54 protein-coding genes (1 of these 54 running past the window's edge) are annotated in these 56540 nt (G+C 72.5%); 34 read left to right on the top strand and 20 right to left on the bottom strand.

Going from position 1 to position 56540, the window contains the following annotated elements:
• Together ABD191_RS19730 and ABD191_RS19725 are read left to right on the top strand one after the other, a co-directional pair.
• Positions 1–766, top strand: the 3' portion of a protein-coding gene (locus ABD191_RS19730; protein WP_344083956.1) for a multicopper oxidase domain-containing protein. It extends 545 nt beyond the left edge of the window; only the last 766 of its 1311 coding nucleotides appear in the window; its start codon lies off the left edge, out of view; it ends in the stop codon at positions 764–766.
• Positions 766–1497: a YwiC-like family protein gene (locus ABD191_RS19725; protein ID WP_344083953.1), complete on the top strand. Its 732-nt coding sequence runs from the start codon at positions 766–768 to the stop codon at positions 1495–1497. The genes ABD191_RS19730 and ABD191_RS19725 overlap by 1 nt, the downstream gene beginning before the upstream one ends.
• Positions 1498–1571: 74 nt before the next feature.
• Here ABD191_RS19725 and ABD191_RS19720 read toward each other — a convergent pair whose 3' ends face one another.
• Positions 1572–2147, bottom strand: coding sequence for a DinB family protein (locus ABD191_RS19720; protein WP_344083950.1), 576 nt, complete (start codon positions 2145–2147; stop codon positions 1572–1574).
• Positions 2148–2161: 14 nt separating this feature from the next.
• Positions 2162–2923 (bottom strand): class I SAM-dependent methyltransferase, encoded by a 762-nt coding sequence (locus tag ABD191_RS19715; protein WP_344083947.1) that lies wholly within the window; start codon positions 2921–2923, stop codon positions 2162–2164.
• A 48-nt stretch (positions 2924–2971) separates the two neighbouring features.
• On the opposite strand from ABD191_RS19715, the gene ABD191_RS19710 reads away from it, so the two are divergent.
• On the top strand, positions 2972–3394 hold the full coding sequence (locus ABD191_RS19710) for an MmcQ/YjbR family DNA-binding protein (protein WP_344083944.1): 423 nt from the start codon (positions 2972–2974) through the stop codon (positions 3392–3394).
• A gap of 284 nt (positions 3395–3678) precedes the next feature.
• Here the strand turns inward: ABD191_RS19710 and ABD191_RS19705 are convergent, their stop codons facing one another.
• The gene (locus ABD191_RS19705) at positions 3679–4113 is read right to left on the bottom strand and encodes a VOC family protein (protein WP_344083941.1); all 435 of its coding nucleotides are present in this window, start codon (positions 4111–4113) and stop codon (positions 3679–3681) included.
• A gap of 124 nt (positions 4114–4237) precedes the next feature.
• Here ABD191_RS19705 and ABD191_RS19700 point away from each other — a divergent pair, with 124 nt between their 5' ends.
• The 3 genes from ABD191_RS19700 to ABD191_RS19690 are packed head-to-tail and all read left to right on the top strand — an operon-like array spanning position 4238 to position 6121.
• On the top strand, positions 4238–4654 hold the full coding sequence (locus ABD191_RS19700) for a cellulose binding domain-containing protein (protein WP_344083938.1): 417 nt from the start codon (positions 4238–4240) through the stop codon (positions 4652–4654).
• Positions 4655–4704: 50 nt separating this feature from the next.
• The gene (locus tag ABD191_RS19695) at positions 4705–5673 is read left to right on the top strand and encodes a GNAT family N-acetyltransferase (RefSeq protein ID WP_344083935.1); all 969 of its coding nucleotides are present in this window, start codon (positions 4705–4707) and stop codon (positions 5671–5673) included.
• A gap of 52 nt (positions 5674–5725) precedes the next feature.
• Complete coding sequence (locus ABD191_RS19690; protein WP_344083932.1) at positions 5726–6121, top strand: cellulose binding domain-containing protein; 396 nt, start codon at positions 5726–5728, stop codon at positions 6119–6121.
• Here ABD191_RS19690 and ABD191_RS19685 read toward each other — a convergent pair.
• The 4 genes from ABD191_RS19685 to ABD191_RS19670 form a co-directional block, all read right to left on the bottom strand.
• Entirely contained in the window at positions 6102–8648 is a 2547-nt protein-coding gene (locus ABD191_RS19685) for an ATP-binding protein (RefSeq protein WP_344083929.1), read from the bottom strand. The genes ABD191_RS19690 and ABD191_RS19685 overlap by 20 nt on opposite strands.
• Positions 8649–8884: 236 nt before the next feature.
• Positions 8885–9289 (bottom strand): Fur family transcriptional regulator, encoded by a 405-nt coding sequence (locus ABD191_RS19680; protein WP_344083926.1) that lies wholly within the window; start codon positions 9287–9289, stop codon positions 8885–8887.
• 118 nt (positions 9290–9407) lie between these two features.
• Positions 9408–10238 (bottom strand): helix-turn-helix domain-containing protein, encoded by an 831-nt coding sequence (locus tag ABD191_RS19675; protein ID WP_344084128.1) that lies wholly within the window; start codon positions 10236–10238, stop codon positions 9408–9410.
• 232 nt (positions 10239–10470) lie between these two features.
• Positions 10471–10710 (bottom strand): DUF397 domain-containing protein, encoded by a 240-nt coding sequence (locus ABD191_RS19670; RefSeq protein WP_344083923.1) that lies wholly within the window; start codon positions 10708–10710, stop codon positions 10471–10473.
• Positions 10711–11045: 335 nt separating this feature from the next.
• Between ABD191_RS19670 and ABD191_RS19665 the strand changes: the two genes are divergently transcribed.
• The 5 genes from ABD191_RS19665 to ABD191_RS19645 all read left to right on the top strand — a co-directional run bounded on the left by ABD191_RS19665 (position 11046) and on the right by ABD191_RS19645 (position 16206).
• Positions 11046–12002, top strand: coding sequence for a GNAT family N-acetyltransferase (locus ABD191_RS19665; RefSeq protein ID WP_344083920.1), 957 nt, complete (start codon positions 11046–11048; stop codon positions 12000–12002).
• Between the two features lie 302 nt (positions 12003–12304).
• Positions 12305–13669 carry an ABC transporter substrate-binding protein gene (locus ABD191_RS19660; RefSeq protein ID WP_344083917.1) on the top strand — a complete coding sequence of 455 codons (1365 nt, stop codon included), beginning with the start codon at positions 12305–12307 and terminating at the stop codon, positions 13667–13669.
• A gap of 89 nt (positions 13670–13758) precedes the next feature.
• Entirely contained in the window at positions 13759–14766 is a 1008-nt protein-coding gene (locus tag ABD191_RS19655; protein ID WP_344083914.1) for a carbohydrate ABC transporter permease, read from the top strand.
• Positions 14763–15773: a carbohydrate ABC transporter permease gene (locus tag ABD191_RS19650; protein ID WP_344083911.1), complete on the top strand. Its 1011-nt coding sequence runs from the start codon at positions 14763–14765 to the stop codon at positions 15771–15773. The genes ABD191_RS19655 and ABD191_RS19650 overlap by 4 nt, the downstream gene beginning before the upstream one ends.
• Before the next feature lie 37 nt (positions 15774–15810).
• Positions 15811–16206, top strand: coding sequence for a TraR/DksA family transcriptional regulator (locus ABD191_RS19645; RefSeq protein WP_344083908.1), 396 nt, complete (start codon positions 15811–15813; stop codon positions 16204–16206).
• Between the two features lie 15 nt (positions 16207–16221).
• Here the strand turns inward: ABD191_RS19645 and ABD191_RS19640 are convergent, their stop codons facing one another.
• Genes ABD191_RS19640 through ABD191_RS19630 form a run of 3 tightly spaced genes read right to left on the bottom strand, consistent with a single transcriptional unit; the run spans position 16222 to position 18492 of the window.
• On the bottom strand, positions 16222–17190 hold the full coding sequence (locus tag ABD191_RS19640) for a hypothetical protein (RefSeq protein ID WP_344083906.1): 969 nt from the start codon (positions 17188–17190) through the stop codon (positions 16222–16224).
• Positions 17187–18068 carry an ABC transporter ATP-binding protein gene (locus tag ABD191_RS19635; RefSeq protein WP_344083903.1) on the bottom strand — a complete coding sequence of 294 codons (882 nt, stop codon included), beginning with the start codon at positions 18066–18068 and terminating at the stop codon, positions 17187–17189. Before ABD191_RS19635 ends, ABD191_RS19640 begins: the two co-directional genes overlap by 4 nt.
• Before the next feature lie 46 nt (positions 18069–18114).
• A complete protein-coding gene (locus tag ABD191_RS19630) occupies positions 18115–18492 on the bottom strand; it encodes a GntR family transcriptional regulator (protein WP_344083900.1) in 378 nt (125 codons plus the stop codon).
• A gap of 159 nt (positions 18493–18651) precedes the next feature.
• Between ABD191_RS19630 and ABD191_RS19625 the strand changes: the two genes are divergently transcribed.
• The 8 genes from ABD191_RS19625 to ABD191_RS19590 all read left to right on the top strand — a co-directional run bounded on the left by ABD191_RS19625 (position 18652) and on the right by ABD191_RS19590 (position 28021).
• Positions 18652–20499, top strand: coding sequence for a dynamin family protein (locus tag ABD191_RS19625; RefSeq protein WP_425560775.1), 1848 nt, complete (start codon positions 18652–18654; stop codon positions 20497–20499).
• 47 nt (positions 20500–20546) lie between these two features.
• Positions 20547–21992 (top strand): dynamin family protein, encoded by a 1446-nt coding sequence (locus tag ABD191_RS19620; RefSeq protein ID WP_344084122.1) that lies wholly within the window; start codon positions 20547–20549, stop codon positions 21990–21992.
• A 37-nt stretch (positions 21993–22029) separates the two neighbouring features.
• The gene (locus ABD191_RS19615) at positions 22030–24099 is read left to right on the top strand and encodes an Hsp70 family protein (protein ID WP_344083897.1); all 2070 of its coding nucleotides are present in this window, start codon (positions 22030–22032) and stop codon (positions 24097–24099) included.
• A 204-nt stretch (positions 24100–24303) separates the two neighbouring features.
• On the top strand, positions 24304–24540 hold the full coding sequence (locus tag ABD191_RS19610; RefSeq protein WP_344083894.1) for a hypothetical protein: 237 nt from the start codon (positions 24304–24306) through the stop codon (positions 24538–24540).
• 94 nt (positions 24541–24634) lie between these two features.
• The gene (locus ABD191_RS19605; protein WP_344083891.1) at positions 24635–25483 is read left to right on the top strand and encodes a fumarylacetoacetate hydrolase family protein; all 849 of its coding nucleotides are present in this window, start codon (positions 24635–24637) and stop codon (positions 25481–25483) included.
• The gene (locus tag ABD191_RS19600; protein WP_344083889.1) at positions 25480–26238 is read left to right on the top strand and encodes an SDR family NAD(P)-dependent oxidoreductase; all 759 of its coding nucleotides are present in this window, start codon (positions 25480–25482) and stop codon (positions 26236–26238) included. The genes ABD191_RS19605 and ABD191_RS19600 overlap by 4 nt, the downstream gene beginning before the upstream one ends.
• Positions 26235–27173 (top strand): aldo/keto reductase, encoded by a 939-nt coding sequence (locus tag ABD191_RS19595; protein ID WP_344083887.1) that lies wholly within the window; start codon positions 26235–26237, stop codon positions 27171–27173. Before ABD191_RS19600 ends, ABD191_RS19595 begins: the two co-directional genes overlap by 4 nt.
• A complete protein-coding gene (locus ABD191_RS19590) occupies positions 27170–28021 on the top strand; it encodes an amidohydrolase family protein (protein WP_344083884.1) in 852 nt (283 codons plus the stop codon). The genes ABD191_RS19595 and ABD191_RS19590 overlap by 4 nt, the downstream gene beginning before the upstream one ends.
• 130 nt (positions 28022–28151) lie before the next feature.
• Here the strand turns inward: ABD191_RS19590 and ABD191_RS19585 are convergent, their stop codons facing one another.
• Positions 28152–29135 carry a carbohydrate kinase family protein gene (locus tag ABD191_RS19585; protein WP_344083881.1) on the bottom strand — a complete coding sequence of 328 codons (984 nt, stop codon included), beginning with the start codon at positions 29133–29135 and terminating at the stop codon, positions 28152–28154.
• Between ABD191_RS19585 and ABD191_RS19580 the strand changes: the two genes are divergently transcribed.
• Positions 29128–30225, top strand: coding sequence for a carboxylate-amine ligase (locus ABD191_RS19580; protein ID WP_344083879.1), 1098 nt, complete (start codon positions 29128–29130; stop codon positions 30223–30225). The two genes, ABD191_RS19585 and ABD191_RS19580, sit on opposite strands and share 8 nt — an antisense overlap.
• A 172-nt stretch (positions 30226–30397) precedes the next feature.
• Positions 30398–30574 carry a hypothetical protein gene (locus ABD191_RS19575; RefSeq protein ID WP_344083876.1) on the top strand — a complete coding sequence of 59 codons (177 nt, stop codon included), beginning with the start codon at positions 30398–30400 and terminating at the stop codon, positions 30572–30574.
• Between the two features lie 58 nt (positions 30575–30632).
• Here the strand turns inward: ABD191_RS19575 and ABD191_RS19570 are convergent, their stop codons facing one another.
• Positions 30633–31883, bottom strand: coding sequence for a protoporphyrinogen/coproporphyrinogen oxidase (locus ABD191_RS19570; RefSeq protein ID WP_344083874.1), 1251 nt, complete (start codon positions 31881–31883; stop codon positions 30633–30635).
• A 73-nt stretch (positions 31884–31956) separates the two neighbouring features.
• On the opposite strand from ABD191_RS19570, the gene ABD191_RS19565 reads away from it, so the two are divergent.
• Positions 31957–32439 carry a TspO/MBR family protein gene (locus tag ABD191_RS19565; RefSeq protein WP_344084119.1) on the top strand — a complete coding sequence of 161 codons (483 nt, stop codon included), beginning with the start codon at positions 31957–31959 and terminating at the stop codon, positions 32437–32439.
• 4 nt (positions 32440–32443) lie between these two features.
• On the opposite strand, the gene ABD191_RS19560 is transcribed toward ABD191_RS19565, so the two are convergent.
• Positions 32444–32695, bottom strand: a complete 252-nt coding sequence (locus ABD191_RS19560; protein WP_344083871.1) for a DUF2630 family protein — start codon at positions 32693–32695, stop codon at positions 32444–32446.
• A 162-nt stretch (positions 32696–32857) separates the two neighbouring features.
• Here ABD191_RS19560 and ABD191_RS19555 point away from each other — a divergent pair, with 162 nt between their 5' ends.
• The 8 genes from ABD191_RS19555 to ABD191_RS19520 all read left to right on the top strand — a co-directional run bounded on the left by ABD191_RS19555 (position 32858) and on the right by ABD191_RS19520 (position 40230).
• Positions 32858–33226 (top strand): YbjQ family protein, encoded by a 369-nt coding sequence (locus tag ABD191_RS19555; RefSeq protein WP_344083869.1) that lies wholly within the window; start codon positions 32858–32860, stop codon positions 33224–33226.
• 24 nt (positions 33227–33250) lie between these two features.
• Complete coding sequence (locus ABD191_RS19550; protein ID WP_344083866.1) at positions 33251–33535, top strand: hypothetical protein; 285 nt, start codon at positions 33251–33253, stop codon at positions 33533–33535.
• A 5-nt stretch (positions 33536–33540) separates the two neighbouring features.
• On the top strand, positions 33541–33879 hold the full coding sequence (locus tag ABD191_RS19545) for a hypothetical protein (RefSeq protein WP_344083862.1): 339 nt from the start codon (positions 33541–33543) through the stop codon (positions 33877–33879).
• A gap of 35 nt (positions 33880–33914) precedes the next feature.
• Positions 33915–35318, top strand: coding sequence for a Si-specific NAD(P)(+) transhydrogenase (sthA, locus tag ABD191_RS19540; RefSeq protein ID WP_344083859.1), 1404 nt, complete (start codon positions 33915–33917; stop codon positions 35316–35318).
• 372 nt (positions 35319–35690) lie between these two features.
• Positions 35691–38171, top strand: a complete 2481-nt coding sequence (gene efeB / locus ABD191_RS19535; protein WP_344083856.1) for an iron uptake transporter deferrochelatase/peroxidase subunit — start codon at positions 35691–35693, stop codon at positions 38169–38171.
• Positions 38168–38617 carry a cupredoxin domain-containing protein gene (locus tag ABD191_RS19530; RefSeq protein ID WP_344083853.1) on the top strand — a complete coding sequence of 150 codons (450 nt, stop codon included), beginning with the start codon at positions 38168–38170 and terminating at the stop codon, positions 38615–38617. The genes efeB and ABD191_RS19530 overlap by 4 nt, the downstream gene beginning before the upstream one ends.
• Before the next feature lie 42 nt (positions 38618–38659).
• Positions 38660–39412: an ABC transporter ATP-binding protein gene (locus tag ABD191_RS19525; protein WP_344083850.1), complete on the top strand. Its 753-nt coding sequence runs from the start codon at positions 38660–38662 to the stop codon at positions 39410–39412.
• Entirely contained in the window at positions 39409–40230 is an 822-nt protein-coding gene (locus ABD191_RS19520; RefSeq protein WP_344083847.1) for an ABC transporter permease, read from the top strand. The genes ABD191_RS19525 and ABD191_RS19520 overlap by 4 nt, the downstream gene beginning before the upstream one ends.
• Before the next feature lie 42 nt (positions 40231–40272).
• Here the strand turns inward: ABD191_RS19520 and ABD191_RS19515 are convergent, their stop codons facing one another.
• The 3 genes from ABD191_RS19515 to ABD191_RS19505 all read right to left on the bottom strand — a co-directional run bounded on the left by ABD191_RS19515 (position 40273) and on the right by ABD191_RS19505 (position 43879).
• Positions 40273–41979, bottom strand: coding sequence for a RecQ family ATP-dependent DNA helicase (locus tag ABD191_RS19515; protein ID WP_344083844.1), 1707 nt, complete (start codon positions 41977–41979; stop codon positions 40273–40275).
• A gap of 90 nt (positions 41980–42069) precedes the next feature.
• A complete protein-coding gene (locus tag ABD191_RS19510) occupies positions 42070–43155 on the bottom strand; it encodes a YihY/virulence factor BrkB family protein (RefSeq protein ID WP_344083841.1) in 1086 nt (361 codons plus the stop codon).
• Between the two features lie 148 nt (positions 43156–43303).
• A complete protein-coding gene (locus ABD191_RS19505) occupies positions 43304–43879 on the bottom strand; it encodes a hypothetical protein (protein WP_344083837.1) in 576 nt (191 codons plus the stop codon).
• A gap of 161 nt (positions 43880–44040) precedes the next feature.
• On the opposite strand from ABD191_RS19505, the gene ABD191_RS19500 reads away from it, so the two are divergent.
• The gene (locus ABD191_RS19500) at positions 44041–46353 is read left to right on the top strand and encodes an ATP-binding cassette domain-containing protein (protein ID WP_344083834.1); all 2313 of its coding nucleotides are present in this window, start codon (positions 44041–44043) and stop codon (positions 46351–46353) included.
• Between the two features lie 33 nt (positions 46354–46386).
• Here the strand turns inward: ABD191_RS19500 and ABD191_RS19495 are convergent, their stop codons facing one another.
• Entirely contained in the window at positions 46387–47244 is an 858-nt protein-coding gene (locus ABD191_RS19495; protein ID WP_344083831.1) for a GDSL-type esterase/lipase family protein, read from the bottom strand.
• Between the two features lie 298 nt (positions 47245–47542).
• On the opposite strand from ABD191_RS19495, the gene ABD191_RS19490 reads away from it, so the two are divergent.
• From ABD191_RS19490 to ABD191_RS19480, 3 genes are all read left to right on the top strand, one after another.
• Positions 47543–50662, top strand: coding sequence for a putative bifunctional diguanylate cyclase/phosphodiesterase (locus tag ABD191_RS19490; RefSeq protein WP_344083828.1), 3120 nt, complete (start codon positions 47543–47545; stop codon positions 50660–50662).
• Between the two features lie 115 nt (positions 50663–50777).
• Positions 50778–51947, top strand: coding sequence for an aminotransferase class I/II-fold pyridoxal phosphate-dependent enzyme (locus ABD191_RS19485; protein WP_344083825.1), 1170 nt, complete (start codon positions 50778–50780; stop codon positions 51945–51947).
• A gap of 194 nt (positions 51948–52141) precedes the next feature.
• The gene (locus ABD191_RS19480) at positions 52142–52345 is read left to right on the top strand and encodes a cold-shock protein (protein ID WP_344083822.1); all 204 of its coding nucleotides are present in this window, start codon (positions 52142–52144) and stop codon (positions 52343–52345) included.
• A gap of 74 nt (positions 52346–52419) precedes the next feature.
• On the opposite strand, the gene ABD191_RS19475 is transcribed toward ABD191_RS19480, so the two are convergent.
• The 3 genes from ABD191_RS19475 to ABD191_RS19465 all read right to left on the bottom strand — a co-directional run bounded on the left by ABD191_RS19475 (position 52420) and on the right by ABD191_RS19465 (position 56180).
• Positions 52420–53523 (bottom strand): FHA domain-containing protein, encoded by a 1104-nt coding sequence (locus tag ABD191_RS19475; protein WP_344083819.1) that lies wholly within the window; start codon positions 53521–53523, stop codon positions 52420–52422.
• A 42-nt stretch (positions 53524–53565) separates the two neighbouring features.
• Positions 53566–55113: a sugar transferase gene (locus ABD191_RS19470; protein WP_425560774.1), complete on the bottom strand. Its 1548-nt coding sequence runs from the start codon at positions 55111–55113 to the stop codon at positions 53566–53568.
• 86 nt (positions 55114–55199) lie between these two features.
• Positions 55200–56180, bottom strand: a complete 981-nt coding sequence (locus ABD191_RS19465) for an aldo/keto reductase (RefSeq protein ID WP_344083816.1) — start codon at positions 56178–56180, stop codon at positions 55200–55202.
• Between the last annotated feature and the right edge of the window lie 360 nt (positions 56181–56540).

The following is a 56540-nucleotide window of genomic DNA, read 5'->3' as shown; positions in this document are numbered from 1 at the left end:
GCGGGAGGTCGTCGGCGACGTCGCGCCCGGCGTCAACCAGACACTGTGGACGTTCAACGGCACCGTCCCCGGCCCGGTGCTGCGCGGCAGGGTCGGCGACACGTTCGAGATCACCCTGCGCAACGACGGCGGAGTGGACCATGGCGTCGACTTCCACGCCGGCGCGCTGTCCCCCGACGGGCCCATGCGCCCCATCGAGCCGGGGGAGTCGCTCGTCTACCGCTTCACGGCGACGAAGGCCGGCATCTGGATGTACCACTGCTCGACGATGCCGATGCTCTACCACATCGGCAATGGCATGTACGGCGCCGTCATCATCGACCCGCCCGAGCTGGCCCCCGTCGACCGCGAGTACGTCCTCGTCCAGTCGGAGCTGTACCTCGGCGCGCACGGCGCGACCGGCGACCTGGCCAAGATGCGGGCCGAGCGCCCGGACGCGGTCGTCTTCAACGGCTACGTCGCCCAGTACGCCCACCGGCCGCTGGCCGCCCGCGCCGGCGACCGGGTCCGCGTGTGGGTGCTCGACGCCGGGCCCAGCCGCGACAGCGCGTTCCACATCGTCGGCACCCAGTTCGACACGGTCTACCGGGAGGGCCGCTACGAGCTGCGCCCGGACGACCCGGGCGGCGCCCAGGTGCTCGACCTCGCGCCCGCGGCCGGCGGCTTCGTCGAGGCGGTCTTCCCGGCCGCCGGGCGCTACCCGTTCGTCAGCCACGCCATGGTCGACGCCGAGCGCGGCGCCCGCGGCGTGTTCGAGGTGCGCTGATGAGCGCCCCGGTCCGCCGCCGCGCGGTGCGCCGCTACGTCCCACCCCAGCACGGCGCCTGGGCGATGCTGCTGCTGCCGTTCCTGGCGGGCGTGCTCGTCGCCGGCCCGCGCTGGGTGCACCTGCCGCTGCTGATCGCCTGGCTGGGCGGCTACCTGTGGTCGTACTACGCCCTGCTGGCCGTCAAGACCGGCCGCCCGGGCCGGGTGCGCGACCAACTGCTGCTCTACGGCGCGGTCACCGCCGCGGCCGGCCTCGCGGTCGTCGCCGCCCGCCCCGGCGTCGTCGTCTTCGCGCCCGTCTACGCGGCGCTGCTGGCGGTCAACGTCGGCTACGCCCGCCGTCGCCGGGAACGGTCGCTGATCAACGACCTCGCCTCGGTCGCGCAGAGCTGCGTCATGGTGTTCGTCGTGGCGTTCTGCGCGGGCGCGCCGCCCGCCTCGGTCTGGCCGGCGTTCGTGGCCGTGCTGCTCTACTTCGTCGGCACGGTGCTGCACGTCAAGACGATGATCCGGGAGCGGGGCAGCGTCGCCTACCGCCGCGCCTCCGTCGCGTACCACGCGCTCGCCCTGGCCGTGGCGGCGTGGCTGGGCCCGGCGTTCGCGGTCGTCTTCGGGCTCCTGCTGGTCCGGGCGATCGTCTCGCCCCGGCTGTCGCTCACGCCCAAGCGTGTGGGCATCACCGAGATCGTGGCGTCCGTGCTCGTCCTCGCGGCCGCCGCTACCGGCTGACAACCGCCATCGTGGGTAGGCGCAGTAGATCTTCGGGGATCCGGGTCGCTATGACGACCGGAATCCCCGAAGATCTACTGCCCGGCGGCTCTGGCCGCTTGTTCGATCCTCGCGCGGTAGGCCTCGCGGGCTACCGCGTCGGCGGGTCGCTCGTCATCGGCCGTCGTGCCGGTCCTGCCGTCGAGCTGTTCGCGCAGGATGTCGGCGTGTCCCGCGTGCCGGGTGGCCTCGTTGAGGAGGTGGACCATGACGTTGAACAGCTTCACGTCCGGACTCGGCCACCACGGCACGTGCCCCGGCGCGTCGATGGGCAGGGCGTTGATGGTCGCGTCCGCGTGTTCGCCGACGGACCGGTAGAGGTCCAGCAGGTCCGCGCGCGTCTCATGCTCCGTGGCCCAATGTTCGTTCTCCCAGGCGCCCGGGTCGTTCCAGCGCGGCACCGGTCCGGGGAACGGCCGGCCGAAGACCTCGCCGAGATACCGGGCTTCCGAGTACGCCGTGTGCTTGACGAGCCCGAGGAGGTTGGTGCCGGTCGCCGTCAACGGCCGGCGGATGTCGTACTCGCCGAGCCCGTCGAGCTTCCAGACCAGTGCCTCGCGGACTCTGCGCAGCTGACGGTGCAGGTACTGCTTGGCGAAGTCGTCAATCATGGTCGGCGCCCCCGTCAGTGCCCTGACCGGCGCGCGAGATGCGCGACGATGTCGGCGGAGATCTCCACCGTGTCCGGCAGGACGCCCAGGATCCGACGCAACGCCTGTTCCCGGTCGGCCGCCGGAAGTTCGAGGTACGCCGAGATGGTCGACAGGTGGCCGACGTAGTCGGCCGCGCTCATCGTCAGCCGACGCCTGATCACGCACTGCCGGACGTCGACGAACGACCCGCAGCGTTCGAGTTCCGTGCCCGGCCACTGCATGTCCTGGTCGGGGGGTGTGCCGTCGGGCGAGGGAATATCGTCGCTGTCCAGGAACGGCGCCCGGGCCGCGCGGACCGCCTCCTCAACGGCGGGGTCGGCCGGCTGGACCGGCCCGCCGAACGAGGCGAACACGCCGCCCGGTTCCAGCAACGCGGCCACGCGCGGCCAGCGGCCCTGCGGGTTCGTCCAGTGCAGGGCGGCCGCCGCGTACACCAGCCCGTACCGGTCGCCCGGTTCGATGTCCTCGAACGCGGCGCGCGTCGTCGCGGCGGCCGGCACCTGCCGACGAAGTTCGGCGAGCATCGCCTCATCGGGCTCGGTCGCGGTGACCGCCACCCCGCGGTCGGCGAACAGGCGGGTCGCCTTGCCGGTCCCGGCGCCGATTTCGAGGGCGGTGCGAACCGGCCGACCCGCGTAGGCCATGACGAGGTCGAAAAGCTCCGCGGGGTATCCCGGCCGGAAGCGCTCGTACGCGTGCGCGACCGCGCCGAAGCTGAGGGCACGAACAGGCATGCCGAGCATCCTGGCACGACCCGGCGCGGGTACGGGTACCTTCGGGAGGTGGCGGACGACGACCGGCCGGCTGGCATCGAGGACGTGCACGAGCTCGCGGCGGCCATGCCGCATGTCACCGTCGAGTACGGCACGGGCGACAATCCGGTCTACCAGGTGGGCGGGAAGTCCTTCGTCTTCTTCCGCAATCCCCGGCCGGACGCGGTCGACCCACAGACGGGGCAACGCTACCCGGACGTGATCGTCTTCTGGGTCGAGTCGGAGGCGGACAAGCAGGCCCTGGTCCAGGACGCCAGGTCGCCGTTCTTCACCACCGCCCACTTCGACGGCCACCCGTCGGTGCTGTTGCGGGCCAGCCGGGTAGGCGAGATCACGCGCCGGGAACTGGCCGAACTCATCCAGGACGCCTGGCTGTCGCGCGCCTCAGCGCGCCGGGCGGCAGCCTGGCTGAAGGCACATCCACCACCGTGACCGGCCGGATCATCCCTGCCGGGGTGGACGTGGACACAGACCGTCCACGGCACGAATAGGAACGCGCGGCTACCAGTCGATGAGAGCGTCGGCGTTGATGTCGCAGGCGAATGGGTGGGCCAGCGTCAACGTTTCACCGCGGCCGGCGGCGGCTCCAGCACAGCCAAGCTCATCGCGATACCACTTCCGTCCGGTCGCCAGGAGTCTATCTCGGCTGAGCTGCGGCAAGAGCGTGTCCTGTGGGACGTCGCCCTTCGCCGGCCAACATGATCACCTTCACCGGGTCAGGCGACGCAGAACTCGTTGCCCTCGGGATCGGCCATGGTGACCCACGTGAACGGGCCCTGGTTGCCGTCCCACAGCTTCGTCGCCCCGCGGGCGCTCAGGCGGGCGACCACCTCGTCGCGGTCGTCGTCGCCGACGCGGATGTCGAGGTGGACGCGGTTCTTGACGATCTTCTTCTCCGGGGCCACCTGGAACAGGACCCGGTGGGCGGGCACCTCGCCGTCGGCGGGTGGCCGGATGGCCGCGCCCACGCGCCAGACGAGCACCCCGTTGTGGGTCGTCGTGTCCTCCTCGCTCGCGTGGCCCTCGTCGACCATGCGGCGGATGAACGCCTCATCGCTGGGTTCCACCTCCCAGCCGAGGGTCTCCGCCCACCAGTCGGCGAGCGTGTGCGGGTCGGAGCTGTCGATGGTGACCTGGAAGTCGTACGCCATGGGCGGATGTTAACCAGCCCCACCGACACGAAACCGATTACATTGACAGTTACTGATTTATAACGCATAGTGACACATCGACTGCGCGGGTCGACCGCGCCGGAGCGACCCGGAGGCGAACACGATGTGGGCCCGACTGCGTAACGCCCTGGTGACCGTCACCGCCGCGGCCACCGCCCTGGTCACGACGGCGTCCCCGGCAGCCGCCGTGGTGGACCCCTATCCCGCATTCAGTTGCCGCTACGACATCAAGGACGAGTGGCCCGGCGGCTTCATGGCCGACATCTACGTGCTCAACAAGAGCGCCGCCCTCACCACCTGGGTGGTGCGCTGGCGGTTCAACCAGCCGACCCGGATCGGCGCCGTGTGGGACGCGGTGATCAGACAGGACCCGTACGGTACGGTGCTCGCCACGCCGGGGCCGTTCAACGCGAATGTCCGCCCGTACGCGGTGTTCTCCTTCGGGTGGAGCGGGTTCGCCGCGACGACCGAGGTGCCGAACTACATCACGGTCAACAACTACCTGTGCTTCCGGGCGTGACAATCTGACACGCACGGAAATCCCGTTGCGGCCCGTCGTACCGTCGAGGAATGCCGACCGCCCAGCTCACCACGCGCCCCTATGCCGACGCGGACGCCGAGGCGGTGACCGACCTGCTGAACCAGGTCGACATCGCCGCCGGGGGCCAGCCGGCCAACGACGTCGATGAGACCCGCGCCGTCATCGACTCGATCGTGCGCGACATCGGGCACGACACCAGGGTCGTGGTGTCCGGCGACGGTGAGATCGTGGCGGTCGGGCTGGTGCCGACGCCACCGCCGGGCGGCTTCCGCGTTGACCTGGTCGGCGGGGTCCGCCCGGCCTGGTACGGCAGAGGGCTGGGCCGTGAGCTGCTCGACTGGCAGATGGGCCGGGCCCGGGAGATCCACCGGACGGTCGCGCCGGGCGCCACCTGGTCGGTGCACGCGGACGTGCTCGCCGGCAACGAGCCGGCGATCCGGCTCTACCGGCGGTTCGGGTTCGCGCCCGTGCGGCACTGGTTCGAGATGGTCGCCGACACCTCGGCGGGCTCGGCGGCTCTCGCCGTCACGGGTGCGCTGCCGGACGGGCTGACGCTCGTGCCGTACTCCCCGGGGTACGGCAATGATCTGTACGCGGCGCACATGGACGCGTTCCAGGACCACTGGGGTTACCAACGGCGGCCCGAGGCCGAGTGGCGGCGCCTCACGGTCGACTCGGCCACCTTCCTGCCGGCGCTGTCGCGGCTGGCGCTGGACGGCAACCGGATCGCGGGCTACTGCCTGGCCTACACCGACCCGCAGCCGCACCGCGTGTATGTGGGACACGTGGGCACGTCGCGCGACTGGCGCCGGCGCGGGATCGCGAGCGCGCTGCTCGGCTCCGTGCTCGCCGCCGCCGGCAACGCGGGGGCCCGCGAGGTCGTGCTCAATGTCGACGCGAGCAGCCCGACCGGCGCCGTGGGCGTCTACGAACGGGCCGGTTTCGAGGTCGACTCGCACGGCGTCACCTACGCGGTCACACTCACCGCTATTGACTAGTCTCGATGCGTAACCGATAGTTGCCGCAGGCGGCACGACGTTGGGAGACGCGATGAGGACACGCAGGCGGGACCTGGCGGCAGCCGTCGTGGCCGTGCTCGCCGCCGTGGCCCTGGCGCCGTCCCCGGCGGGCGCCGCCACCACCGGCGTGGAGTGCACCTACTACCTGTCGCAGTGGCGGGGCGGCTTCATGGCCGACATCCTCATGGTGAACAACGGCCCGGCCATCGACGGTTGGACCGTGCGCTGGAGCTTCGCGCACCCGACGCAGATCGGCGCGACCTGGAACGCCGCCCTCACCCAGACCCCGGACGGCGTGGCGACGGCCGTCAACGCCTCCTGGAACGCCGTCCTGCCCACCGGCCGGTCGCTCGTTTTCGGCTGGAGCGGCGTCGCCGCGGCCACCGAGATCCCGACCGACATCACCGTCAACGGCGTCCCGTGTTGACCGTGGGCGGCGCCTCGACCGGCTCGGGGACGCCGAGCTTGCGGTAGATCGCGCGCGCCCGCCGCCGGCTGGACTCCGCCTCCTCGGGGCGCCCCGTCGCCGCGAACGCCGCGGCCAGTCCGTTCAGCGCCCGGGCGTGCTCGTACCGGTCACCGTTGCGCTTGGCCAGGTCCTGCGCCGCGCGGTGGACGCCGATCGCGTCCGTGGGCCGGCCGCGCGCCGTCCAGCTCTCGCCCAGCGTGTTGAGCGCCTCCATCCGCAGGCTCGCCTCGCCGATCGCGGCCGCGATGGTCAGCGCCCGGTCCAGGTGCCCGGCCGCCTCCTCGTGGCGACCCATGCGGGCGTACGCCGCGCCGAGCGCCGCGTGCGCGCTGCCCTCGCCGCCCCGGTCGCCGGTCGCGAGGCAGGCCGCCAGCGCCTCGTCGAGATGCTGGAGCGCCGCGTCGTGCTCCCCGCGCTCGCTCTCGGTCGCGCCCAGGTTGCCCAGCGAGTACCCGAGCAGGCGGCGGTCGCCCAGGTCGGCGAAGATCTCGGCCGCCTCCCGCTGGCGCGCGACCGCGGCCGCGAGGTCGCCGAGCCGCCGCTGCAGCGCCCCCAGGTTCAGCAGCTGGGTGCCCACGCCGTGGCGGTTGCCCGTCTGCCGGTACCCGGCCAGGGCCGCCTTCAGATGTTCCAGGGACTGTGGATAGTCGCCCAGCCGCTCGTAGACCAGGGCCAGCCGGGCCAGCGCCCGCGCCTGCCCGGCGGGGTCGCCGGCCGCCCGGAACGCCGCCAGCGACCGGTCGAAGCAGCGCCGGGCGGTGCGGTGGTCGCCCAGGCTCCAGTGCGTACTGCCGAGGTTCGTCAGCACGTGCGCCTTCGCCGAGGGCGTGCGCGCGGCCCGCGCCGCGCCCGCGTGTACGGCGAGCGCGTCCTGGTAGCGACCCCCGACCTCCAGGTAGCGCCACAGCGCCGTGGACAGCGCCACGGCGTGCTCCGGCCAGCCGTGCTCGGCGGCGTGGGTGGCCACGGCGACCAGGTTGGCGCGCTGGCCGTCCAGCCACGCGCCCGCCGCCTCGGGCGAGGTGGGCGCGCCGGGCGCGTCGAACCGGGCGCCGTCGTCGCCCGCCGCCCGGTCGTGCGGGAACAGCGCCCGCGCCGCGCCCCGCGCGCGGTGCGAGTAGTGATCGAGCAGCCGGCCGAGCGCCGCGCGCGCGTCGGGCAGGCGGCCGGCCCGCTCGACGGCGTACGCGCGCAGCAGGTCGTGCATGCGCCAACCCGGCTCCCCGTCGGGGGCGGGCCCGGCCGGCGTGACGAGGTGCGCCTCGGCGAGCCGGTCGAGGGACGCCCGGGCGGTCGCGGCGTCGCAGTCGGCGAGCGCGGCCAGGGCGGCCACGTCGATGTCGCGGCCCGGGTGCAGGCCGAGCAGGTCGAACGCCCGCGCTGCGGCGCGCGGCAGGTGCCGGTGCGACCAGGAGAACACGCCGCGCAGCGCGGCCCTCGGGTCGCCGGCGACGGCCAGCAGGTCCAGCCGGTTGGCCTCGTCGCGCAGGTCGTCGGCGAGGTCGGCGAGCCGCCGTCCGGGCGTCGCGACCGCGCGCTCGGCGGCGATACGCAGGGCCAACGGCAGGCGGGCGCACCGGTCGGCGAGGTCCGCGGCCGCCACCGGCTCCGCGTCCACGCGCTCTCCCACGAGAGTACGCAGCAGCGCGACGGCCTCGGCGGTCGTGAGCAGGTCGAGGTCGAGCCGCCGGGCGCCGTCGCGGGCGACCAGGCCGGCGAGGCTGTCGCGGCTGGTGACCACCGTGCGGCAGGTGGCCGTGCCGGGCAGCAACGGGCGCACCTGATCGGGCGTCGCCGCGTTGTCGAGCACGACGAGCATCCGCCGGCCGGACAGCAGGGTGCGGTAGAGCGCTGCCCGGCCGGCCAGGTCGGTCGGCAGGTCGGTGGCGCTGACGCCGAGCCCGCCGAGCAGCGTGGCGAGCGCGCCGGCCGGTTCGATGGGGCGGTCCGGGTCGTAGCCGCGCAGGTCCAGGTAGAGCTGCCCGTCGGGGAAGCGGTCGGCGGACCGGTGCGCCCAGCGCAGCGCGAGGGTGGTCTTGCCGACCCCGGCGGTGCCGGCCACGGCCGTGACGACGACGGCGCTCGCCGGCCCGGACTCGCCCTGCGCCGCCGGGTCGAGCAGGGTGTCGAGCGTGGCGAGTTCCTGCTGGCGGCCGGTGAACCCGCTCACCTCGGCGGGCAGTTGGTGGGGGACCGGGCCGACCGGGGCGGCGGCCAGGGCCTGCCGGCGGGTCTCCTCCACCCGGTCGCGGGCGGTGGCCAGCGCGCCCTGCTCGGTCGGGGAGGCACCGAGCAGGCGCACGAGCACGTCGAACCGGTCGGTCGGCGGCAGGACCCGGCCCGCGAGGTACTCGCCGATGATGCCGTGCGACCAGCCCGCCGCGGCGGCCAGCTCCCGGTAGGACAGCGGCGCCCCGCCCGTGCGGCGCGCGTGCCTGCGGCGCAGGTCGCGCAGTACGCCGGCCAGGTCGGCGAGGGTGTGCACCGCGTCGACGCCGCGTGCGAGATCCTTATGCGTGTCGATGGCATAAGCGTAGTCGGAGCGTCACACGTCGTTTCGTGCCGCTCCGGTCCAGAGTCCGACACCTGGCCGGACTGGGACGCTCCGGCCAGGTGCCGGGGGCTGGTGCGGGCCCGCGGGGCGGGGCCCGGCACCAACGTTGCGTCCATGGTCGCCCGTCTCGCGCGCCCGCGCCCCCGATCCTGGACGCGGTTGGACAGCTAACCTCGCGCGGCGCAGCGCGGGCAGGTCCCGAAGATCTCCAAGGTGTGGCTCACGTCCGTGAAGCCGTGCTCGGCCGCGATGCGGTCGGTCCACCGCTCGACCGTGGGTCCCTCGACCTCGACGGTCGTGCCGCACCCGCGGCACACGAGGTGGTGGTGGTGCGACTGCCCGCAGCGGCGGTAGAGCTGCTCGCCGGAGGGCAGCCGCATCGTGTCGACCTCGTCGGCGTCGACCAGCAGCTGCAGGGTCCGGTACACCGTGGTCAGTCCGACGCTGGCGCCGCGCTCGCGCAGTGCCATGTGCAACTGCTGCGCGGTGCGGAAGTCATCGGTCTCCGCCATCAGCGCGAGGACCTCGCCGCGCTGGCGGGTGTTGCGGGCGCCAGGGGTGGACTGCGTCACGATGATCTCCGGGTACGTGCGAAGGCACCGGCCGGTGCCTCCGCCCGAGTCTACGGCGACCGCACTGTTTCGCTGATCGCGCAGGTCACGGTCGGTTGGGCCCACGGGACGCGGAAGATCAGGTGGGCAGATCCCGCAGGATGCCCTCGAGGATCTCGGTGGTCCGCGTCGGCGGCTCGGCCTCGACGCACAGCCGCTCCATCGCCTCGGCGTAATGGTCGACGTCGTCGCGTTTGTCCATATAGAGCGCGCTGGTGAGCTGCTCGACGTAGACGACATCGGGCAGGTCCTGGTCGGGGAAGCGCAGGATGGAGAAGGCGCCGCCGGCCGCCGCGTGCCCGCCGGCCCGGAAGGGGATCACCTGCAGGCGCACGTTCGGCAGCTTCGTCGCCGACAGCAGCGCCTCCAGCTGCCCGCGCATGACCTCCGGGCCGCCGATCGGGCGCCGCAGCGCCGCCTCGTCGACGACCGCCCAGATCTGCGGCGGGTCGGGGCGGGTGAGCAGGTCCTGGCGCTTGATGCGCAGCGTCACGCGCCGGTCGACGTCCTCGGGCTTGGCGGTGGCGTTGCCGAGCAGGATGACGCCCCGCGCGTACTCGGGGGTCTGCAGCAGGCCCGGAATGAACTGCACCTCGTAGGTGCGGATGAGCGACGCGGACGCCTCCAGGCCCAGGTAGGACTGGAACCAGTTGGGCAGCACGTCGCCGTAGCGGTGCCACCAGCCGGGGGTGTTCGCGTCGCGGGCCAGCGCGAGCAGCCGGTTGCGCTCGTCGTCGTCATCGAGCCCGTAGAGAGTGAGCAGGTCGGCGACGTCGCGCTCCTTGAAGCTGACGCGGCCCAGCTCCATGCGGCTGATCTTCGACTCCGACGAGCGGATCTCCCAGCCGGCGTCCTCGCGGGTGACTCCGGCCGCCTCGCGCAGCCTCCGCAGGTGGGCGCCGAGCAGCATGCGCAGGACTGTGGGACCACCGCTCGTCCCGCCCGACGGCTCCGCCATCGTCACCTGCCAACCTTTCCGCCCCGAGCTGTCGCGGCCCATCGCGTCGTCCGCGTAAGCATGCCATGGACGCTGCGTCAGGTACTACAGCCGTCCGTACCCTCTCGCGGTCGTGTCCGTCCTCGCCGGACACAGCCGCGCCCCACGGCGTGCCGCGCTGGTGACGGTGCCGTGGGGCGGTTGATCAGCCGAGCAGGTTATCGAAGTCGCCGTCGCGAGCGCCATGGACGAACGCGGCGATCTCAGCCCACGTGAACAGGAGTGCGGGGCCCTCGGGGTCCTTCGAGTTGCGCACCGCCACGCCGCGACCGTCCGGTAGGGCGGCCATCTCGACGCAGTTGCCGTGCGGATTGCTGCGTTGGCTCTTCTGCCAGCGCGCCGCTGAAAGCTCGGTGGCCGGCATTCCGTTGTAGAGATGCTGCATCAGAGATCTCCTGGGAACGCGAGGGGACGGGGAAGAAGGCGTACGGCGGAGGGCCCGTCGTTCGGCCAGATGCACGTGCATCGGCTCTTGCTTCTGCAGAGCATAACGGTCATGATATCGCATGTGCATGTGTATGTGTCCGCTTACTCCGAGTGACAAAAGATGGGCATGACAAGGCGCAAGTACTCCCCGACGCCGCGCCGAGCAGGCTCCGCGTCGTCGGGTGACCGGGTGGGCGCGCCGGCGCGCCGGCCACGCACAGTAGCCATGGGATGGCCGAGGCTGTTTGCCGACGCGTCCGCCCGGAAGGCCCTCGACGGTTGGTGGTGCTGATCATGATCGAGTCAATCGACTATCGGCCGTCCTATGAACTGGACGCCGACCTGGCCGAGTTGGCTTACGCGGCCGTGCGGGGGTGGCCCGATCAACAGGCCATCACCCCGGCGATGATCCGGTCGCGGCTGCGGCCGACCGGCACGACCGCCACGACGTTGCTGGTGGTTCGCGACGGCGGCCGGCTGGTCGCCGCCGCCGCGATGCTCTGGCCGGCGACGCTCGAGGCCACCGGCGAGCTGATCGGTCCGCTCGTGCACCCGTCGGCGCGCGGGGCCGGCCTCGGCACCGCCGTGCTGCGGGCGGCGGCCGCGGTCGCCGATGCCCGGCCGGGCATCCGGTTCACGACCGGGCCCATCCCCGAGAGCCGCTCGGTGGGCTGGAACCTGTTCGAGAAGGCCGGCTGGCACCCCCTCCACACGGCGAACCTGCTCGCCGCGGCGCTGCCGGTGGCCGAGGAGCCGCCCGCGCCCAGCGGGGTGCAGGTGCGGGCCGCCCGGCCGGGGGAGTACCTGAACCGGGCGGTCGCCGATCTCATCCTGTCCGCGTACCCGCACTGCGGGCACGCGGACGCCCGCGACATGTTCGTACGGTGGACGACCGACGAGCGCTACCGCCCCGACGGCCTCCTGCTCGCCGGGGACGAACGCGGGCTGTCCGGCGCGGCACTGGTCTATCCACAGTCCGATGAGGACGTCTCCGGGCCGCCGGAGGCCGTCATCGCCGACCTGGTCGTCCACCCGCACCTGGACAGCGCGACCGCGAGCGCGGTGCGCGCGGCGCTCGCCGCCGCGGCGGCCCGCGTCAGCGCCTCGTTCGGCGCGGTCGTGGCGCGCACGGTCGCCCCATGCCCGTTCGTCTGCGACGCGCTCGCCTCCGTCGGCTTCCGCCAGGTGGATCAGGTGCGTTACTACGGTCAACCGGCGTCCCGACCGGTCGCGTCGGCCGCCCTGGGCTGACCGGCCGGACAGTCCACAGTCCACTCACGCCCGCGGCGCGTTCCCCACGCCCGCGGGCGTCTTGGCGTGTCGCCGTGTCCTGGGCAGTCCCTTTCCGACCTCTTGTTACCTGATAGTTACATTTTTGATCTCGGCGAAATGCTGGACACCGTCGGGGCAGCCGGCTTGAGTGGGATGAGTCGGCACCCCGACGTGTGCTCTCCCATACGGAGAGTGACCCGAGCGATGTCAACCCCCCGACCCGGGCGAACGCCTGCCAAGGAGGACAGAATGCACGCTACTGACCCGTCAATGGAGTCAGCATGAGGGCACGGATGAACCGACGTTTTCTCACGGTGGCGGCCCCGGCCGCCGCGCTCTCCCTCGTCCTGGCGGCCTGCCAGGGCGGTTCGGGCGACGAGACCTCCGGTCCCGTGCCCACGCTGACCGGTGACTGCGCCAAATACCAGGCGTACGCCGGGCATGCCGGCAAGACCGTCACGATGTTCGCGTCCATCATCAGTCCCGAGTCGGACTCCCTGCAGAAGTCCTGGGCGGAGTTCCAGACCTGCACCGGGATCACCATCTCGTACGAGGGGTCCAACGACTTCGAGTCGCAGTTGCCCGTCCGCGTGACGGGCGGCAACGCGCCCGACCTGGCACCCATCCCGCAGCCGGGCCTGCTCAAGCAGATGGTGCAGGCCGGCAAGGTGGTCAAGCCGCCGGCCCAGACCCTGGCCAACGTGGAGAAGTACTGGGCACCGGGCTGGAAGGCCTACGGCTCGGTGGACGGGACGTTCTACGCCGCCCCGATGAGCTCCAACATGAAGTCGCTCGTGTGGTACTCGCCGAAGTCGTTCGCCGACGGCGGCTACACGGTGCCGACCACCTGGGCCGACCTGATGGCGCTCAGCAACAAGATCGCCACCGACGGCAAGGCGAAGCCGTGGTGCGGCGGCATCAGCTCCGGCACGGCCACGGGCTGGCCCGCCACGGACTGGCTGGAGCAGGTCGTGCTCGGTCAGCACGGCGGCGAGGTCTACGACAAGTGGATCAGCCATGAGGTCAAGTTCGACTCGCCGGAGATCCGCCAGTCGATGCAGACGGTCGCCGACTGGATGCTCAACCCGGCCTGGGTCAACGGTGGATTCGGCGATGTGAAGACGATCGCGACGACCCGCTTCCAGGACGCCGGCAAGCCGATCCTCAGCGGCAAGTGCTACATGCTGCAGCAGGCCTCGTTCTACCGGCCGCAGTGGCCCGCCGGCACCACGATCGGTCCGGACAAGGACGTCTTCGCGTTCTACCTGCCGCCCGTGAACCCGGCGATCAAGACCCCGGTCGTCGGCGGCGGCGAGTTCGTCACCGCGTTCGCCGACCGGCCCGAGGTTCAGGCCGTGCAGACCTACCTGTCGACCCCGGAGTGGGCGAGCAGCCGGGTCAAGGCGGCACCCGGATGGGTGTCGGCCAACAACGGCGTCGACCTCAGCCTCTACACCGACCCGCTGGACGCGCTGTCGGCCAAGACGCTGTCGGACACGAGCGGCACGTTCCGCTTCGACGCCTCCGACCTCATGCCGGCCGCGGTCGGCGCGGGTCAGGAGTGGAAGTCGATGACCGCCTGGTTCGCCGAGGGCCAGAGCATCGACAAGGTGGTCAAGGACATCGACGCGGCCTGGCCGGAGTAGGTCCGGCGGCGCGCATCCGCACACGGTCGTCGCGGTCCGGGTGACCGGGCCGCGACGACCGTCCATCCACCCCAGAGGGGAAGTCGATGATGTCTGACCCGAGCGCGGTGCTCGCGGACTCCACCCTGGTCGACTCGGGATGGAAGCTGTTCCTGGTCGTCCAGGTGCTGGCAGTCTTCCTCGCCGTGCTGCTGTTCGTCTTCTTCGTCGCCGGCCGCGCCACCGGCCGCTTCGAGCGGCCCGTGGCCATTGTGGTGCTGGTCGGCCCGGCGATCGTGCTGCTGCTCGTCGGCCTGGTCGTGCCGGCGATCCGCACCATCTACCTGGGCTTCTCCAACGCCAGCGGGACGAAGCTGCTCGGCTGGAAGAACTACGTCTGGGCGTTCACCACGCCCGGCATCCAGGACATCCTGGTCAACACGCTGCTGTGGATCATCGTAGCGCCGGTCGTCACCACGGCGCTCGGCCTCACACTCGCCCTCCTGGCCGACAAGGTGCGCGGCGAGGCGGCGTACAAGTCTTTGATCTTCATGCCCATGGCGATCTCGTTCGTGGGCGCCAGCATCATCTGGAAGTTCGTCTACGACTACCGGGAGCCCGGCCAGCCGCAGATCGGCCTGCTCAGCCAAATCGTCATGGCGCTGGGCTGGGACAACCCGCCCAACTGGATGCTCGAGCCGACGCTGAACAACTTCCTGCTCATGGTGATCCTCATCTGGGTCCAGACGGGCTTCGCCATGGTGGTGCTGTCGGCGGCGATCAAGGCGATCCCCAGCGACATCATCGAGTCGGCCCGGGTGGACGGAGCGGGCGGCGCCAAGATGCTGTGGCGCATCACCATCCCGATGATCCGCAGCACGGTCGTCGTCGTGCTCACCACCGTGATGATCATTACCTTGAAGATCTTTGACATCGTACGGACGATGACCGGCGGCAACTTCGGCACCCAGGTGCTCGCCAACGAGATGTACTCCCAATCGTTCACGCAGTTCAACGTCGGGCGTGGCAGCGCGCTCGCCGTCATCCTCTTCCTCGCCGTACTGCCGCTGGTCGGCTACAACATCGTGCAGCTGCGGAAGGAGCGTGCGAACCGATGAGTGACGACTCCGCCACGCAGCCGGAGGCGCCCGTCCCGGCGACCTCGCCGTCCGGGGTGCCGCCGGCACCCGTCCTGCCCGAGCCGACCAGGAAGCGCGAGCCCGGGGTGAAGGCCGTGCGGCGGGCGTTCAGCTCGCCGGTCGCGACCATCCTCATCCTCGCGCTCACGGTCGTCTGGACCATCCCGACCGTGGGCCTCGCCATCACCTCCATCCGCCCGGCCGGCGACGCGTCCGACACGGGCTGGTGGACGTGGTTCACCAATCCGACGGTCACTCTCGACAACTACCGCACGGTGCTCGTCGAGGGCGGCTTCGGCGTCAGCGGCGGCTTGTTTCCGTACCTGGTGAACTCCCTCGCCATCACCATCCCGAGCGCGATCCTGCCGCTCGCGTTCGCCTCCATGGCCGCGTACGCCCTGGCCTGGGTGCGGTTCCGGGGCAGCGACACGCTCTTCTTCATCATCTTCGCGCTGCAGGTCGTGCCGCTGCAGATGGCGCTCATCCCGCTGCTGCAACTGTTCTCCGGCGGGGCCCACCTGGGCACCGTGCGGATCCTGCCGGCGCTCGACCTCGGCGGCACGTACTTCCCGGTGTGGATCGCGCACACCATGTTCGCGCTGCCGCTCGCGGTGTTCCTGCTGCACAACTTCATCGCCCAGCTGCCCAACGAGGTGATGGAGGCCGCCCGCGTGGACGGCGCGAGCCACCTGCGCATCTTCCGGTCGATCGTGCTGCCGCTGGCCACCCCGGCGCTGGCGTCGTTCGCCATCTTCCAGTTCCTGTGGGTGTGGAACGACCTGCTGGTCGGGCTCACCTTCGCCGGCGGTACCCCCGAGGTGGCGCCGTTGACCGTGCGGCTCGCGCAGCTGTCGGGCGGTTTCGGCAGCCGGTGGGAGCTGCTCACGGCCGGCGCCTTCGTATCCATCGTGATCCCATTGATCGTGTTCTTCGCGTTGCAGCGCTACTTCGTGCGCGGCCTGCTCGCGGGCGCGGTGAAGGGCTGACGTTTCCGCCCGCGCGGCGGCGGGTAACAGCGGCGGCATGACCATCATGGACACCCCGCCGGTACTGAACCCCGCCGCCGCGCACAACAACAGCCTGCGGGACCTCCTGCAGGGTCTCTACCTGGACACGTGCGCCGCCCACGAGAGCGCGCTCGCCGAGGCCGACGCCATGGCCCGCGTCGGCGGCGTCGACCGCGCCGGGGAGGACGAGGTCGACGCCGGCAGCCGTACGGCCGCCCGCGAGGAGCAGCTCACCCTCGTGGCCAGCCTGTTCGAGCGCCGCGGCCAGCTCGAGTACGCCCTCGCCCGGCTGGACAGCGGTGACTACGGCCGCTGCGAGCACTGCGGCAAGCCGATCCCGGCCGAGCGACTGGAGGTCTACCCGACGGCGACGGCGTGCGTGCGCTGCAAGCAGGCCTTCGAGCGACGCTAGCCCACCGGACCGGGGTCACCGCCGTCTGATCAGGGCCCAGGCGCCCAGGCAGAGCAGCGACGCGCCGACGGCGAGGAAGATCGCCGACTCGATCAGTTGCATGCGCCAGAACCGGTTGTCGGGATGGTAGGACGCGGTAAGGCTGGCGATGTCCTGCCGGCGCAGGCAGTTCTCGATGCTCCGGTCGGCCTCGGTGCACGACGACGGGTCGAAGGCCGTCGCCGTGCCGGCCGCGTCGTAGTACACGGTGCTGAGCCGCCAGGCATCGTCGGGTACGACGCTCCGGCCGCTCCGCGAGCCGATCGCGGCGCCTGCCTCGACGGCACCGTGGGCCCGCGCCGGCTCGACATACGAGGCGCGCAACGTGCCCGCGACGCCGACGAGCAGGACGAGATAGCAGACGATCGTGAGCGCCATGGCCGCCACCGTGTTGCGCCACAGCAGGCCGGCGGTGGCGCCGAGGGCAATGGCCAGCGCGGTGTACGCCATCACGACGAGGCCCTGCGTCTCGAAGCCGGGGGTCATCATGCGCCCGTGCGCGATGACGCTGAACGGGCGCAGGGCCCAGGCGCCGACCAGCCCGAGCACGGCCGTCCCGACGAGCACCGGCACCGCCGCGACCACCAGTTTCGTCGTCCACCACCGCACCCGCCCCACCGACTGGGTGAGCGCGAAGATGTGCGTACCCTGCTCGAACTCGCGGGCGAACAGGGGCGCGCCGGCGAACATCCCGAGCAGCACCGGCAGGCACAGCAGCACCAACGGGAACAGCGACACGTACGCGCGGTACTCACTGCCGAAGGCGCTCAGCGCGGCGGCGTCGCACCGCGCCTCGTCCGCTGTGCGGCAACCCTCGATCCCGTGCGCGCGCAGGTAGGCGACGGCGTCGATACGGAAGTAGACCAGGACCCCGGTCACCGCGAGGATGACCACGAGGGTGAGCAGCAGTTGCAGGCGCTGCTGGCGCCAGGCCACCCAGGTCATGCGGCCGCCACCTCCGCCGCCGCGCGCGTCGGCCGCGTCGGGGACGCGGAGCGCAGGTAGGCCATCGCCAGCTCCTCCAGGTTCGGTTCGATCAGCTCCCAGCCCGTGACGTCCTGCCAGCCGCCGTCCTTGACGAGGACCGTTTCCTGGCGACCGGTGGCGCGTGCCTGGACCACCAACCCGGGCGGCAGACCGTGCCCGCCGGCGCGGCGGGGTCCGATCATGACCCGGTGGCCGGCGATCAGGTCGTCCACGTCGCCCACGAGGTGCACCCGACCGTTGGCCAGCAGCACCAGGTGGTCGCAGACGCCGTCCAGGTCGGCCAGCACGTGCGAGGAGAGCATGACGGTCATCCCGGTCTCGGCCACTTCCGACATCACCGTCTGCATGACCTCTTCACGGGCCAGCGGGTCGAGGTCGGCCAGCGGTTCGTCGAGCATGAGGATCCGGGGGCGACGGCCGAGCGCCACCGCGAGGGCCACGCGCGTGCGCTGTCCGCCGGAGAGCGTGCTGATGCGGGCGTCGGGATCGACATCAGCCTCGTCGACGAGTCGTCGCGCGTACGCGTGATCCCATTCCGTGTTGAGGGCGCGCCCGGCCCGGAGCATCTCCGCGACCGTGAACCGCCGGTACAGCGGTTTGTCCTGGGCGAGAAACGCGAGCTTCCGGTGGGTGCCACGGGTGCCCGGCCGGTTGCCCAGCACGCGGATCTCGCCGTCCGTCGGGCGCAGCAGCCCGGTGGCCAGCGCCATGAGGGTGCTCTTTCCGGCGCCGTTGGGGCCGACGAGCGCGGACACCCGCCCGGCCGGCACGTCGAAGGAGCAGCCCCGCAACGCCCAACCTCGGCGGTACCGCTTGCCGAGGTCGATGGCCGTCATCGCGGCCTCGTGTGATGGTGTCCCCAACGTTATCGGCTCCCTCGTGTCAGTACTGCGTGTCCAGGGCGGCTTTGACCATGGCCTCGACGTCCTCGCGTTCCAGGCCTGCCGTGCGGGCGGCGCGCAGCCACGCGTCCAGGTCGGCGCGCAGCGGGGCGTCGGCTGCCGCGTCCGCGCGGGCCAGCGACCGCCGCACGAAGGTGCCGAGCCCCGGGCGCGGTTCGACCAGTCCCTCCCGTTCGAGTTCCCGGTACGCCTTCAGCACGGTGTTCGGATTGATCGCGGTGGCGGCCACGACCTCTTTGGCGGTCGGCAGCCGGTCGCCGGGCATGAGCAGGCCCAACCGGAGGGCCTGGTTGGTCTGCTGGACCAGCTGCAGATATGTCGCCACTCCGGAGCGGCGGTCGATCCGGAACTCGATCACTCAACACCGTTCCACTAATCAATTAGTGGAATGAATGTGCCTCGTCGGCCACGGCCTGTCAAGACCCAGGACGCGTGGTCGGTCCCATGTGTGCAGGTGACGGCCATGCGTCCGAATGACGCTGCCAACGGGGGGCGCCCATGGGGCACAATCGCCACCGTGGGACCGGGGCCGAGCACGACGCTGGACGACCCGCCCGAGGGCGGCGCGCTGGGCCGGGCGACCGTCGTCGTGGAGCGGGCGCTGCGCGTCTGCGCACCGTACGGACGCGACGACGTCACCGCGCAACTGCGTGCCGCGCGCCGTGCGCTCGCCGAGCCGAACGTGCACGTCGTCGTCGCCGGCGAGTTCAAACAGGGCAAGAGTTCTTTGGTGAACGCGCTGCTGGGGCACGCGGTGTGCCCGGTGGACGACGACGTCTCCACGGCCGTGCCCACGTACGTGCGCCACGCCGCCGAGCCGACCGCGTCGCTCGTGTTCGACGCGGAGGAGTCCGACGGGACCCCGCTGTCGCGCAGCGCGATCGCGCCGACGGACGCCGGGCGCTACGTGGTGGAGGGCGGCGAGGCGGTGCCCGCGCCCGCGGGCGCGCGCCTGGCCGGGGTCGAGATCGGCATCGACCACGACCTGCTCGCCCAGGGCCTGGTGCTGGTCGACACCCCCGGCGTGGGCGGGCTGGGATCGGCACACGCGGCGGCGAGCCTCGCGGCCACGGCCATGGCCGACGCGGTGCTGTTCGTGACGGATGCCTCGCAGGAGCTGACCCGCACGGAGATGGACTTCCTGCGGCAGGCGCGCCAGGCGTGCGACACGGTCGTGTGCGTGCTCACCAAGACCGACTTCTACCCTGCCTGGCGGCGCATCCGCGACATCGACCGGGGCCACCTGGGGCCGGACGTGCCGCTCATCGCGGTCTCCTCGGCGCTGCGCCAGCACGCCGTGCATGCCGGCGACGGGACCGCGTTCGCGGAGTCCGGCTTCGCCGAGCTGGTGGCGTTCGTGGCCGGCCGGGCCGGCGGCACGGCCGCCGACCGGGTCGCGGCAGGCGCGGTCGCGGAGGTCCTGGCCGTCTGTGACCGGCTCGGCGGCGAGCTGCGCACCGAGCGGGCCGCGCTGGCCGACCCGGCCGCCGCGGCCGCGGTGGTCGCCGAGCTGACGGCCGTGAAGCAGCGGGTGGAGGAACTGCGCGGCGCGGCCGCCCGGTGGAGCCAGACGCTCAACGACGGCATCGCCGACCTCACCTCCGATGTCGACCACGACCTGCGCGCGCGCATCCGGGGCGTGACCCAGGAGGCGGACGAGACGATCGACACCATGGACCCGGGCGACGGCTGGCCGCAGATGCAGTCGTGGCTGCACTCGCGGATCTCGCAGGAGATGCTCAGCAACTACGCGCTGCTGCGGACGAAGGCGACCGCGCTGAGCGAGCAGGTGGCCGAGCACTTCCGGCAGGCGTCCGGCGAGGTGCTGGACGAGCTGGCCGTGCGCGACCCGGCGCCGCTGGCGTCGCAGGCCCAGCTGGAGCACAGCCTGGAGCTGGAGAAGATGCGGGTGGGCAAGCAGGCGATGGTCGCGCTGCGCGGCGCGTACGGCGGGATCATCATGTTCACCGTGCTGGGCAGCCTCGCGGGCATCGCGCTCGCCCCGATCTCGCTGGGCATCGGCCTGGTGATGGGCCACAAGGGACTGCGCGACGAGAAGAAGCGCCAGTTGCGCCAGCGGCGCGCGCAGGCCAAGAACGCGGTGCGCCGCTACTGCGACGAGGTGACCTTTGTGGTGGGCAAGGACTCCCGCGACACGCTGCGGCGCATCCAGCGCCAGCTGCGCGACCACTACAGCGGGCTGGCCGAGGAGCTCAACCGCTCCAACGCGCAGGCGCTCGCGGCCGCCGGGGAGGCGGCCAACCGCAGCCGGACCGACCGCGAGCGCCGGCTGGCCGAGATCGACGCGGAGCTGGCCCGCCTGCTCCAGCTGCGCCAGCTGGCCCTGTCGGTGACCAGCCCGTGAGCGCGACGGGAAGCGCCCGGCCGACCGGGCTCGTGGACCGCACCCGCATGGCGCTGGCCCGCGCGGGTCAGGTCTACCACGGCACGGTCACGGCCGCCCGGCTGGACGCCGCCCGCGACCGGCTGGACGAGCCGCTGCGGGTCGCGATCGCCGGACGCGTGAAGTCCGGCAAGTCCACGCTGCTCAACGCGCTCGTGGGGGAGCGGCTCGCGCCCACGGACGCGGGGGAGTGCACCCGCATCGTCACCTGGTACCGGGACGGGCACACGTACCGGGTGACCGCGCGTCCCCGCCGGGGCGACCCGCGCCAGCTGCGCTTCACCCGCGACGACGGCGCCATCGAGGTGGATCTGGCGGACCTGGCCCCCGAGGATGTGGAGGACCTGCAGATCCTCTGGCCGTCGCAGGCGCTGCGCGGCATGACCCTCATCGACACCCCCGGCATCGGCTCGCTGACCGCGCATGTCGCCTCGCGTGCCTGGGAGCTGCTCGTCACCGACGATGAGGAGACGCCGGCCGACGCCGTGCTCTACCTGATGCGTCACCTGCACCACACCGACCTGGAGTTCCTGCACGCCTTCCACGACACGACCGTGTCGCGGCCCAACCCGGTCAACGCGATCGGCATCCTGTCGCGTACCGACGAGATCGCGGTGGGCCGGCTGGACTCGATGGACTCGGCGCGGCGCATCGCGCGCCGGCTGGGTACGGACGCCAACGTGCGCCGGGTGGTGCAGACCGTGGTGCCGGTGGCCGGCCTGCTCGCGGAGACGGCCGTGACCCTGACCGAGGCCGAGGTCGGCCAGTTGCGGCGGGTCGCCGATCTGACACCGGCCGAGGGCGACGAGTTGCTGCTCTCGGCCGACCGGTTCGTGACCCGGCTGCCGCAGCTGGGCGTCACCGAAACGGAGCGGCGGGTGCTGCTGGACCGGTTCGGCCTGTTCGGCCTGCGCCTGTGCGCGCAGCTGCTGCGCACCGGCGTGGCGCCGACGGCCACCGCCCTGGCGCGCGAGCTGGTCGTCCACAGTGGCCTGGCCGAGCTCCGGGAGGTGCTGCGGTCGCTGTTCGACGAGCGCCGTGACGTGCTCAAGAGCCGCTCGGCGCTGCTGGCGCTCGCCGGGCTGGCCCGCGCCGAGCCGCGCCCGGGCAGTGAGGGCGTGCTCGCGGAGGTCGAGGAGATCGTGGCGTCCGCGCACCCGTTCCAGGAGCTGCGGGTGCTCGCCTCGCTGCGCGCGGGCTGGGTGACCGGCAAGGAGCCCGTGCTCGAGGAGCTGGAGCGGCTGATCGGCGGGCGGGGGCAGGCCGTGCACCTGCGACTCGACCAGGGGCCTGACGTCGGCAACCGGACACTCGCCGCGCTCGCCCAGGACGCGTTGACGCGCTGGCAGCGCCGGGCCGAGAACCCGATGACCTCGCATGAGCTGGCACTGGCCGCTCGGGTGGCCGTCCGGTCCTGCGAAGGCATGGTGACCGAGTTGGCGCGCACGGGATAGGGTCACGCACAGTCCCCTCACCGAGCACCCGGAGTCCATGGTGTACGCACTCGGCATCGACCTGGGCACCACCTTCACCGCAGCCGCCGTGTGGCGCGACGGGCGCGCCGAGATCGCGTCGCTGGGCAGTCGCGGCGCGGCCATCCCGTCGGTGGTGCTGCTGCGCGAGGACGAGACGTTCCTCATCGGCGAGACCGCGAACCGGCGCGGCCTGTCGGAGCCGCACCGCGTGGCGCGCGAGTTCAAGCGCCGGCTGGGGGACACTACTCCGATCCTGCTCGGCGGCGTGCCGGTGTCGGCCGAGGCGCTCATGGCGCGGGTGCTGCGCAGCGTCATTGACGAGGTGACCCGTCGCGAGGGCGGCGCGCCGGCCTCGATCACGGTGTCGCACCCGGCCAACTGGGGCCCGTACAAGACGGATCTGCTGCGCCAGGCCGTCCGCATCGCCGGTCTGGAGCAGCCGGTCTCGTACACGACCGAGCCCGAGGCCGCGGCGGTGTTCTACGCGCGCCAGCAGCGCATCGAACCCGGCGCCGTGGTCGCCGTCTACGACCTGGGCGGCGGCACCTTCGACGCGGCCGTGCTGCGCAAGACGCCGACCGGCTTCGAGATCCTCGGCCAGCCCGAGGGCATCGAGCGCCTCGGCGGCATCGACTTCGACGCGGCCGTCTTCGGTCACGTGCGCCGCGCCATCGGCGACGCGATCGACCAGCTCGACGAGGACGACCCGGCCGCCATCGCGGGCGTCGCGCGGCTGCGTGACGAGGTCACGGAGGCGAAGGAGGCGCTGTCGTCGGACACGGATGTCTCCATCCCGGTGCTGCTGCCCAACCTGGCCACCGAGGTGCGGCTGACCCGCGCCGAACTGGAGGCGATGGTCCGCCCGGCGCTCTACGACTCGATCGAGGCGCTGCGCCGGGCGCTGCGGTCGGCGGGCGTGACCCCCGAGCAGCTGCACTCCGTGCTGCTCGTGGGCGGCTCCTCGCGGATGCCGATCGTGGCGCAGCTCGTCGGCGCGGAGCTCGGCCGTCCCGTGGCCGTGGACGCCCACCCCAAGCACGCGGTCGCGCTCGGCGCGGCCGGCCTGGCGGCGATGGCCCTCGGCGGCGCGGCCGGCGCCGCTGCCGTCGGTGGTGGCGCCGCGTCGCCGGCCGCCGACGCCCCGGCGGGCGCTCCGACGCTCGCGATTCCCGTTCCACCCCCGGGCGGTACGCCCGTCGGCGCGCAGCCGACCCCGACCGTACTCCACGTGGCCGGCCCGCCCACCGTGGCCGACGGTGGCCAGACGCCGCCCGGCCACGGTGGCCAGCCGCCGGTCTCGGCGGGCCCGCCCACGGTCCCCGCGGGGTACCCGGGCGCGCCGGGCGGCTACCCGGGTGCGGCGGGCGGTCCGCCGACGATGGCGGCCGGCTTCCCCGGCCCGGCCGGGCCGGGCGCGGGCGGGCCGGGCGGCGGCCAGGCCGGCCGCTCGCGGCTGCCGATCCTCGCGGCGGCGGCGGCCGTACTGGTCCTGCTGCTCGGCGGCGGCACCGCGTACGTCCTGGCCAACATGAAGGACACCCCCGGCGGTGGGGACGGCACGTCGAGCACCCTGGCGACGACCGCGCCCGCGATCGTCACCTCGGCGGCCGCGCCGCCGACCTCGCAGGCCGTCCCGCCGACGACCGCCGGGCCCCCGTCGGAGACGCCGACCGCGACCCGGCCCGCCGACGAGCAGTGCACCGACGAGATCAAGGCGAACCCGCGCTGGGTGTGCATCACCGATGTGACGTTCAACGGCAGGCAGCTGGTCATCAGGTACGACGCCGACTGGGGCGGCTCGACGCCCAACAAGCGCGGCGGCTACCACGTGCACTTCTACAACAGCGACGGCACGGAGCCGGCCGCGGACGTCATGGGCACGCAGGCCGACGACCGGGGCAGCTGGTACATCGAGGACCAGAACCCGTCGCGGATCAGCACGTCGGACTCGGAGTTCAAGAGCCTGAACAACCTCAAGCTGCCGAAGATCTGCGCGCGCATCGCCCAGGCCAACCACAATCTCGTGGCGGACGATCACACGGAACACTTCCGTACGGGCAACTGCTGGCCGGTCCGCCGGATCTGAGGCGCACCGGGATTCACCCGTTCGACCATGTGCGAGAGATCATTTTTCGGACATCCGTCGACCTCGTGGCGATGTCCTCGCAGGTGACCCCCGTACCGGGGTCTATGCGGCGGCGCCAAGCTCCTCTTGTCATGATTCGTGGAGGTGAAACCGGCTCGCGTGACCGGCATGATGAGGTCTCGTACCGGCGTGGGGAGGCTTACCATGGCGGGAGATATCTATATCTCCGCGGGTTCGATCAGCGCGGACCTCGTCGACGCGGGGTACGAGAGCTGGGCGCTACAGATCGATGAGGTCATCGTGGTGGCCGAGTCGACATCGGACGTGGTGCACGGGTTGCACGACACCCTGGGCCGGCTGCTGGCCGAGGAGGCGGAGCTGCCGGAGCCGCTGCGGGTCCGCGTGGACCTCCTGCGCGAGTCGCTGGCCGCGTCGCTCTAGGCCGTACCCCGACGCTTTACCCCGGCGGGGGCGGCGTGCCAGTCTGTTGGGACCCACAACTAATTCCCACGACGCACGGTTCGGGAGCGCGACAGTGAGACTGGTACGGCTGGGCGACGCCGGTGCGGAGCGACCCGCGGTGCTCGCTGAGGACGGGCGGCTGTTCGACCTGGGCGGCATCACGCGGGACGTGGACGGCGCCTTTCTCGCCGGCGGCGGGTTGGCCCGCGCGGCAGCCGCCCTGGCGGCGGGCGAACTGCCCGAGCTCGACGGACGCGGCCTGCGCGTCGGGGCCCCCATCGCCCGGCCCGGCAAGGTCGTCTGCATCGGCCTGAACTACGCCGACCACGCGGCCGAGTCCGGCGCCGCGACCCCGGCCGAGCCGGTCGTTTTCATGAAGGCCCCGAACACCGTGGTCGGCCCGGACGACGTCGTGCTCGTGCCGCGCGCGAGCACCCGCACGGACTACGAGGTCGAGCTCGCGGTCGTCATCGGGGCGACGGCCCGCTATCTGGCCGACCCGGGGCAGGCGCGCGCCGTCATCGCCGGGTACGCGATCTCCAACGACGTGAGCGAGCGGGAGTTCCAGCTGGACCGGGGCGGTCAGTGGGACAAGGGCAAGTCGTGCGAGACCTTCAACCCGCTGGGGCCGTGGCTGGTCACCGCCGACGAGGTCGCCGACCCGCAGGACCTGGGCCTGCGGCTGTGGGTCAACGGCGAGCCGCGCCAGGACGGCAGCACCAAGAACATGATCTTCGACGTCGCGCATGTCGTGTGGTACCTGAGCCAGTTCATGGTCCTCGAGCCCGGCGACCTCATCAACACGGGCACCCCGGCGGGCGTGGCACTGGGCGGCAGGTACCCGTACCTGGTCGAGGGTGACGTCATGGAGCTGGAGATCGACGGGCTCGGCCGCCAGCGCCAGGAAGTCGGCCAGGCGTGAGCGAACTCGCCGGGCTCGTCGCGGCGGTGACCGGCGGCGCGTCCGGGATCGGGCTCGCCACCGCGCGGCTGCTCGCCGCGCGCGGCGCCCGGGTGGCCGTGCTCGACCTCAGCACGGACGTCGGGGTGGCCGGCGTCCTCGCGGTGGCCTGTGACGTCACCGACGACGCGTCCGCGCGGGCCGCCATCGGGGCCGTGGTCGACCGGTTCGGCCGGCTGGACATCCTGGTCAACAACGCCGGCATCGGCGCGCAGGGGACCGTGGCCGACAACCCGGACGACGAGTGGTCGCGCGTCCTCGACGTGAATGTCGTGGGCATCGCCCGGGTCAGCCGGGCCGCCCTGCCGCACCTGCGCCGGTCCCCGGCCGCCGCGATCGTCAACATGTGCTCGATCGCCGCCACGGCCGGCCTGCCGCAGCGCGCCCTCTACTCCGCCTCCAAGGGCGCCGTGCTGGCGCTGACCCGAGCCATGGCCGCCGACCACGTCCGCGAGGGCATCCGCGTCAACTGCGTGACCCCCGGCACGGTCGACACCCCCTGGGTGGCGCGGCTGCTCGCGGCGGCCGACGACCCGGACGCCGAACGGGCCGCACTCGCCGCCCGCCAGCCCACCGGCCGGCTCGTCACCGCCGAGGAGGTCGCCGCCGCGGTGGCGTACCTGGCCAGCCCGCTCACGGGCGCCGTCACGGGCGTTGCCCTCGCTGTCGACGGCGGCATGGACGCGCTGCGCACGCGCCCGGCGGCCGCGTCGTGACCGCCCCGCGGTGGGCGGGCGTACGCGCCGGGCGGCTGGCGCTCGGCACGGCCCCGCTCGCCGGCCTGTACGAGCCGGTCAGCGACGCCGTGGCGGCCGCGACGCTGAGCGCCGCCTGGGACGGCGGGGTGCGCCTGTTCGACACCGCCCCGCACTACGGCGCGGGGCTCGCCGAGCGCCGGCTGGGGGAGTTCCTGCGCGGGCTGCCCCGCGACGACTACACCGTGGTGACGAAGGTCGGCCGGCTGCTCGTGCCCGGCCGGGCCGCCCACGACGAGGAGGGCTTCGTCGGCGCGCCGCGCGATGTCGTGCGGGTGCGCGACTACAGCGCCGACGGGGTGCGCCGGTCGCTGGCGGAGAGCCTGGAGCGCCTCGGCCTCGACCGGGTCGACGTGGCGCTCATCCACGACCCGGACGAGCACTGGGCCGAGGCCGTCGGCGCGGCGTACCCGGCGCTGGCCGGGCTGCGGGACGAGGGCGTCGTGCGCGCCATCGGCGCGGGCATGAACCAGTCGGCCATGCTGACGCGGTTCGTCCGGGAGACCGACATCGACGTCGTGCTCGTCGCCGGGCGGTACACCCTGCTCGACCGGGAGGCCGCCGCCGACCTGCTGCCGGCGTGCGGTCAGCGCGGCGTGGGCGTGCTCGTGGGCGGCGCGTTCAACAGCGGCATCCTCGCCGACCCCAGGCCGGGGGCGCGCTACAACTACGCGCCCGCGGACCCGGCCGTGCTCGCCCGGGCGCGCGCGATGCAACGCCTCTGCGCCGCGTACGGGGTGCCGCTCGCGGCCGCCGCCGTGCAGTTCCCGCTGCGCCACCCGGCCGTCAGCGCGGTCGTGGCGGGCATGCGCGGCGCCGGCGAGGTCCGCGAGGACCTCGCCCTGCTGGAGACCCCGATATCCGCAGAACTCTGGACCGCGCTGGAGGACCTGTGAGCGGCAGGGTCGACGCGCACCACCACGTGTGGGACTTCGGCGTGCGCGACCACCCGTGGATCGACCCCGACTCGATGGCGGCCATCCACCGCGACTTCGCGTTGGCCGACCTGGCCCCGGTCGCCGCGGCGGCTGGCGTGACCGCGACCGTGCTCGTGCAGACCGTCCCGCTCGCGGCGGAGACCCCGGAGTTCCTGGCGCTCGCGGCCGATGGGGACGGGCTGGTCGCCGGGGTGGTGGGATGGGTGGACCTCACCGCGCCGGATGTCGCCGACGCGCTCGCCGCGCTGCGGGCCGCGCCGGGCGGCGAGCGGCTCGTCGGCATCCGGCACCCCGTGCAGAGCGAGCCGGACCCCGGGTGGCTGGCCCGCCCGGACGTGCGCCGGGGCCTGGCCGCCGTCGCGGACGCGGGCCTGGTCTACGACCTGCTCGTGCGGCACCATCAGCTGCCCGCCGCCACCGAGGCGGTGCGCGCCCTGCCGGAACTGAGGTTCGTCCTCGACCACCTGGGCAAACCGCCGGTCGCGGCCGGCGGCCTCGCCCCCTGGGCCGACGACCTGCGCGCGCTCGCCGCGTGCCCGAACGTCGCCGCCAAGCTGTCCGGCCTGGTCACCGAGGATGACTGGGCCCACTGGACGGTCGAGCGCCTGCGCCCGTACGCCGACGTGGCGATCGACGCGTTCGGCCCCGACCGGCTCATGTTCGGCTCCGACTGGCCGGTGTGCCTGCTCGCCGCCAGCTACGCCGACTGGGTGGCGGCCGCCGACGAACTCACGAGCGCGTTCACCCCGACGCAACGCGCCGCCTTCCGGTCCGCCACCGCCCGCCACTGGTACAACCTCCCCTGACGGGATACCCGCCCACCGCCCCGCGCCCCAGCCGGCGTTTGGGCGATTCCGCGCCTTAACCCGGCCGGGGATTACGCGCGGAATCGTCCAAACGTCCGCCGGGGCAGGAAGGGGCGGCGGGCGGATGGGGTCAGGTGGGTAGGGGGAGGGTGGGGAAGCGGGAGCGCAGGGCCGCGAGGGTCGGCATGGCCGTGGCCGCGCCGGGGGTCTCGCAGACCAGGGCGCCGACCGACGTGGCGAACGCGACGTGTGACCGCCAGCCGGACGCGTCGCCCGGCAGGCCGGCCCTGGCCAGGGCGAACAGCAGGCCGGCCATGGTCGCGTCGCCCGCTCCGGTGGTGTCGATGGCGCGCACGCGCGGCGCGGGTACCCGTACCACCGTGGTGTCGTGCGCGACCAGCGCGCCGGCCGCGCCCAGGGTGACCACGACGGTGGCCGCGCCGACCGCGCGCAGGTGCGCCGCCGCCGCGTCCGGGTCGAGGTCGAACAGTTCCCGGGCGTCCGGCTCGCTGAGCTTGACCAGGTGGGCGGTCGCCGCGAACTCCTCGACGGTGGCGCGCAGGGCGGCCGGGTCGGGGGTGAGGCGGGGGCGCACGTTGGGGTCGAGGGTGCGCAGGGGTCCGGGGACGGACCAGGCCGCGCGGGCGGCGGCCAGCGGGCCCGGCTGCAGCAACGCGATTGATCCACAATAGAGCGTACGGGCGGTGGCGAGCGACCGGCGGTCGACGTCGTCAGGACCGATCGCGGCGTAGGACGGCGGCTGCCCGTAGAACCGGAAGTCGGGCTCGGCCCCGGTGAAGCTGGCCAGCGCGAGGGTGGTCGGGGCCGGGCTGGCCGGGCAGCCGGCGGTGTCCACCCCGGCGGCGTCGAGCAGCGCGCGGATGCGCCGGCCCAGTTCGTCCGTGGCGAGCGCGCCGAGGAAGACCGCGCGGCCGCCGAGGCGGGCGACGCCCACGGCGACGTTGAGCGGCGCGCCGCCGACGACCGGCCGGAAGACCGTGTTTGTCGGGCCGCTGGCCAGGGCAGTCTGTGGGCCTGAATCCGGGGTTTCGAGGAGATCCATGAGCGCTTCGCCGAGCACCACCGCGTCGGGGGATCCGTCCGTCGTGTCCACGCCGACAGCCTCGCACGCGCCCGGCGCGACGATGGGGGTCGAGGAGGAGTTCCACATCGTCGATCTGGAGACCGGGCAGCTGCGCGCCAGCGCCCGGGCGCTGCTCGACTCGCGCGCCGACGTGGAGCCCGAGCTGCACCGGACGATGATCGAGACGGGTACGGAGGTGCACCACAGCCTCGACGAGCTGCGCGCCGACCTGATCGCGCGGCGGGCCCGCCTGGTCACGGCCGCCGAAGGGCTGGGACTGGGCGTGGCCGCCAGCGGTACGGTGCCGGGCTCGGGGGCGTCCGTGGCCCGGGTCTTCCCGAAGGCCCGCTACCAGTGGATCCATGAGGAGTACCAGCAGCTCGTCGCCGAGCAGCAGGTGTGCGCCTGCCAGGTGCAGGTCGGCGTGCCCGACCGGGACCTCGCGGTGCGCGTGGCGCGGCGGGTGCGCGGCTGGCTGCCGACGCTGCTGGCGATGTCGGCCAGCTCGCCGACGTTCCGCGGCGGGGACACCGGCTACGCGTCCTACCGTACGGTGGCGATCTCCCGGTGGCCCACGGTCGGGCCGCCGCCGGACGTGCGCTCCGCGCGGGAGTACGACCGGTTGATCGGGTCGCTGGTCGACACCGGCGTGATCAAGGACGCCGGCATGATCTATTACGACGCGCGGCCGTCGGCGCGCTACCCGACCGTGGAGATCCGCATCGCGGACGGCTGTCCGGACCTGGATGATGTGGTGCTGCTCGCCGGTCTGAGCCGGGCGCTGGTCGCCACGGCCGCGGCCGACGAGGAGGCGCCCGAGGCGCCCGTGGAGCTGGTGCGGGCCGCCACCTGGCGGGCGGCGCGCTCCGGGCTGGAGGAGGATCTCGTCGATCCGTTCGCGTCGCGGGCCGTGCCGGCCGGTGAGCTGGTCGACGCGCTGCTGGAGCACGTACGGCCGGAGCTGAGCGCGCGTGGCGAGTGGCCGACCGTGCGCGAGCTGGCCGACCGGCTCCTGGCGCGGGGCACCTCCGCCGAGCGGCAGCGGGAGCTGCTCGCCGCGGGCGCGAGCGACGCCGACCTGGTCGCGGACCTGGTGGCGGTCACCGCCGGCCGGACGTGACCGGGCTGGCCAGGCGCTGTCCACATTGGCGGCTACCGGTGATCTTAGGTAGTTTGGTACCTTGGTCGGGCCAATTCCTGACCGATCGGATGACCCGAATCCGCTCGATACGCACCAGACTGCTGGGGTGCGTGGGGGTATTGGGTTTCTGAGCCGCGTTCAGCGGCGTTGGATGTGGATCGGCTTCACCGTTCTGGCGGCGTACGCGCCTTTCGCGGCGCGCGTCACCCAGGATGCGTCCTGGCTGTTCAGCGTGGTGATCGCGGGCATGCTCGCGGTCGTGCTGGTGGCCGACGACGCTGAGTCCCGGCGGGTGACCCGCAAGGTTCCGCCGCCTACGGACCTCTGATCGACGCCGGCGGCCGGTCACCTGGGCAGTGACCCGGCCGCGGGCGTCGACCTGCCGTTCAGGCCGGCACGGCCGCGGCGGTCCGTGACTGTGTGAGCACCTCGTTGGCCGTGCGCCGGCCGGACACGAGCGCGCCCTGGATCGAGCTGGTGTCGCGGTGGTCGCCGCATACGTACAGGTCCGGCTGGAACCGCACCCGCCGACGCGTCGCGTGCGGGGCCGGCATCGCGGGCAGCGCCCGTTCGATCGGGTACGCCCGGATCATGTCCCACCGCGCGGTCGTGGTGCCGTAGATAGCCGACAGTCGCGCCCGCACCCGCCGGATCAGGTCCCGGGTCGGCTCGTGCGCGCCGAGGATGGACGCCGCGACCAGCGCCCGGCCCGGCGGGGCGTACTCCGGGGCGACATTGCTCAGCACGACCGTGCTGCGGACCGTGCCGGGGTCGTCCGCGTCGAGCAGGATCAGGCCGTCGTCGCGGGGCGGCTCGGCCGCCGCGAAGTAGAACGTCGTCACGCCGCGCCACGTGGGCTCCGGTACGCCCGGCACGAGCCGCGCCGCCGTGGTGCCGTCCGTGGCCACGATCACCGCGCGGGCGGGTACGCGTTCGCCGTCGTGCAGGCGTACGCCCTCGGGGTGGACCTCGACCACCGCGCGGCCGCACTCCACCTCGAGGTCCGGCATCGACGCGGCCAGCTGGCGACCGATCGCGGCCATGCCGGCCGCCGGGACGGCCGCGCCGCCGCGCAAAAACGAACGCCAGATGAGGTGCGCCACGTTCGCCGAGCTGGTGAGGTCGGCATCCAGCAGGACGGCCGACAGGAAGGGCCGCGCGACGCGCTCGATGACCCGCCGCGAGAGCCCGGCGTCGGTCAGCTCCGCCAGGACGCTGCGGTCGGGCCGGTGGGCGATGCCGGTGGCCGAGCCGACCATGTCGCGCGCCGCGATGCTCGCCAGCAGCACGGTGTCCATGATGGACAGGACCCGTGAGCGCAGCACACCGAGCGAGCGCAGGTCCGGCCGCAGGTGCTCGACGCGGCCGTTGGTGAGCACGCCGACGCCCCGGGGGAAGGGCCGCAGGTCCAGCGACGCCAGGTCGCACTCCCGGGCGAACGCCGGGTACGCCGGGCAGACGGTCTGAAAGCCGCGATCGAGCCGGAAGCCGTCCACGACGTCGGTGCGTACCCGCCCGCCCACGTCGTCGGCGGCCTCGAAGACGCGTACCCGCCGGCCGCGGTCGTGCAGCCGTCGCGCCGCGACGAGCCCGGCCAACCCCGCGCCGACCACCACGGCGTCCAGGCGCTCGGTCATAGTCGCAGCGTAACGGGGTTATGGGCGGCCCACCGGGGTTTGTCCGGCCGGGCCGGTGGGCACGACAGAGAGCATGGTGGCGATCGAGCGGGCGCATCGGGGACGCGACTGGCTGGTGCTGGTGGGCTTCGGGCTCGCGGCGTTCGCGGCGGCGGCCATCGGCGGCCTGGGGATCAGCGGCACGGGCCAGGAGTACGCCTCGCTGGAGCGGCCCGCGTGGGCGCCGCCGTCCTGGCTGTTCGGGCCGGTCTGGACGGTGCTCTACGCGACCATCGCGATCGCCGGCTGGCTGGTGTGGCGGCGGGTGGGCTGGTCCTGGCCCCTCGTGCCGTACGCGGTGCAGCTCGTGCTCAACGCCGCGTGGACGCCGATCTTCTTCGGCCTCGGGGCGTACGGGCTCGCCGCGGTGGACGTCGTGCTGCTGTGGGCCGCGATCGGCGCCACCGTGGCCTCGTTCTGGCGCGTACACCGGGGCGCGGCGGTGCTGCTGCTGCCCTACTGGGCGTGGGTCAGCTACGCGACCGCGCTCACCATCGCGATCTGGCGCCTGAACTGACGCGCTACTGCAGGTAGCTCTCGACCTCGTTGGCGGCGCGCTCGCCCACCGTGTCCGGGTCGAGGCCGGCGTCGCTGGCGGCGCGCCGGCGGCGCAGCAGGTCCCAGCACTGGTCGAGGGAGACCTCCAGCTCACGCAGCCGGGCATGCTCCTCCTCGGAGGAGATGTCGCCGGCCTGCAGCGCCGAGCGCAGGCGGTGCTCCTCGTCGACGAGGGCGTGGATCTGATCGTGAATCGTCTTGTCCTGCATGGACACAGCCTGTCACGTCGAGCCCCGCCGCGCGCGGGGAGGGGAATGATCGGCACAGCTGTGCGGTTCCGTCGCAGGAGTGCATTTTCGCCATTTTAGTACGTATGTTTCACTAAATCCGGAATGTCACGTTACTATGGCTTAGGCGACGGGGCGAGGTTGATCGCGATGCTTCTCGTAGTAACGACGGAGACGATCCCCGGCTATCGGGTGCAGAGTGTGCTCGGCCCCGTGGTCGGACTGACGATGCGCAGCCGGAACCCATACAAGGCCGGCCTCGCGACCCTGGACGGTGGCGCCCACCCGGAGGCCGCCGACCAGTTGGTCCAGTGCCGGCAGGAGGCGATCACGGAGATGGTCCGCTCCGCCCGCGAGCGGGGCGCCAACGCGATCATCGGCATGCGGTTCGACCACCGGCAGGTCACCAACAGCACGGCGGAGATGTGCGCGTACGGCACGGCGGTCATCGTCGTCCCGGAGGCGCAGCCCGTGCCGCGGACCGCGGAGGCGCTCGCGCCGGCAGGTGGCCTGTCGTAGTACGCGCGTGTTACATTTGATCACGTGCGGTACAGCTGGACACCGGAGGCGCTCGCGCGCGCGAACGCCCTCGACGTCGAGCTGGCCGAGGTGCACCAGGTCCTGACGTCCGGCCGACCGGTGCTGCGCAAGCTGGAGGACGACCAGGTCCTGCGCATCATCGGCGCGACCGGCGGGGGCCGCGTGATCGAGGTCTGGCTCCGGGAGGACCCGGGGGCCGCCGACGACGACTGGGAGATCCTGATCGCGTTCGAGGCGGGCCTCGCCGGCCAGGCCCTGTACCGCAAGGTCGTGGGTCAGGAGGTGTGAGCGTCATGAGCCGCAAGGAACTTCTCGACAAGGTGCTGGCCGGCGACAGCGTCGACCACAGTTACGGCGACCCCGCCGAGTGGCGGGTCGAGCCCGGCGTCTTCGAACCGCACCCCGAGGGCGAGGTCATGGTGGGCCGGTCGCTGCGCCTGCCCGCCCAGACGTACGAGCGGGTCATGGCCGTGGCGAACGAGCGGCGCATGTCGTTCTCGGCGCTGCTGCGCGTCTGGGTGGAGGAAGGGCTCGCGGCCGCCGACGGCGCGGACGCCGACCCCGTCACCGCCCTGCGCCGGAACCTGAACCTCGCGCAGCAGGCCGCCGACCAGCTGGCGCATCGCGCGTAGCTCAATCGAAACCTTGAGTTGACACACTTGAGGACGTGTACGACTTCGATCTGCTCGTCCTCGGCTCCGGGCCGGGAGGTCAGAAGGCCGCCATCGCGGCTGCCAAGCTGGGCCGCAAGGTCGCGGTCGTCGAACGCAGGCACATGATCGGTGGCGTCTGCATCAACACCGGCACCATCCCCTCCAAGACCCTGCGCGAGGCCGTTCTCTACCTGACCGGCCTCAACCAGCGGGAGCTGTACGGCCAGAGCTACCGGCTCAAGGACGACATCACGGTCGCCGATCTGGCGGCCCGGACCTCGCACGTCATCGGCCGCGAGATCGACGTCATCCGCAGCCAGCTCTCCCGCAACCGGATCGCGATGCTCACCGGCACGGGACGCTTCGTCGACCCGCACACGCTCCTGGTCAGCGAGCCGGGCGGCCGGGAGACCAAGGTGTCCGCCGAGAAGATCGTGATCGCGGCCGGCACCCGTCCCGCGCGACCGTCCAGCGTGGACTTCGACGACCGTACGATCATCGACTCGGACGGCATCATCCACCTCGAACGCGTACCCCAGTCGATGGTCGTGGTCGGCGCCGGCGTCATCGGCATCGAGTACGCCTCGATGTTCGCCGCCCTCGGCACCAAGGTCACTGTCGTCGAGCGGCGCGAGCGCATGCTCGAGTTCTGCGACCTGGAGGTCATCGAGTCGCTCAAGTACCACCTGCGCGACCTCGCGGTGACGTTCCGGTTCGGCGAGTCCGTCGCGGCCGTCGAGCGCCACACCGGCGGCACGCTCACCGTGCTCGACAGCGGCAAGCGCATCGCGGCGGACACGGTCATGTACTCCGCCGGCCGGCAGGGCGTCGCGGGCGAACTCGGCCTGGAGAACGCGGGCCTCGTCGGCGACGAGCGGGGCCGCATCAAGGTCGACGAGTACTTCCGCACGGCCGTCCCGCACATCTACGCGGTCGGCGACGTGATCGGCTTCCCGGCGCTCGCGTCGACGTCCATGGAGCAGGGCCGCCTGGCCGCCCACCACGCCTGCGACGAGCCGGCCCGGGCGATGCACACCCTGCAGCCGATCGGGATCTACACGATCCCCGAGGTCAGCTTCGTCGGGCAGACCGAGGACGAGCTGACCACCGCCAAGATCCCGTTCGAGGTCGGCCTCGCCCGGTACCGGGAGCTGGCCCGCGGCCAGATCATCGGGGACTCGTACGGCATGCTGAAGCTGCTCGTGTCGCCCGAGGACCGGCGGTTGCTGGGGGTGCACATCTTCGGTACGGGGGCGACCGAGCTGGTGCATATCGGGCAGACCGTGATGGGCTGCAACGGAACGATCGACTACCTGGTCGACGCGGTGTTCAACTACCCGACGCTCGCGGAGTCGTACAAGGTCGCCGCGCTGGACGCGATGAACAAGATGCGCCACATCGACCGCCTGAACGGGTGACCCGCGCCCCCGGAGCGCCATAGGCGTGACTTTGGCGGGGGTGGGGCCTGCTCACCTCGCCATAGGCGTGACTTTGGTGGGCGTGGGGCCTGCTCACTTCGCCATAGGCGTGACTTTGGTGGGCGTGGGGCCTGCTCACTTCGCCATAGGCGTGACTTTGGCGGGCGTGGGGCCCGCTTACCTCGCCATAGGCGTGACTTTGGCGAGGGTGAGAGCCGTCCACCCCTCAGAGGCGGGACCTTTGCGGGGGTGTCGCGGGGCAACGGTGGCTGGATGTGCACCTCGCGGCCCGGTTGGTGGCGGACGGTGTCAGGAGCGGCCGAGGGGCCGAGGTAGGCTCGGGCCCGTCCGCGTCGGTGCTCAGGGGGTGCGATGACCGCTGTCCGGGTCGCTGTCGCCGCCCTGCTCGGGGCGGTGTTCGCCCTGCTCGGGGCTGCCCCCGTGGCCGCGCACACGGTCGGCGGCGTGGGCGCCACCAACTTCCGCACGACGTTGTCCGGGCTGTCCCCGGCGGCGCCGGGGATCACCCTGCGGGTGATCGAGAACGGCAGCCGGTTGGAGCTGTCCAACACCACCGGTACGGACGTGATCGTGCGCGGGTACGCCGACGAGCCGTACGCGCGGGTGGGCCCGGGCGGTGTGTTCGTCAACGACAACTCGCCCGCGCGGTACCTCAACGCCAACCGGTTCGGGTCGGTCAAGGTGCCCGCCGGCGTGGACCCGGAGAATCCGCCGACCTGGCGCAAGGTGGACAACGCGACCGTGTACCGCTGGCACGACCATCGCATCCACTGGATGGCCACCACGATGCCGCCCGCCGTGGCGGCCGCCCCGACCGAGCGCCACCTGATCAGCGAGTGGTCGGTGGTCCTCGACCTGGGCGACCGGCAGTTGACCGCCGAGGGCACGCTGGAGTGGGTGCCGGGACCCGACCCCGGGTGGTTCTTCGCGGCGGCGGTCGTTGCCGGCCTGCTGGTGCTCGGGGCGGCGTTCCTGCCCCGCCCGGCCCGCTGGCTCGGCGCGGCGGCGGCCGCGATGGTGGCGATCGACCTGGTCCACAGCGTCGGCATCGGGGTGATCGCGGCCGGGACCGTGCCCGAGCGGCTCGGCGCGGTGATCGGCTCGGATTTCACCCAGCTGCTCATCTGGATCATCGGCGGGCTCGGCGCGGTGCTGCTGCTGCGGGGGCACCTGCGCGCTACCTGGCTCACCGCCGTGGCCGGCATGCTCGTCGGCAGCATCTCCGGCCTGTCGGACCTGCCGACCCTGTGGCGCTCGTCCGCGCCGTCGGCCCTGCCCGCCGACCTGAACCGGGCCACCGTGGCGGTCGCCCTCGGCCTGGGCGTCGGCCTGCTGGTCGCCCTGCCGGTCGTGCTGCGCCGCCACGCCACCGCCCGCGCCGCGAACCCCACCGCGAACCCCGCCGCCCCGGCCGGTGTCGAGGTGGCGGAGGAGGTGGCGCCCGTGACCGCGGTCGAGCCCGAACGCACGTCCGAGGACCCCGGACGCGGGTCGACGGACAGCCCCGAAGACCAACCGGACGGGGAGCGGACCGGCGAGCCGGACAGAGAGCGGACCCGCGAGCCGGTCGGCGCTGGTGCGGTGCCCGGCGGGATCAGCCGGCGCAGCGCGGTGGGGCTGGTCGCCGCCGCGGGGGTGGGCGGCCTGGTGGGTGCCGCCGCGACCGTGAGCCTGCGCAGCGAGTCCGCAGCGGCGCCGAGTACCGGGGCGGCCGTGGTGCCGCTCAGCGACCTGGGTGCCCGGATCGTGCCGTTCCACGGGGCGCGCCAGGCGGGCATCGTCACGCCGCTACGGCAGCAGGCGCACGCCGTACTCGTAGCATTTGATCTTGAAAACGGGGTGGGGCGGGACGCGCTGCGCACCCTGCTGCGCGACTGGACCGCGGCGGCCGCGCGGCTCACCGCCGGGCTGCCGCTGGGGCCGGAGCACAGCACCGCCGCGCTGGGGCTGGGCGCGGCGAGCCTGACCGTCACGGTCGGGTTCGGCCCGAGCCTGTTCGGCAAGGCCGGGGTCGCCGCCAAGGACCGGCCCGACGCGCTCGCGCCGCTGCCCGCGTTCGCCAACGACGCGCTCGACCCCGCGCGCGGCGACGGGGACCTCGGCGTGATCGTCGCGGCCGACGACCCGAACGTGGTGTTCCAGGCGGTGCGCGCGCTGCAGGGCATCGCCCGGGGCACCGCGAAGCTGCGCTGGCAGCAGACCGGATTCGCGCGGGCGCGCGGCGCGTCCGGGGACGAGGGCGCCACGCTGCGCAACCTCATGGGCCAGATCGACGGTACGAACAACCCGAAGCCCGCCGACCCCGACTTCGACCGGCGCGTGTTCGTCGGCGACGAAGGGCCCGCGTGGCTGCGCGGCGGGTCGTACGTGGTGATCCGCCGCATCCGGATGCTGCTCGACGACTGGGACGCCCTCGCCGTCGACCGGCAGGAGAAGGTCATCGGCCGGCGCAAGGACACGGGCGCCCCGCTGTCGGGCGGCACCGAGTTCAGCCCCGTCGACCTGGGCGCGCGCGGCACGGACGGGCGGCTCGCCGTAGCGCCGGACGCGCACATCCGCCTCGCCGCCGCCGCGAGCAACGCGGGCGCGACCGTGCTGCGGCGGGGCTTCTCGTACGCCGACGGACTGCGCGACGACGGTACGCCGGACGCCGGCCTGCTGTTCCTCGCCTGGCAGGCCGACCCGCGCAAGGGCTTCATCCCGGTGCAGCAGCGGCTGGCCAACGGCGACGCGTTGAACCGGTTCATCCGGCACGAGGCGAGCGCGCTGTTCGCCATGCCACCGGGCGCCGTCGAGGGCCGTTACCTGGGACAGGAGCTGCTGGAACCGTGAGGACGACCATCCTGGCCCTGAGCGTCGCCGCGCTGCTCAGCCTGTCCGGCTGCGCGATCTGGGGGTCCGAGGGCGGCCCGGGCGGCTCGGGCATGAAGAAGCCCGTGCTCCAGCAGGGTGCCGGGGCGACGGCCGACGACGCGGTGGACGTCGTGGCCGGCGACGACGGCGTGCAGCGGGCCACGATCACGCTCACCGACGGGCTGCGGTTCAGCCCGTCCACCGTGCGGGCGCGGCCGGGTACGGTCGAGCTGACCTTCGTCAACAGCGGCGGCACCGCCCACGACATCGCCGTGCGGGACGCGGGCGCCACCGCGGACACCGGCAACCTCAACGGCGGTCAGCAGGGCACCGTACGGGTAACTGTGACGGCGCCCGGCCGGTACCCGTTCCCCTGCCTCTATCACGCCTCCAGCGGCATGGTCGGCACGCTCGTCATCGGTTAATTCGGTGTTCCTTTCCAGCCCGCGCTGGGAGGATGACTTTTCGTGTCTGCCGTACTAAAAGCCACGGGCCTCGTGAAGAACTACCGGCGCGGCCGCGCCGTGGACGGGGTCGACCTCGTCGTGGGCGACGGCGAACGGATCGGCCTGCTCGGGCCCAACGGCGCCGGCAAGACCACCACCCTGCTGATGTGTCTGGGCATGGTCACGCCCGATGCCGGCACGGTCGAGATCCTCGGCAGACGCCTGCCCAGGCGGCGGGCGTCGGCGATGTCCGAGGTCGGCTTCGCCGCCGGTTACCTGCCGCTGCCCAACGCCGTGCGGGTCAACGAGTACCTGCGCATGTTCGGCCGCCTCTACGGCCTGCGCCGGCCCGATGTCGCCACGCGCGAGGGCCTGGAGCGGTTCGGCATCGGTCACCTGGAGAAGGCCATGGGCACCGAGCTGTCCAGCGGCCAGAAGACGCTCGTCGGCATCATCAAGGCCACCCTGCACCGGCCGCGCCTGCTCGTGCTCGACGAGCCCACCGCGTCGCTGGACCCCGACGTCGCCCTGCGGGTGCGCACCGGGCTGGCCGAACTGAGCGCCGCCAACGGCACGGCCCTGCTGGTGACCAGCCACAACATGGCGGAGGTCGAGCGGCTGTGCGAGCGGGTGACATTCCTGTCGCGCGGGCGGGTGGTGGCCCACGGGACGCCCGAGGAGATCTCGCGGACGTTCGACCGCGACGGCCTTGAGGAGGTCTTCCTCCACCTGGCGGAGCTGCAGCACAAGAACTCGGAGGAGGTGCCCGCATGACCCGGGAGACGTATTCGCCGGTCGCGGCCAGCGCCTGGCGCATCCTGTCGGTCGCCAAGCGGCACTGGTACGTGATGCGGCGCAGCCCGCACCGCCTGTTCGACGTGGTGATGTGGCCCGCCGTCGACGTCATCCTGTTCGGCACGATCGGCCTGTTCGCGGCCAGCCGGGCGAACACGGCGTCGGCGCAGGTGGCCCTCTACCTGCTCGTCGGCGTGGTGCTCTGGCACGTGGTCTACCAGGCGCAGATCGCCCTGGCCACCGGCATGCTGGAGGAGACCTGGTCGCGCAGCGTGCTCAACCTGATGGTCACCCCGATGCGCGAATGGGAGTACGTGGCCGGAGTGGCGCTGTTCAGCCTGGTCAAGCTGACCGCCGCGCTGGGCGGCGTGGCTCTGGTCGCCTGGTCGCTGTACGCGTTCTCGGTCACCAGCCTGGGCCTGGGGCTGCTCCCGGTGGCCGCCCTGCTGCTGATCACCGGCTGGTCGATCGCGCTGTTCGTGACCGGCCTGGTGCTGCGCTTCGGGCAGGGCGCCGAGGCGTTGGCGTGGGGCATCCTGTTCATGGTGATGCCCCTGTCGGGGGTGTTCTACCCTGTCGACTCGCTGCCCGGCATCCTGCGGCCGATCGGCGAGGCGCTGCCGACCACGCACGCGTTCGCGGCCGGCCGCGCCATGGCGTTCGGCGAGGCCACGCCGTGGGGCGAGCTGGGCATCGCCGCGGCCGGCACCGCTGGGCTGCTGCTGGTCGGGCTCGGGTACGTCACCTGGATGCTGCGCGTCTTCCGCGCCCGGGGCTTCGTCACCCGGTACTCGTAGGACGGCGGGCCGTGGCGCCAGTGCGGCGCCACGGCCCACCTGTCACGCGGCGGCGTGCGCCAGCAGGCCGCCGGCGACCACGACGGGCACGGACAGCGTCTTGTAGCCCACGTCGTCGAAGAGCACGGTCATCCGGTCGCCCTCGTAGCCCAGCACCATCCCGGAACCCCACTCCTTGTGGTGCACGGTGGTGTTGAGGGCGAACGGGCGCTCGGTGTTCTCCGTCTCGGCCAGTTCCTCGGCGGCCGAGCCGTCGGCGCAGTTGTCGCAGTGCCCGCACGTGTCGGCCAGCTCCTCGCCGAAGTAGGCGAGCAGCAGGCGGGTGCGGCACGACTCGCTCTCCGCGTACGCGCGCATCATGTCGATGCGCGAGCGCGACACCGTGATGTGCCGCTCGGCGGCGGCCAGCGCCAGCAGGGCGGCCTCGGCCGGCTCCGGCGCGTGCGGCGGGACCCGCAGGTTGTTGCCGTCGACGACGAGGACCCCGATCTGCTCCAGCAGGGCCAGCAGCTGGGCGAGCTTGCGCTGGCCGAGGCCGGTGCGTTCGCGCAGCGCCGTGCGGGTGCTCGGCTTCTCCCGCAGCACGGCGGCGAGCGCCGCGATCTCCTCGGCGTCCGGGGCGCCGCCGGTGAAGTAACGCTGCAGGCTCACGTCCTCGCCGCGGTAGAGCAGGTAGGTGTCGGAGTGCTGCCCGTCGCGGCCCGCCCGGCCGATCTCCTGCAGGTAGCTGTCGGGGGAGTCCGGCAGCGCCAGGTGGATGATCCAGCGGATGTCGGGCTTGTCGATGCCCATGCCGAACGCCGACGTCGCCACCATGATGGGGATGCGGTCGTCGAGGAAGTCCTCGTGCCGCTTGGCGCGCGCGCCCGCGGCCATGGCGCCGTGGTAGGCCTGCGCCTCGTACCCCTTGGCGGTGAGCTTCTCGGCCGTCTCCTCGGCGGCGCGGCGCGTGGGCACGTAGATGATGCCGGTGCCCTTCACCCGGTCGAGCACGGCGAGCAGCCGCCGCCAGCGGTGCTCCTCGGTGGGACAGTGCACGGCCGTGAGCGTGAGGTTCGGCCGGTCCAGCCCCGAGATGATGGTCGCCGGGTCGGTGAGGCCCAGGCGCTCGACGATGTCCTCGCGCACGGGCGGCGACGCGGTCGCGGTGAGCGCCACGATCGTGGGCCGGCCCAGGTCGCGCAGGTAATGGCCCAGCGCCAGGTAGTCGGGGCGGAAGTCGTGGCCCCACGACGAGATGCAATGCGCCTCGTCGACCGCCACGAGCGACGGCCTCAGCTCGCGCACCTGAGCCCGGCGTTGCGGGTTGGCGAGCTGCTCCGGCGTGATGAACAGGAACTCCGCCGAGCCGTCGCGGATCGCCTCGATCGCCCGCTCCTGCTGGGCGGGCGTCTCCGCCGAACTGACGCGCACGCCGCGCAGCTTGGGGTTGTCGCGGCCGTTGAGGCCGGACAGCTGGTCGTGCTGCAACGCGAGCAGCGGCGAGATGACCACGGTCGGGCCGGGCAGCAGCGTGGCCGGCACCTGGTAGACGGCCGACTTGCCGGCGCCCGTGGGCAGCACGACGAGCGCGTCGCGGCGGCGCAGGAGCGCGCTCATCGCGGTGAGCTGCGCGGGGCGCAGCTCCTGCCAGCCGAAGTGTTCGCGCGCGGCCTGGGTGAGGCGCTTGCGCGCGGCGCGTGGCACGGCGTCGCGGCGGGACTTCGCGATGCGGGCGAAGCTCAGGGCGCGCATGAGGTTGGACAACATGTCGGGGACGCGCCGCTTGGTGGGGGGTGATTGCGATCTCATCGGAGGGCCAAGCTACCCGGCGGGTCCGACAGGCAAACGACGGGCATGTCAGTCGTCCCGTTCCGCGACCGCCTCGGTCGCCGCGGTCGGCGTCTGGGCCGCCTCCCGCTTGGCCTTCTCCGCGGCGGCGGCCTTCTCGTCGGCCGGGCCGGGCGCCTGGCGCAGCAGCACGTACGGCTCGGCCTCGGCCGGCAGGCCCGCCTCGATGGCTCGGCGGCGGTGCAGTTCCGCGTCGAACTCCGCGCCCAGCAGCAGCGCCACGTTGGACAGCCACAGCCAGATGAGGAACACGATGACCGCGCCGACCGTCCCGTACGTCTTGTTGTAGTTGCCGAACTGGCCCACGTAGAACCCGAACCCGGCGGAGACGGCGACGAAGACGAGGACCGCGAGCACCGTGCCCGGCGTGATCCACCGCCAGCCGCCCTGCCGCGCGTTCGGCGCGGCCCAGTAGAGCAGGTCGAACAGCAACGCCACCGCGACGACGAGGACGGGCCACTTGATGACGTCGAAGAGCTCGACCGTGCCGGGGGAGATGCCGAGCAGGTCGCCCGTCCAGTGCGCCAGCCGGCCGGTGAAGATGACCGTGAGCGCGCTCGCGGCCAGCAGCAGGCCGGTGAGCGCGGTGACGAGAATGCGGATCGGCAGCGTCTTCCACAGCGGCCGGCCCTCCGGCACGTCGTAGATCGCGTTCGCGGCCCGCATGAACGCCGCGATGTAGGACGACGCCGACCAGAACGCCACGATGACACCGACGATGGCGAGGACGCCCGCCACGCCCTGGTCGCGGCGGATGCCCGCGATGCCGGTGGTGAGGAACTCGCGCAGCGGCCCCGGGGTCATGTCCTCGATGTTGTCGAGGACCTCCTGGGTCGTGCCGCCGCCGAGCAGGCCCAGCAGGGAGACCAGCACCAGCATGCCGGGGAAGATGGACTGGATGCCGTAGTACGTGAGCGCGGCGGCCCGGTCGGTGAGGTCGTCGTTCCAGAACTCGAGGATGGTGCGCCGGAACGCGTGCCACCAGGAGCGGGCCGACAGCTCCCGGGGGCGGCGCGGGCCGCGGTCGAGCAGCCGGGCGAGGGCACGCTGGCGGGCCCGCAGTGGAAGTCCCGCACTGTCCTGCGTGTCGGGCATGGCCGCCTCCTGGCGCTGCGAGCGTCGCGACACGAGGTGGGTACCCGGTCACCGTCGGAGCCAACCGTATCGGCCCGCGCGGCGACTGTCCTTCGTGGATCTCCGGCGGTTCGCGTCGTCAGGGCGACCGAACCGCCGGAGACCGCCGTCAGGTCGCCAGCGCGTCCCGGACCGTGGCGGGCGGGCCGATGACGACGAGGACGCTGCGGTCCTCCAGCATCCGCGCGGAGCCGGCGCCGACGACGCTCAGCTGGCCGGTGGCCTCCGGGCCGGTGATGGCCAGGGCCTTCGAGCTGCAGAAGACCGTGAGCGTACCGACGCCCTTGATCTTGAGTTCGGCCGTGTTGGCGGCGCCGAGCGCGGCGGCCGCCTTGGCGGGCAGGCCCTTGAGGTCGGCACCGGCCGCGCCGTCGGCGGGGGCGTCGGCGTTGACGGTCGTCAGCTTGGCCTTGCCGTCCCGGTCGTGCCCGCTCACCGCGCACTTGCCCGGGGTGAGGTAGACGGCCAGCTCGATCTTCGGGCCGCCCACCACCGCGAGCGGCGGCATGGCGACGGGAGCCGAGGTCTGCACCAGCTGCGGCGGCACGGGCACGGCCGTCAGCTCGGCGATCGAGGTGGGCTCCGGAACGCTGGACTCGTCGGCGGCCTTGAACAACGAGCACCCGCTGAGCGCGGCGGCCGCGACCGTACCGATCACGGCGAGGGAGGTGAGGCGGGAACGCATGAAAAAGGAGGGTAGGTGAGCTGCCGGGCCCCGTCGACCTGGCGTGAAAGCTTCACGACCCCGCCCCGACGTGTCGAGTCCCCGACAACGGGGCGGCGCGGGGCACGCTACCGCTGCTCGCGGCTGTCTTGTTGTCGCGAGCGTCCGGCATGATGTGCGGCGTGGCAGACGACCAGCAGATCCCGGCCGGCCCGAGCGCCGCGCCGACGAGCACCCCGACGCCCCCCGTCGCGGCGGCGCGCGCGTCCGTGAGCGTGCCCGCCCAGCGCGCGCCCGTCGCGGCGTACCAGGCGACCGAGCGGGTGCGCATCGGTCGCGGGGCGGGCAACGACATCGCGCTGGCCGACCTCGCGGTCTCCCGGCGGCACGCCGAGCTGCGCCGGGTCGGCGACGCGTACGAGGTCGTGGACCTCGGCAGCAGCAACGGCATATTCCACAACGGACAGCGCGTCCCCCGCGCCCGCCTGACCCCGGGCGACCGCATCTCCATCGGCCGTCACCAGCTCATCTTCGACGGCCAGCGGCTGCACGAGTTCGTCGACACCGGCCCGGTGTCGCTCGCCGCGCAGGACCTCACCGTGCAGGTCGGCAAGACCGTGCTGCTCGACGACGTGAGCTTCACGCTGCGCCAGGGCGCCCTGCTGGCCGTGGTCGGCCCGAGCGGCTGCGGCAAGTCGACCCTGGTCAAAGCCGTGACCGGCCTGCGGCCCGCGACGCTGGGCCAGGTCCAGTACGACGGCCGCGACCTGTACGACAACTACGCCGAGCTGCGCTACCGCATCGGCATGGTGCCCCAGGACGACGTGCTGCACCGCCAGCTGACCGTCCGCCGCGCGCTGCGCTACGCGGCCGCCCTGCGGTTCGCCGACGACGTGCCCCGCCGCGAGCGGTGGAAGCGGGTCGACGAGGTCATCCACACCCTTGACCTGGACGGCCGCGCCAAGCAGCGCATCGACACCCTGTCGGGTGGCCAGCGCAAGCGCGTCTCCGTGGCGCTGGAGCTGCTCACCGAGCCGTCGCTGCTGTTCCTCGACGAGCCCACCTCCGGCCTGGACCCCTCCCTGGACAAGGAGGTCATGCAGGAGCTGCGTGAGCTGGCCGACCGGGGCCGCACGGTCGTCGTGGTCACCCACAACGTGCTGCACCTGGACCTGTGCGACCGGGTGCTGGTGATGTGCCTGGGCGGGCGGATGGGCTACTTCGGCCCGCCGAGCGAGCTGCTCAGCTTCTTCCAGGCCAAGGACTACGCGGACGTCTTCACCAAGGTCACCGACGAGGGCGAGAAGTGGGCCCGGATCTTCCGCGACTCGGAGCACTACCGGCGCTACGTCAGCGAGCCGGCCGCCGAGCTGGCCCAGGCGGCCGCGCAGCGCGCCGCCGCCCCGGCCCCCACCTACGCGCCGCCGCCGGCCGTCGCGCCCGTCCCACCGCCGGCGCCGGCGCAGGCCGCCGACGACGCGCCCGACGTGAACCCCACGGCGACCTTCACGGTGCCGCCGGCGGCGACGTCGCCCCAACCCGCGCCACCCGGACCGGCACCCCAGGTCGCGCCGCCGGCCTATCCCGTCCCGCCGCCGTCGGCCCCGCACCAGACGCACCCCGCCGGGGCGCCGCTGGGCTCGCTGCCGCTGCGCGCCCGCGCGCGGCACCCCTCGGCGCCCATCCGGCAGTACTTCACGCTCTGCCTGCGGATGCTCTCGGTGATCATCTCCGACCGTGGGTACGCCCTGTTCCTGCTCGGCCTGCCGCTCGCCCTGGCGCTGCTCACCCACGCCGTGCCCGGCGAGTTCGGCCTGGCGGCGCCACCGCCGACCGTGCGGGTGAGCCTCGAAGCGCAGCGACTGCTCGTGGTCCTCGTGGTGGGTGCGGCGTTCCTCGGCATCGCGGTGTCGATCCGCGAGATCGTCAACGAGTCGTCGATCTACCGGCGCGAGCGCGCGGCCGGCCTGCTGCCGGCGGCGTACCTGGCGTCGAAGCTCACCGTGCTCGGCCTGATCAACATCATCCAGGTCATCCTGTTCGTGTACCTGTCGGTGCTGGGCCGGGGCGGCCCGAGCCAGTCGCTCGTGCTGAAGCCGCCGATGGTCGAGATCACCGTCGTGGTGGCCCTCGTGGCGATCACCTCGACGGTCATGGGTCTGGCGATCAGCGCCCTCGTCCGCACGTCCGAGCAGACCACGCCGATCCTGGTCGTCCTCGTCATGGCCCAGCTGGTCCTGTCCGGCGGGCTGTTCGAGCTGCAGGGCGAGAAGGTCCTGCAGGTCATCTCGACGATCGCGCCGACGCGGTGGGGTTTCGCGGCCGGCGCCTCGACGGTCGACATGCAGAAGCTGGTGCCGTTCCTCAAGGATTCACTGTGGGATCCGACGCCCAGCGCCTGGTGGCGTTCCGTGCTGGTGATGCTCGGTCAGATCGCGATCCTCGTGGTCGCGGCCCGCATCGCCATGCGGCGCCTGGAGCCCGGCCGGCAGTGACCGGCCACCTGGTGAGGGCCCGCCCGCGGGTCCTCACCAGGTGAAGCTCCTGGGCCAGGTCGCCTTCGCCAGCGCGTTGAGGCCCTCCGCGTTGGGGTGGAAGAAGTCGAACGCGGTCAGCATGTTCAGCCCGAAGCGCACCCGGTGCGCCGCCCCGCCGTCGTACCTGCAGTGCCTGCCGTACGCCTTGCAGGCCGCCGCAAGCGCCTTGTTGTACGCGTTCACCCGCGCCCGGAACGCCGCCCGCCGGTCCTTGGCCGCCTTGGTCATGGACGTCGGGTCGGCCAGCAGTGACGGGCAGATGCGCCCGTTCCACACGTCGGTCACCAGCTCGCGGCCGTGCCCGAGCTGCCACACGCGGTAGATGTCCGGGATGCTGACGACGAGGACCCGCGCGCGCGGCAGGTCGCGCTTGATGGTGCGCAGCGCGTCGTCGACCTGGGCGCGGAACGTCGCCACCGGGGTCATGTCCCCGATCGAGGGTCGGCACGCGTCGTTGGCGCCGATCTGCAGGGTCACGTACTGCGGCTCGGCCTCCACCGCCCGGGCGGCCTGGCTCGCGAGGTCGGCGGCGCGGGCCTTCGGCTGGGCGAAGTTGTAGGTCTGGTCGCGGATGTCGGCGCCGACGCTGAGCAGGCGTCGGTAGTGGCTGTCGACCTGCGAGCCCGTCCCGGTCGACCACGAGTTCCGCTCGCAGGAGGCCGGCAGCAGGCACGAGCCGAATCCCGTACTCAGGGAATCGCCGAGCGCGGCGATGGAGGTCGGCAGGTTGCCGGAGGGCCGGGGGATCGACTCGCCGCCCGGGTTCGCCCCCGCCGTGCGGGGGCGGCAGCCGGAGGTGGCGACCAGGCACAGGATCACCAGAGCGAGCACGGGCCAGCGTCGGGACATGCGAGCCTCCGTCGAATCGCGACGACGTAGTCACTCTACGTCCCACTGTCGCCCGACGGGGTGAGCCGCTCGTCTCGATTGACGCCTTAACGCCTGTCGTGCGCGGCTTTCGGCCGCGTCAGCCGGCCTTACTCATGGCGTTCAATCGGCTAATTCCGCCCTGGCCGGTCCGCTTTCGAGCTCAGCGCGATAAGATCTTGTGTCCTTCATGGACTGTCGGGATTCGACAGCGGCGTGGGGTGCCCGCGGGCTGCGGCGTACTGCATGATGGCGACGACGACGGCTGGGAGGGGGGTCCGTGCCGGAGCGATTGCTGCTGGGCCTCTACGCGACCTGGATGATGGCCCTCGGCATAGTCTTCTATGTCCGCCCCGAGCAGAGTCTGATCATCTGGGGCGCGATCGGCGTGTCGAGCGCGGCGGCCATCGTCGTGGGAGCCTGGCGCAACCGGGCGCGGCACAAGCTGCCGTGGCTGCTGCTCGCGGCCGGCATGCTGACCTTCGTCACCGGCGACACGCTGTACAACGTCTTCACCGACTACCTCGACGTGGCCGACCCCTCGCCCGGCCTGCCCGACGTGTTCTACCTGGCCGTGTACCCGCTCATCTTCATGGGCCTGATGAGCCTGACCCGGTCGAGCATGAGCCGCCCGGACCGGGCGGGGGCGCTGGACGCGCTCATCATCACGGTCGGCCTCGCCATGCTGTCCTGGATCTATCTCATCCAGCCGTACGTGTCGAAGTTCCCCGACCGGCCGTTGGAAAGCGCGATCTCCATCGCGTACCCGCTCGGCGATATCCTCGTGCTCGCCTCCGTGGTCCGGATGATCACGACGGTGCGGCGGTCCGCCGCGCTCGTGCTGCTCGCCCTCGGCACGCTCGGGCTGCTCATCGCGGACGTGTTCTACGGCGTGGCCGAGCTGCGGGGCGTCTGGACGGTCGGCAGCAGCCCGGTCGACATCGGCTGGATCGTGCTGTACGCGACGTGGGGCGCGGCGGCCCTGGTGCCGTCGATGGCGCAGCTGACCGAGCCGCGCGTGGTGCAGCACCACGACATCGGCTGGCTGCGCCTCACCCTCATCGGCCTGTCGTCGCTGGCCGCCCCCGCCGTGCTGCTGGTGGAGGCGTTCACCAACAAGGAGAATCCCGGCTCGGCGCCGCACGCCGCCGTCATCGGCTTCTTCAGCATCACCCTGTTCCTGCTGGTCATCGGCCGCCTCGGTGGCGTCGTGGCGATGCACCGCCAGGCCCTGGCCCGCGAGCGGGCGCTGCGCCAGGCGGGCGCCGCGCTCGTGGCGGTGACGGAGCCCGCGGGCGTCACCGCGTCCGTGAAGCGGGCGGTGGCGCAGCTGCTGCCGCCCGGCACGGACCACCGGGTGCTGCTCGTGCGGGAGCCGACCGAGGCGGCCCGCGACGAACCGCTCGCCATCGAGGGGCCGCGCCCGGCCGGGTGGTCCCGCGACGTGTGGCCGTCCGGCCCGCCGCCCGGGCGCGGGGCGGTCTCGGTCTACCGGCGCGGTCTGGACCCGCCGATCGCGATCCATCTGGGGTACTTCGACGTCGCGTTGCAGTGCCCGCTCACCCTCGACGACGGCCCGGGCGGCGACCCCCGGGTCGTCGGCATGCTGTACGTGGCGGCCGACGAGGCGGCGCTCGCGCACCTGCCGCGCTCGATCGAGGTGCTGGCGTCGCAGGCCGCCCTCGCGCTGGAGCGGCTGACCCTCACCGCCGAGATCCACAGCCGCGACAGCGAGGAGTACTTCCGCACGCTGGTGCAGAACATGGCCGACGTGATCCTGATCTCCAACGAGAACGGCGTCGTGCGCTACGCGAGCCCGTCGGCGACGAGCATCTTCGGCACGGTCCAGCTGACCGGCGCCTACCTCGACGAGCTGGTCAACCCGGACGACAAGGGCCGGGTACGCCGGGCGTTGCAGCTGATCCGGATGGGCGCGGAGCGCAGCGAGACGGACGACTGGCAGGTGCTGCACACGGACGGCAGCCAACTGCTCGTGGAGGCGTCGGCCCGCAACCTCACCACCGACCCGACCGTGCGCGGCATCGTGTTCACGCTGCGCAACGTGACCGACCGGCGGCTGCTGGAGCGCGAGCTCATGCACCGGGCCTTCCACGACTCGCTCACGAGCCTGGCCAACCGGGTGCTGTTCGCCGACCGGGTCCACCAGGCGGTGGGCCGGGCCAACAGCACCGATCCGGCGGTCGTGGGCGTGCTCTTCATCGACCTGGACGATTTCAAGATCGTCAACGACACGCTGGGTCACGAGGTCGGTGACCGGCTGCTCATCGCGGTGGGCCGCCGCCTGCAGTTGCAGCTGCGCCCGCACGACACCGTGGCCCGCCTGGGTGGCGACGAGTTCGCCGTACTCATCGGCGACGGCGCCGACGTGTCACAGGTGGAGTACGTCGCCGAGCGGCTCTCCGCGGCCCTGCGCCAGCCCTTCCAGCTCGGCGGCGACCACGTGAACGTGAGCGCCAGCCTGGGCCTGGCCACGACGACGGAGGCGGCCACCGCGGAGGACCTGCTCCGGCAGGCCGACCTCGCGCTGTACGTCGCCAAGGGCGCCGGCAAGGGCCAGTGGCGCCGCTACCAGGCGGACCTGCACCTGGCCGTGCTCAACCGGCTGGAGCTGCGCGCCGCGCTGGACCAGGCGGTCGTCGACGGCGACTTCACCCTGCGGTACCAGCCGATCGTGGAGCTGGAGACCGGGGCGCCGGCCGGGTTCGAGGCGCTGATCCGGTGGACGCACCGCAGCCGGGGCCTCATCCCGCCGGGGGACTTCATCGAGGTGGCCGAGGAGAGCGGGCTGATCGTGCCGATCGGCACCTGGGTCATGCACAACGCGATGGCGCAGGCCGCCCAGTGGCACCGCGACTGGGCCGACGGCACCCCGCCCTACGTCAGCGTCAACGTGTCCGTGCGGCAGGTGCGCAACGCGGGCTTCGCCGAGCAGGTCCACCGGGGCCTGGCCGCCTCCGGCCTGCCGCCCGGCGCGCTCGTCCTGGAGATCACGGAGAGCCTGCTGCTGCGCGACGACGAGCAGGTCTGGAAGGACCTGGCCGCGCTGCGCGAGATCGGCGTACGGGTGGCCATCGACGATTTCGGCACCGGGTACTCGTCGCTGAGCTACCTGCGGCACGTCCCGGCCGACGTCCTCAAGATCGACCGTTCCTTCATCGACACCATGTCCACGTCGGAGCAGCAGCGGGCCCTCGTCGACGCCATCGTCCGGCTGGCCCACACGCTCGGGCTGCAGGTGGTCGCCGAGGGCGTGGAGCACCCGTCCGACCGCGTCCTGCTGCAGGCGATGGGATGCCGGCTCGGGCAGGGCTACCTGTTCTCGAAGCCGCTGAGCTTCCCGGACGCCGTGGCCTGGCTGCGGCAACGCGGTCCGGGTTGAGATCCGTACCAAGAGCGAGGAGAACCGCGTGCCTCATCTTCCCCCGACTCTCGTCCCCACCGCCCGACCGGCTCCGGCCTGGACCGACCTGGCGCGGTTACGCACAACGAGCCCGATGTACGACGCGGTGATCGATGAGATCGACGGGCGCCGCATTCGCGTCGGCGACGACTGGCTCGTCGACTACGCCTCCTGCAACTACCTCGGCCTCGATCTGGACGAGGAGGTCATGGCGGCGATCCCCGCCGAGGTGCGCCGGTGGGGCACCCATCCGAGCTGGTCGCGCCTGCTGGGCAACCCGGCCCTGTACCCGCGGATCGAGGAGCGCACGGCGGCGCTGCTGGGCGCGCCGGACGTCCTCGTCCTGCCCACGATCACGCACATCCACCTGTCGGTCATCCCGGCGCTGGCCGGGCGGGGCACGATCCTGCTGGAGTCGCAGGCGCACAAGACGATCTACGACGGCACGGTGATGGCGCGCTCCCTGGGCGCCACCACCCGGCGGTTCCGCACCGGTGACCTGGACCAGCTGGCCGATCTGCTGCGCGCCGCGCCGACGGACGAGCCCCGCCTGGTCTGCGTCGACGGGGTCAACAGCATGACCGGCAACCTGCCGGACCTGCCCCGGATGGCGGAGCTGTGCCGCGCGGTGGGGGCGCTGCTCTACGTGGACGACGCGCACGGCTTCGGCGTGGTGGGCGAGCGGCACCCCGACGAGACGTCGCCGTACGGTCGGCGGGGCAACTCGGTCGTGCGCCACCTGGGGGAGACCTACGACGACGTCGTGCTCGTGGGCGGCTTCTCCAAGGCGTACTCGTCGCTGCTGGCGTTCCTCGCGCTGCCCACCCGCCTGAAGGACCACCTGAAGGTCGCCGCGGCGCCCTACCTCTACTCGGGCCCCTCGCCGGTCGCGTCCCTGGCCACGGTGCTGGCGGGGCTGGAGGTCAACGACCGCCGGGGCGACCTCCTGCGCGCCCACCTGTGGGCGCTCACCGACCGGGTGCTCCGGCACGCGCGAAGCCTGGGACTGGCCACCCCGAACCGCAGCGGGCTGCCCATCATCGAACTTCCGCTGGCCCCGGGCGCTGACCTGGCCGCGACGTCGCGCATACTGTGGCGGCGCGGCGTCTACGTGACCCTGGCGGCCTATCCGCTGGTGCCCCAGGACCAGGTGGGCATCCGGCTGCAGCTCACGGCGGCACACACGGTCGCGCAGGTTGACCAGCTCAACGCGGTGATCTCGGAGTTGGTCGCGGAGGGCCAGCTGCGGGTCGAGCCGGAATGACCCCCGTCACGTACGCGGGCACAGTGCTTCGTGTAGAGTTCAGCTGGTTTTTTCGTATGTGGTTTACCTCCCGCATCCGGCGGGACGGCTGTGTCGCCTCCTTCTCGGAAGGCGGAGCCGCTGTTCGAAACAGGCCAGCGGTCGCGTACGTGCGCGATCATCCCGATTCCAGCCACCTATGAAGGAGTTTTCAGATGGCTCAGGGAACCGTGAAGTGGTTCAACCCCGACAAGGGCTTCGGGTTCATCACCGTTGACGGCGGCGGCGCCGACGTCTTCGTCCACTTCACCGCCATCCAGTCCAACGGCTTCCGCACGCTGGAGGAGAACCAGCGCGTGGAGTTCAACATCACGCAGGGCCCGAAGGGTCCGCAGGCCGAGGCGGTCCGCGCGCTCTGACCTGGCGTCGAAGAAGCCCCGCACCCGAGCCTCGGGTGCGGGGCTTCTTCGTGTCCAGCCCTGCGGGTTCGTGTCTAGCCCTGCGGGCGGAAGATCACCGTGGGGGCGTCGGCCAGCACGGACGAGCTGGACCTGGCCTCGGCCGTCGGGGCACGGTCCGCGGGGACGATCTCCACGCCCGGGTGCAGGCGCACGGTGTCGAAGGCACCCAGGGCGTACGGGTGACCGCGTTCGAGGCGCACCTGCTCCGCCGGGGCGTCCGGCCCCGTACGGGTGAGGATCGTGGTCCCGTTGGTGCTGCTGTCCACCGCGCTGAGCGTGCCGTCGGCGCCCATCTCGAGCACCACGTGCGCCCGGCTGATCTCCCGGGCGGCGTCCCCGGACAGCCACGGCCCCAGCTCCACGCTCTCGGGGTCGTCCGGGGCCCGCCCGACCGGGACGGGGCGACCGGCCCGGACGGCGAAGCGGGCCCGCACGGCCCCGTCCACGACCGCCACCATGACCGCGGCGGGCGGCCGAGGGCCGAGCCCGGCCAGGGGGACGTCGTGGCGCGGGCAACTGGGCACGCCGACGCGCAGGCGCGGTACGGGCTGCTGCAGGGCGCGGCGCGGCCCGAAGCTGGGGCAGTCCTCGCGGTCGCAGCGCCACAGCCGCGACAACAGCGCGGCGCCGGCCCCCTCGGGGGTCGTGGGTCGCCCGGCCCCGGCCGGGGCGACGATGCGGGCGCCGCCCGCGTGCGGTTGCAGCCGCAGCACCCGGTCGGCGCGGTGGATCACCCACGGGTGCCGGTCGGCGAACCCGTCCAGCGGGTACGGGGTGATGACCGGCAGGCCGGTGAGCCCGGCGACCTCCGGGACCCGGTCGCCCAGGTCCGGGACGACCTCGATGAGCCCGTCGTCGGCCCAGCGGCCGAGCACCATGCGTTCCTTGGACGTGATGTCCGCGTCGCCGAGCAGGGCGCGCGGGGCGACCGGGTAGAGCGCGCTCCCGTCCTCGCCGGTCAGCGCGGCGAGCGCGTCCACGGCCATGCCGACGCGCAGCAGGTTGACCGGGCGCCCGCCGTCCAGGTCGGCGTACCCGGCCACGGCGGCCAGGTCGATCACGGCGGCCGCCAGCGTGGCGTCCGTCGTGAGGCGCTTCTCGATGGCGTCCAGCACACCGGTCACCGCGAACCGCATTCTCCACCTCCAGGCCCGTGAGCGAGCGACGCGGGCGAGGGGTCAGTATGCCCCGCGGCTCGCCACGACCGCCCCCACGGTGCGCCAAAGGATCACCATATCGGCGGCGAGCGACCAGTTCTCCACGTAGTAGAGGTCGAGCCGGATGCCGTCCTCGAAGCTGAGGTCGGAGCGGCCGCTGACCTGCCACAGGCCCGTCATGCCCGGCTTGACGAGCAGCCGGCGGGCGATGTCCTGGTCGTAGCGGGCGACCTCGGTGGGCAGCGGCGGGCGCGGCCCGACCAGGCTCATGTGGCCGAACAGCACGTTGAACAGCTGCGGCAGCTCGTCGAGCGACCACCGGCGCAGCACCTTGCCGACCTTTGTCACACGCGGGTCGTCGCGCATCTTGAACAGCAGGCCGTCGGTCTCGTTCTTCTTCTGCAGGTCGGCGAGGCGCTTCTCGGCGTCGACCACCATGGAGCGGAACTTGTAGACGCTGAATTCCTTGCCGCCGATGCCGACGCGCTTCTGCTTGTAGATGACCGGGCCGCGGCTGGTCAGCTTGACGGCCAGCGCGAGGGCGATGAGCGCGGGCGAGGCGAGCAGCACGACCAGCGCCGCGACGCTGCGGTCGAACGCGCCCTTGAGGACCTTGCGCCCGCCGGAGAACTCCGGGGCCTCCACGTGGATGAGCGGCAGGCCCGCGATCGGCCGGGTGTGGATGCGCGGGCCGGCCACGTCGGTGAGGGCGGGCGCGAGCACCAGGTCGATGTCCGTGCTCTCCAGCTGCCAGCCCAGCCGGCGCAGGCGCCGGCCGGTCAGCTCGCCGGCCGCGGTGACCGCGATCGTGTCGGCGCCGATGGCGCGGGCCGACTCGATGATGGTGCGGAAGGAGCCGACCACCGGTACGCCGTTGAGGTGCTGGGCGACCGGGGCGACCAGCGAGTCCGGGATGCACGCCCCGACGACCGTGTAGCCGGCCAGCGGCTCGCTGCGCAGCTGCTCGACCAGGTCGAGCACGTGCGAGGCGTCGCCCACCACGAGCACGCGGCGCGACCAGCCGCGGTTGCGCCGCCGGCGGCGGTGCAGCGACTTGCGGGCGATGAACCGGCCGCTGGCCAGCCCCGCGGTGCCGACGGCGAACGTGATGCCGAGGAAGCCGCGGGAGATGCCGACGTCGGCGAGGTAGGCGATGATGGCGACCGAGCCGGCGAGCTTGAGGCTCGCGGAGACGACACGTCGGTACTCGTCCGCGCCGAACCCGATGACGTGGTCGTCGTAGGCGCGGCTCAGCCGCAGGGCGGCGAGCCAGACGACGAACAGGATGGCGGCCACGGCCGCGTACGGGATCTTCGAGCCCAGCGCGGGCTGGCCCTGGAAGCGGGCCAGGTAACCACCGATGACGGCGAGCGCGACCACGGTCGTGTCGACGATGGTCAGCGTGCGCTGGTAGGCCCGGATCTGCGTCCGGACGGGGACGACGCGGACACGCGCGATCGCCGACGCCGGGGGAGTGGGTACCGACGTCGTCCGCGGTGCGTTCGACGTGAGCGTCGCCAAGGTCGGTGGCCTCCTAGGCGCGGCGCGAGCATGAGTTTGCGGTGCCATTGTGGCCCACACGACTGTACGGACCAGATAACCGACGGATACGCGACGCAACCGCCGGTACGCCGGTTCGGCGGGTTGCGCCTCGTCTACCAGCGGTTGTGTACGTGCGGGGCGATCAACTCGTTGTACGTTTCAGTAACCGAACGACGGAATTCGTCCGTCGTCGGGGGAAGATCGGCCGCTGCGGCGTTCGCGGCCGCCTGGGGGGGATTGCGTGCCCCGGGGATGACGACCGACACGCCCTCCTGGTCGAGGATCCAGCGCAGCGCGACCTGCGCGAGGGTGGGCCCGGGCGACGCGGCGGCGAGCCGGCGCACCGCGGCCAGACCGACCTCGAACGGTACGCCCGAGAATGTCTCGCCCACGTCGAACGCCTCGCCGTGCCGGTTGAACGACCGGTGGTCGTCGGGGGCGAACGTGGTGTGCTCGTCGTAGCGACCCGACAGCAGCCCGCTGGCCAGCGGGACGCGCGCGATGATGCCGACGCCGGCCGCCGCCGCGGCGGGAAGCACCCGCTCCAGCGGCTTGAGGCGCAGCATGTTGAGGATGATCTGGACGGTTGCCACGCCGGGTCGGGCGATGGCCGTCAGCGCCTCGTCGCACGTCTCGACGCTGACCCCGTAGGCCCGCACGCGCTGTTCGGCCACGAGGGTGTCGAGGGCGTCGAAGACCGCGTCCGTGCTGAACACCGGCGTGGGTGGACAGTGCAGCTGCACCAGGTCGAGCACGTCGACGCCGAGGTTGGCGCGCGAGCGGTCGGTCCAGGCGCGGAAGTTGTCGAGCTGGTAGGCCGAGGGCTCCTGGGCGACGCGGCGGCCCATCTTGGTGGCGACCGTGAGCGGCACGTCGCGGCGCTCGCGCAGCAGCCGCGCGATGACGCGCTCGCTGCGGCCGTCGCCGTACACGTCGGCCGTGTCGATGAAGGTCGTGCCGGCGTCGACGGCGGCGTTCAGTGTGGCCAGCGCGTCGGCCTCGCTCACCTCGCCCCAGTCGGCGCCGAGCTGCCACGCGCCGAGGCCGACCTCCCCGACGACAGCGCCGGTGCGACCAAGTTGGCGAGTACGCATGCCGGCAGCCTACCGATCATGTCAGTGTGCGCCGCATCACCCCGGTCGGGAAAAGTCAATTCGCATTTCGGACTTTACGCCATAGTCAAGAAGGGGCAAAAGCCATATAAGCATTCACCCTTGGGATTACCATCGTCCGTTCGGTTGATGTCACTAAAGACGAATGGTTAGACTGCATTCGCTGCATGGACTGCGATGGCCGAGCGAACCGGCTAGCGAATGTCGAAGGAGCCCCACCTATGTCTGAAACCGTGACCCACAAGGTGACCACAGCGGACACTCTCCCGATCATCAGTGAGCGTCAGCTCGATGATGTCGACGGCCCGGCCCTTCTTCGGCTCTTCAGTGGACTGCCCGCCA

Origin of the sequence: Luedemannella helvata (genome assembly GCF_039528415.1) — a bacterium.
Taxonomy (GTDB): Bacteria; Actinomycetota; Actinomycetes; order Mycobacteriales; family Micromonosporaceae; genus Luedemannella; species Luedemannella helvata.
Note: the sequence above shows the minus strand (reverse complement) of the source record. Positions and strands in the feature narration are given on the sequence as shown.

Coding starts and splice junctions, on each gene's coding strand:
- ABD191_RS19725 (WP_344083953.1), top strand. CDS start 766: ATGAGCGCCCCGGTCCGCCGCCGCGCGGTGCGCCGCTACGTCCCACCC.
- ABD191_RS19720 (WP_344083950.1), bottom strand. CDS start 2,147: ATGATTGACGACTTCGCCAAGCAGTACCTGCACCGTCAGCTGCGCAGA.
- ABD191_RS19715 (WP_344083947.1), bottom strand. CDS start 2,923: ATGCCTGTTCGTGCCCTCAGCTTCGGCGCGGTCGCGCACGCGTACGAG.
- ABD191_RS19705 (WP_344083941.1), bottom strand. CDS start 4,113: ATGGCGTACGACTTCCAGGTCACCATCGACAGCTCCGACCCGCACACG.
- ABD191_RS19700 (WP_344083938.1), top strand. CDS start 4,238: ATGTGGGCCCGACTGCGTAACGCCCTGGTGACCGTCACCGCCGCGGCC.
- ABD191_RS19695 (WP_344083935.1), top strand. CDS start 4,705: ATGCCGACCGCCCAGCTCACCACGCGCCCCTATGCCGACGCGGACGCC.
- ABD191_RS19690 (WP_344083932.1), top strand. CDS start 5,726: ATGAGGACACGCAGGCGGGACCTGGCGGCAGCCGTCGTGGCCGTGCTC.
- ABD191_RS19675 (WP_344084128.1), bottom strand. CDS start 10,238: ATGCTGCTCGGCGCCCACCTGCGGAGGCTGCGCGAGGCGGCCGGAGTC.
- ABD191_RS19670 (WP_344083923.1), bottom strand. CDS start 10,710: ATGCAGCATCTCTACAACGGAATGCCGGCCACCGAGCTTTCAGCGGCG.
- ABD191_RS19665 (WP_344083920.1), top strand. CDS start 11,046: ATGATCGAGTCAATCGACTATCGGCCGTCCTATGAACTGGACGCCGAC.
- ABD191_RS19660 (WP_344083917.1), top strand. CDS start 12,305: ATGAGGGCACGGATGAACCGACGTTTTCTCACGGTGGCGGCCCCGGCC.
- ABD191_RS19655 (WP_344083914.1), top strand. CDS start 13,759: ATGTCTGACCCGAGCGCGGTGCTCGCGGACTCCACCCTGGTCGACTCG.
- ABD191_RS19650 (WP_344083911.1), top strand. CDS start 14,763: ATGAGTGACGACTCCGCCACGCAGCCGGAGGCGCCCGTCCCGGCGACC.
- ABD191_RS19645 (WP_344083908.1), top strand. CDS start 15,811: ATGACCATCATGGACACCCCGCCGGTACTGAACCCCGCCGCCGCGCAC.
- ABD191_RS19640 (WP_344083906.1), bottom strand. CDS start 17,190: ATGACCTGGGTGGCCTGGCGCCAGCAGCGCCTGCAACTGCTGCTCACC.
- ABD191_RS19635 (WP_344083903.1), bottom strand. CDS start 18,068: ATGACGGCCATCGACCTCGGCAAGCGGTACCGCCGAGGTTGGGCGTTG.
- ABD191_RS19620 (WP_344084122.1), top strand. CDS start 20,547: ATGGCGCTGGCCCGCGCGGGTCAGGTCTACCACGGCACGGTCACGGCC.
- ABD191_RS19615 (WP_344083897.1), top strand. CDS start 22,030: ATGGTGTACGCACTCGGCATCGACCTGGGCACCACCTTCACCGCAGCC.
- ABD191_RS19610 (WP_344083894.1), top strand. CDS start 24,304: ATGGCGGGAGATATCTATATCTCCGCGGGTTCGATCAGCGCGGACCTC.
- ABD191_RS19575 (WP_344083876.1), top strand. CDS start 30,398: ATGTGGATCGGCTTCACCGTTCTGGCGGCGTACGCGCCTTTCGCGGCG.
- ABD191_RS19570 (WP_344083874.1), bottom strand. CDS start 31,883: ATGACCGAGCGCCTGGACGCCGTGGTGGTCGGCGCGGGGTTGGCCGGG.
- ABD191_RS19565 (WP_344084119.1), top strand. CDS start 31,957: ATGGTGGCGATCGAGCGGGCGCATCGGGGACGCGACTGGCTGGTGCTG.
- ABD191_RS19555 (WP_344083869.1), top strand. CDS start 32,858: ATGCTTCTCGTAGTAACGACGGAGACGATCCCCGGCTATCGGGTGCAG.
- ABD191_RS19545 (WP_344083862.1), top strand. CDS start 33,541: ATGAGCCGCAAGGAACTTCTCGACAAGGTGCTGGCCGGCGACAGCGTC.
- efeB (WP_344083856.1), top strand. CDS start 35,691: ATGACCGCTGTCCGGGTCGCTGTCGCCGCCCTGCTCGGGGCGGTGTTC.
- ABD191_RS19520 (WP_344083847.1), top strand. CDS start 39,409: ATGACCCGGGAGACGTATTCGCCGGTCGCGGCCAGCGCCTGGCGCATC.
- ABD191_RS19515 (WP_344083844.1), bottom strand. CDS start 41,979: ATGTTGTCCAACCTCATGCGCGCCCTGAGCTTCGCCCGCATCGCGAAG.
- ABD191_RS19510 (WP_344083841.1), bottom strand. CDS start 43,155: ATGCCCGACACGCAGGACAGTGCGGGACTTCCACTGCGGGCCCGCCAG.
- ABD191_RS19505 (WP_344083837.1), bottom strand. CDS start 43,879: ATGCGTTCCCGCCTCACCTCCCTCGCCGTGATCGGTACGGTCGCGGCC.
- ABD191_RS19495 (WP_344083831.1), bottom strand. CDS start 47,244: ATGTCCCGACGCTGGCCCGTGCTCGCTCTGGTGATCCTGTGCCTGGTC.
- ABD191_RS19485 (WP_344083825.1), top strand. CDS start 50,778: ATGTACGACGCGGTGATCGATGAGATCGACGGGCGCCGCATTCGCGTC.
- ABD191_RS19480 (WP_344083822.1), top strand. CDS start 52,142: ATGGCTCAGGGAACCGTGAAGTGGTTCAACCCCGACAAGGGCTTCGGG.
- ABD191_RS19475 (WP_344083819.1), bottom strand. CDS start 53,523: ATGCGGTTCGCGGTGACCGGTGTGCTGGACGCCATCGAGAAGCGCCTC.
- ABD191_RS19470 (WP_425560774.1), bottom strand. CDS start 55,113: ATGGCACCGCAAACTCATGCTCGCGCCGCGCCTAGGAGGCCACCGACC.
- ABD191_RS19465 (WP_344083816.1), bottom strand. CDS start 56,180: ATGCGTACTCGCCAACTTGGTCGCACCGGCGCTGTCGTCGGGGAGGTC.